The 57,671-nt window shown below is 48.9% G+C and carries 56 protein-coding genes, 2 rRNA genes and 1 riboswitch (2 of these 59 running past the window's edge); of the genes, 2 read left to right on the top strand and 56 right to left on the bottom strand.

Going from position 1 to position 57,671, the window contains the following annotated elements; all coding sequences use genetic code 11:
• From folP to E6W40_RS20980, 43 genes are all read right to left on the bottom strand, one after another.
• On the bottom strand, positions 1-836 hold the 5' portion of the coding sequence (gene folP / locus E6W40_RS21190; protein WP_136607587.1) for a dihydropteroate synthase. Its footprint begins 28 nt before the window's first position; only the first 836 of its 864 coding nucleotides appear in the window; the start codon lies at positions 834-836; the stop codon falls past the left edge of the window.
• Positions 817-1,725, bottom strand: a complete 909-nt coding sequence (locus E6W40_RS21185) for an aminotransferase class IV (RefSeq protein ID WP_136607586.1) — start codon at positions 1,723-1,725, stop codon at positions 817-819. Before E6W40_RS21185 ends, folP begins: the two co-directional genes overlap by 20 nt.
• Positions 1,722-2,303 (bottom strand): aminodeoxychorismate/anthranilate synthase component II, encoded by a 582-nt coding sequence (gene pabA, locus E6W40_RS21180; RefSeq protein WP_136607585.1) that lies wholly within the window; start codon positions 2,301-2,303, stop codon positions 1,722-1,724. The genes E6W40_RS21185 and pabA overlap by 4 nt, the downstream gene beginning before the upstream one ends.
• The gene (locus tag E6W40_RS21175; RefSeq protein WP_246073170.1) at positions 2,300-3,844 is read right to left on the bottom strand and encodes an anthranilate synthase component I family protein; all 1,545 of its coding nucleotides are present in this window, start codon (positions 3,842-3,844) and stop codon (positions 2,300-2,302) included. The genes pabA and E6W40_RS21175 overlap by 4 nt, the downstream gene beginning before the upstream one ends.
• A gap of 253 nt (positions 3,845-4,097) precedes the next feature.
• Positions 4,098-5,036, bottom strand: coding sequence for a cysteine synthase A (gene cysK / locus E6W40_RS21170; protein ID WP_136607583.1), 939 nt, complete (start codon positions 5,034-5,036; stop codon positions 4,098-4,100).
• A 253-nt stretch (positions 5,037-5,289) separates the two neighbouring features.
• A complete protein-coding gene (locus tag E6W40_RS21165) occupies positions 5,290-6,252 on the bottom strand; it encodes a peptidyl-prolyl cis-trans isomerase (protein ID WP_136607582.1) in 963 nt (320 codons plus the stop codon).
• Positions 6,253-6,265: 13 nt separating this feature from the next.
• Complete coding sequence (gene hslO / locus E6W40_RS21160) at positions 6,266-7,150, bottom strand: Hsp33 family molecular chaperone HslO (protein ID WP_136607581.1); 885 nt, start codon at positions 7,148-7,150, stop codon at positions 6,266-6,268.
• Between the two features lie 146 nt (positions 7,151-7,296).
• Entirely contained in the window at positions 7,297-8,064 is a 768-nt protein-coding gene (locus E6W40_RS21155; RefSeq protein ID WP_136607580.1) for a type III pantothenate kinase, read from the bottom strand.
• Between the two features lie 16 nt (positions 8,065-8,080).
• A complete protein-coding gene (gene nadC, locus E6W40_RS21150) occupies positions 8,081-8,941 on the bottom strand; it encodes a carboxylating nicotinate-nucleotide diphosphorylase (RefSeq protein WP_136607579.1) in 861 nt (286 codons plus the stop codon).
• Positions 8,931-10,547 (bottom strand): L-aspartate oxidase, encoded by a 1,617-nt coding sequence (gene nadB, locus E6W40_RS21145; protein ID WP_136607578.1) that lies wholly within the window; start codon positions 10,545-10,547, stop codon positions 8,931-8,933. The genes nadC and nadB overlap by 11 nt, the downstream gene beginning before the upstream one ends.
• A gap of 39 nt (positions 10,548-10,586) precedes the next feature.
• On the bottom strand, positions 10,587-11,525 hold the full coding sequence (gene nadA, locus E6W40_RS21140; RefSeq protein ID WP_136607577.1) for a quinolinate synthase NadA: 939 nt from the start codon (positions 11,523-11,525) through the stop codon (positions 10,587-10,589).
• 332 nt (positions 11,526-11,857) lie between these two features.
• On the bottom strand, positions 11,858-13,978 hold the full coding sequence (gene ftsH, locus E6W40_RS21135) for an ATP-dependent zinc metalloprotease FtsH (protein ID WP_136607576.1): 2,121 nt from the start codon (positions 13,976-13,978) through the stop codon (positions 11,858-11,860).
• A 113-nt stretch (positions 13,979-14,091) separates the two neighbouring features.
• Entirely contained in the window at positions 14,092-14,631 is a 540-nt protein-coding gene (hpt, locus tag E6W40_RS21130; RefSeq protein ID WP_136607575.1) for a hypoxanthine phosphoribosyltransferase, read from the bottom strand.
• 47 nt (positions 14,632-14,678) lie between these two features.
• Positions 14,679-16,130: a tRNA lysidine(34) synthetase TilS gene (tilS, locus tag E6W40_RS21125; protein ID WP_136607574.1), complete on the bottom strand. Its 1,452-nt coding sequence runs from the start codon at positions 16,128-16,130 to the stop codon at positions 14,679-14,681.
• 95 nt (positions 16,131-16,225) lie between these two features.
• Complete coding sequence (locus tag E6W40_RS21120; RefSeq protein ID WP_136608185.1) at positions 16,226-17,173, bottom strand: serine/threonine protein kinase; 948 nt, start codon at positions 17,171-17,173, stop codon at positions 16,226-16,228.
• Entirely contained in the window at positions 17,157-17,897 is a 741-nt protein-coding gene (locus tag E6W40_RS21115) for a vWA domain-containing protein (protein WP_136607573.1), read from the bottom strand. The genes E6W40_RS21120 and E6W40_RS21115 overlap by 17 nt, the downstream gene beginning before the upstream one ends.
• A 114-nt stretch (positions 17,898-18,011) precedes the next feature.
• The gene (gene spoIIE, locus E6W40_RS21110; RefSeq protein ID WP_425464956.1) at positions 18,012-20,441 is read right to left on the bottom strand and encodes a stage II sporulation protein E; all 2,430 of its coding nucleotides are present in this window, start codon (positions 20,439-20,441) and stop codon (positions 18,012-18,014) included.
• 444 nt (positions 20,442-20,885) lie between these two features.
• Positions 20,886-21,377 (bottom strand): S1 domain-containing RNA-binding protein, encoded by a 492-nt coding sequence (locus E6W40_RS21105; RefSeq protein ID WP_136607571.1) that lies wholly within the window; start codon positions 21,375-21,377, stop codon positions 20,886-20,888.
• Positions 21,378-21,504: 127 nt separating this feature from the next.
• On the bottom strand, positions 21,505-21,867 hold the full coding sequence (locus tag E6W40_RS21100; protein ID WP_136607570.1) for an FtsB family cell division protein: 363 nt from the start codon (positions 21,865-21,867) through the stop codon (positions 21,505-21,507).
• Positions 21,868-21,927: 60 nt separating this feature from the next.
• Positions 21,928-22,512 (bottom strand): spore cortex biosynthesis protein YabQ, encoded by a 585-nt coding sequence (gene yabQ / locus E6W40_RS21095; protein ID WP_136607569.1) that lies wholly within the window; start codon positions 22,510-22,512, stop codon positions 21,928-21,930.
• The gene (gene yabP, locus E6W40_RS21090) at positions 22,509-22,790 is read right to left on the bottom strand and encodes a sporulation protein YabP (protein ID WP_136607568.1); all 282 of its coding nucleotides are present in this window, start codon (positions 22,788-22,790) and stop codon (positions 22,509-22,511) included. The genes yabQ and yabP overlap by 4 nt, the downstream gene beginning before the upstream one ends.
• Before the next feature lie 170 nt (positions 22,791-22,960).
• A complete protein-coding gene (locus E6W40_RS21085) occupies positions 22,961-23,239 on the bottom strand; it encodes an RNA-binding S4 domain-containing protein (RefSeq protein ID WP_127606651.1) in 279 nt (92 codons plus the stop codon).
• A 1-nt stretch (position 23,240) separates the two neighbouring features.
• Positions 23,241-23,513 (bottom strand): HU family DNA-binding protein, encoded by a 273-nt coding sequence (locus E6W40_RS21080; RefSeq protein ID WP_136607567.1) that lies wholly within the window; start codon positions 23,511-23,513, stop codon positions 23,241-23,243.
• Between the two features lie 246 nt (positions 23,514-23,759).
• Positions 23,760-25,250: a bifunctional methyltransferase/pyrophosphohydrolase YabN gene (yabN, locus tag E6W40_RS21075; RefSeq protein ID WP_136607566.1), complete on the bottom strand. Its 1,491-nt coding sequence runs from the start codon at positions 25,248-25,250 to the stop codon at positions 23,760-23,762.
• A gap of 101 nt (positions 25,251-25,351) precedes the next feature.
• On the bottom strand, positions 25,352-26,995 hold the full coding sequence (locus E6W40_RS21070) for a putative polysaccharide biosynthesis protein (protein WP_136607565.1): 1,644 nt from the start codon (positions 26,993-26,995) through the stop codon (positions 25,352-25,354).
• A 176-nt stretch (positions 26,996-27,171) separates the two neighbouring features.
• Positions 27,172-27,714 carry a stage V sporulation protein T gene (spoVT, locus tag E6W40_RS21065; protein ID WP_136607564.1) on the bottom strand — a complete coding sequence of 181 codons (543 nt, stop codon included), beginning with the start codon at positions 27,712-27,714 and terminating at the stop codon, positions 27,172-27,174.
• A 338-nt stretch (positions 27,715-28,052) separates the two neighbouring features.
• Positions 28,053-29,132 (bottom strand): peptidylprolyl isomerase, encoded by a 1,080-nt coding sequence (locus tag E6W40_RS21060; RefSeq protein ID WP_136607563.1) that lies wholly within the window; start codon positions 29,130-29,132, stop codon positions 28,053-28,055.
• Positions 29,119-32,643: a transcription-repair coupling factor gene (gene mfd, locus E6W40_RS21055; protein ID WP_136607562.1), complete on the bottom strand. Its 3,525-nt coding sequence runs from the start codon at positions 32,641-32,643 to the stop codon at positions 29,119-29,121. Before mfd ends, E6W40_RS21060 begins: the two co-directional genes overlap by 14 nt.
• Before the next feature lie 240 nt (positions 32,644-32,883).
• Positions 32,884-33,114 carry an anti-sigma-F factor Fin gene (gene fin / locus E6W40_RS21050; protein WP_136607561.1) on the bottom strand — a complete coding sequence of 77 codons (231 nt, stop codon included), beginning with the start codon at positions 33,112-33,114 and terminating at the stop codon, positions 32,884-32,886.
• A 92-nt stretch (positions 33,115-33,206) separates the two neighbouring features.
• Positions 33,207-33,767: an aminoacyl-tRNA hydrolase gene (gene pth, locus E6W40_RS21045; RefSeq protein WP_136607560.1), complete on the bottom strand. Its 561-nt coding sequence runs from the start codon at positions 33,765-33,767 to the stop codon at positions 33,207-33,209.
• Positions 33,768-33,857: 90 nt separating this feature from the next.
• Complete coding sequence (locus E6W40_RS21040; RefSeq protein WP_136607559.1) at positions 33,858-34,811, bottom strand: ribose-phosphate diphosphokinase; 954 nt, start codon at positions 34,809-34,811, stop codon at positions 33,858-33,860.
• Positions 34,812-34,926: 115 nt separating this feature from the next.
• Positions 34,927-36,309: a bifunctional UDP-N-acetylglucosamine diphosphorylase/glucosamine-1-phosphate N-acetyltransferase GlmU gene (gene glmU / locus E6W40_RS21035; RefSeq protein WP_168929035.1), complete on the bottom strand. Its 1,383-nt coding sequence runs from the start codon at positions 36,307-36,309 to the stop codon at positions 34,927-34,929.
• A 120-nt stretch (positions 36,310-36,429) separates the two neighbouring features.
• Positions 36,430-36,714: a septation regulator SpoVG gene (spoVG, locus tag E6W40_RS21030; RefSeq protein ID WP_036712730.1), complete on the bottom strand. Its 285-nt coding sequence runs from the start codon at positions 36,712-36,714 to the stop codon at positions 36,430-36,432.
• A gap of 192 nt (positions 36,715-36,906) precedes the next feature.
• The gene (purR, locus tag E6W40_RS21025; RefSeq protein WP_136607557.1) at positions 36,907-37,737 is read right to left on the bottom strand and encodes a pur operon repressor; all 831 of its coding nucleotides are present in this window, start codon (positions 37,735-37,737) and stop codon (positions 36,907-36,909) included.
• A gap of 167 nt (positions 37,738-37,904) precedes the next feature.
• Positions 37,905-38,759 carry a 4-(cytidine 5'-diphospho)-2-C-methyl-D-erythritol kinase gene (ispE, locus tag E6W40_RS21020; RefSeq protein ID WP_136607556.1) on the bottom strand — a complete coding sequence of 285 codons (855 nt, stop codon included), beginning with the start codon at positions 38,757-38,759 and terminating at the stop codon, positions 37,905-37,907.
• 152 nt (positions 38,760-38,911) lie between these two features.
• Positions 38,912-39,091: a small, acid-soluble spore protein, alpha/beta type gene (locus E6W40_RS21015; RefSeq protein ID WP_136607555.1), complete on the bottom strand. Its 180-nt coding sequence runs from the start codon at positions 39,089-39,091 to the stop codon at positions 38,912-38,914.
• Positions 39,092-39,304: 213 nt separating this feature from the next.
• On the bottom strand, positions 39,305-39,580 hold the full coding sequence (gene veg / locus E6W40_RS21010; RefSeq protein ID WP_136607554.1) for a biofilm formation stimulator Veg: 276 nt from the start codon (positions 39,578-39,580) through the stop codon (positions 39,305-39,307).
• A 199-nt stretch (positions 39,581-39,779) separates the two neighbouring features.
• Positions 39,780-40,676 (bottom strand): sporulation peptidase YabG, encoded by an 897-nt coding sequence (gene yabG, locus E6W40_RS21005; protein ID WP_136607553.1) that lies wholly within the window; start codon positions 40,674-40,676, stop codon positions 39,780-39,782.
• 128 nt (positions 40,677-40,804) lie between these two features.
• Positions 40,805-41,692, bottom strand: coding sequence for a 16S rRNA (adenine(1518)-N(6)/adenine(1519)-N(6))-dimethyltransferase RsmA (gene rsmA, locus E6W40_RS21000; RefSeq protein ID WP_136608184.1), 888 nt, complete (start codon positions 41,690-41,692; stop codon positions 40,805-40,807).
• 2 nt (positions 41,693-41,694) lie between these two features.
• Positions 41,695-42,243: a ribonuclease M5 gene (gene rnmV / locus E6W40_RS20995; protein WP_136607552.1), complete on the bottom strand. Its 549-nt coding sequence runs from the start codon at positions 42,241-42,243 to the stop codon at positions 41,695-41,697.
• Positions 42,244-42,398: 155 nt separating this feature from the next.
• Positions 42,399-43,556, bottom strand: a complete 1,158-nt coding sequence (locus tag E6W40_RS20990) for a resuscitation-promoting factor (RefSeq protein WP_136607551.1) — start codon at positions 43,554-43,556, stop codon at positions 42,399-42,401.
• A 273-nt stretch (positions 43,557-43,829) separates the two neighbouring features.
• Positions 43,830-44,056: riboswitch (cyclic di-AMP (ydaO/yuaA leader) on the bottom strand.
• Positions 44,057-44,261: 205 nt separating this feature from the next.
• On the bottom strand, positions 44,262-45,032 hold the full coding sequence (locus E6W40_RS20985) for a TatD family hydrolase (RefSeq protein WP_136608183.1): 771 nt from the start codon (positions 45,030-45,032) through the stop codon (positions 44,262-44,264).
• Positions 45,033-45,089: 57 nt separating this feature from the next.
• Complete coding sequence (locus tag E6W40_RS20980; protein ID WP_136607550.1) at positions 45,090-46,370, bottom strand: HD domain-containing protein; 1,281 nt, start codon at positions 46,368-46,370, stop codon at positions 45,090-45,092.
• Between the two features lie 314 nt (positions 46,371-46,684).
• Here E6W40_RS20980 and E6W40_RS20975 point away from each other — a divergent pair, with 314 nt between their 5' ends.
• Complete coding sequence (locus E6W40_RS20975) at positions 46,685-46,939, top strand: AbrB/MazE/SpoVT family DNA-binding domain-containing protein (protein ID WP_006207408.1); 255 nt, start codon at positions 46,685-46,687, stop codon at positions 46,937-46,939.
• Between the two features lie 195 nt (positions 46,940-47,134).
• Here E6W40_RS20975 and rsmI read toward each other — a convergent pair whose 3' ends face one another.
• The 10 genes from rsmI to E6W40_RS20925 all read right to left on the bottom strand — a co-directional run bounded on the left by rsmI (position 47,135) and on the right by E6W40_RS20925 (position 54,909).
• Positions 47,135-48,019 carry a 16S rRNA (cytidine(1402)-2'-O)-methyltransferase gene (gene rsmI / locus E6W40_RS20970; RefSeq protein WP_136607549.1) on the bottom strand — a complete coding sequence of 295 codons (885 nt, stop codon included), beginning with the start codon at positions 48,017-48,019 and terminating at the stop codon, positions 47,135-47,137.
• On the bottom strand, positions 48,016-48,771 hold the full coding sequence (locus E6W40_RS20965; RefSeq protein ID WP_136607548.1) for a tRNA1(Val) (adenine(37)-N6)-methyltransferase: 756 nt from the start codon (positions 48,769-48,771) through the stop codon (positions 48,016-48,018). Before E6W40_RS20965 ends, rsmI begins: the two co-directional genes overlap by 4 nt.
• A gap of 161 nt (positions 48,772-48,932) precedes the next feature.
• Positions 48,933-49,295 carry a DNA replication initiation control protein YabA gene (yabA, locus tag E6W40_RS20960; RefSeq protein WP_136607547.1) on the bottom strand — a complete coding sequence of 121 codons (363 nt, stop codon included), beginning with the start codon at positions 49,293-49,295 and terminating at the stop codon, positions 48,933-48,935.
• 28 nt (positions 49,296-49,323) lie between these two features.
• Positions 49,324-50,124, bottom strand: coding sequence for a PSP1 domain-containing protein (locus E6W40_RS20955; RefSeq protein ID WP_136607546.1), 801 nt, complete (start codon positions 50,122-50,124; stop codon positions 49,324-49,326).
• Between the two features lie 41 nt (positions 50,125-50,165).
• Complete coding sequence (gene holB / locus E6W40_RS20950; RefSeq protein ID WP_136607545.1) at positions 50,166-51,140, bottom strand: DNA polymerase III subunit delta'; 975 nt, start codon at positions 51,138-51,140, stop codon at positions 50,166-50,168.
• Positions 51,141-51,291: 151 nt separating this feature from the next.
• Positions 51,292-51,735: a YaaR family protein gene (locus E6W40_RS20945; protein ID WP_136607544.1), complete on the bottom strand. Its 444-nt coding sequence runs from the start codon at positions 51,733-51,735 to the stop codon at positions 51,292-51,294.
• 89 nt (positions 51,736-51,824) lie between these two features.
• The gene (locus tag E6W40_RS20940; protein WP_136607543.1) at positions 51,825-52,154 is read right to left on the bottom strand and encodes a cyclic-di-AMP receptor; all 330 of its coding nucleotides are present in this window, start codon (positions 52,152-52,154) and stop codon (positions 51,825-51,827) included.
• A gap of 74 nt (positions 52,155-52,228) precedes the next feature.
• The gene (gene tmk, locus E6W40_RS20935; RefSeq protein ID WP_136608182.1) at positions 52,229-52,873 is read right to left on the bottom strand and encodes a dTMP kinase; all 645 of its coding nucleotides are present in this window, start codon (positions 52,871-52,873) and stop codon (positions 52,229-52,231) included.
• Positions 52,873-54,486, bottom strand: coding sequence for an aminotransferase class I/II-fold pyridoxal phosphate-dependent enzyme (locus E6W40_RS20930; protein ID WP_136607542.1), 1,614 nt, complete (start codon positions 54,484-54,486; stop codon positions 52,873-52,875). Before E6W40_RS20930 ends, tmk begins: the two co-directional genes overlap by 1 nt.
• Positions 54,487-54,723: 237 nt before the next feature.
• Positions 54,724-54,909 (bottom strand): sigma factor G inhibitor Gin, encoded by a 186-nt coding sequence (locus tag E6W40_RS20925; RefSeq protein ID WP_136607541.1) that lies wholly within the window; start codon positions 54,907-54,909, stop codon positions 54,724-54,726.
• Positions 54,910-55,122: 213 nt separating this feature from the next.
• Here E6W40_RS20925 and E6W40_RS20920 point away from each other — a divergent pair, with 213 nt between their 5' ends.
• On the top strand, positions 55,123-55,647 hold the full coding sequence (locus tag E6W40_RS20920; protein ID WP_136607540.1) for a hypothetical protein: 525 nt from the start codon (positions 55,123-55,125) through the stop codon (positions 55,645-55,647).
• Between the two features lie 64 nt (positions 55,648-55,711).
• On the opposite strand, the gene E6W40_RS20915 is transcribed toward E6W40_RS20920, so the two are convergent.
• The 3 genes from E6W40_RS20915 to E6W40_RS20905 all read right to left on the bottom strand — a co-directional run.
• On the bottom strand, positions 55,712-56,131 hold the full coding sequence (locus E6W40_RS20915; RefSeq protein ID WP_136607539.1) for a hypothetical protein: 420 nt from the start codon (positions 56,129-56,131) through the stop codon (positions 55,712-55,714).
• Positions 56,132-56,558: 427 nt separating this feature from the next.
• A 5S ribosomal RNA gene (gene rrf, locus E6W40_RS20910) occupies positions 56,559-56,675 on the bottom strand.
• 316 nt (positions 56,676-56,991) lie between these two features.
• A 23S ribosomal RNA gene (locus E6W40_RS20905) occupies positions 56,992-57,671 on the bottom strand; it runs 2,247 nt beyond the window's last position.

Below are 57,671 nucleotides of genomic sequence, written 5' to 3'. Positions count from 1 at the left end.
GATGCATACAGCATGGCGTCGCACATCGTCACGGTGCGTTTGATCTGCTTCACATCATGCACTCGTACTATTTGGCAGCCTTGGGCAATACCGAATGCAACGGTAGCAGCCGTTCCTTCGACAATGTCGTTTACTGGCAGATCCAAGACTGTCCGGATAAACTTTTTGCGTGAAGTCGCGAGCAGCACCGGATACCCGATATCCACCAGCCGATCAAGCTGCGTCATAATTTGCAGATTTTCCGGTCCGTTCTTGGCGAATCCGACGCCCGGGTCTAAAATAATCTGCCTCTCATCCACACCGGCCTTCAGCGCAAGTTCGACACTTTCCTTCAGATCCTGCACAACGTCAGTGGCAAAATCACTATAGTTCATATCTTTCCTGTTATGCATTAAAATAATCGGGCAGCCGAGCTCGGCAGCCGCATTCAGCATATCCGGATCTTTTTTGCCTCCCCAGATATCATTCATGATATGGGCTCCAGCTTCTATTGCCTTACGGGCGACCTCTGCCTTATAGGTATCTACTGAAATCGGAATATGCGGAGCCGCACGGTGAAGAGCCTCAATAACAGGAATGACGCGGCGCAGCTCCTCCTCCGCAGAGACAGGTTCAAATCCGGGCCGTGTCGATTCACCTCCGATATCGATCAGATCCGCTCCTTCCTGAACCATCTGCAGCGCGTGACATACTGCTTGTTCAGGATCAACATACCGGCCACCATCAGAAAAGGAATCAGGCGTTACATTTAAGATTCCCATGATTTTCGTAGATGTTCCAAGTTCAAGCACTGCTTTACCCATGGTATAGTTTCGTTCATAAATTGTCGTTTTCATGATAGCCTCCCGTTTGCTGCCGATACAGTCGAAGCAGCCTGCCTGTGACAGGCCCGATGCGACCGCCGCTAATTAGTGACAATGCACCCGAACCGTCGATGAGCGTGGTTACAGGCACCAGCTCCTGAATCGAGGTGGTCAGCCATATTTCATCGGCCGAGGCTACATCCTCCCATGTATAAAACCCTTCCTCACAGCTCAAGCCTTCAGCAGCTGCCATCTCCAGCACCAGTCCGCGCGTAATGCCTGGAAGCAGTCCACAGGCTGTATCCGGCGTATATAGCTGATTATTTTTAACGAAGAAAAGATTGCTCACAATTCCTTCCGAGAGATATCCATCCGCATTCAGCATCAGACCTTCGGCATGAAGGCCTACGGCTTCAGGGTAAGAGGAAAGCTCTCTTTTCGCCAAAATATTGTTCATATAATGCAGCGACTTCAGCCTTACAGAGCCTTCCGGGGTATTGCGCCTGGTATTGAGCAGCTGCAGTGCTTTCCCGTGGGTATACAGCTCACCAGAAGCTTCCGGCAGCGTTTTAGCCATGAGTACTTGACTCGGGCGGCTGTATTTCCCTGTCGGCAAACCCAGCACATCTTCACCCGCGCTAACGGTATAGCGGATATACGCCTCCTCCAGGCCGTTCGCCTTCATTAATTCGCTGATAGATTGCCGCAGCTGATAGGGATCAGGCAGGGTATCGGTCCCGATTCCCAGTGTTTCGCAGCCTTGAGCCAGTCGGTCCAAATGCCTCTCCAGCAAAAATGGCTTGCCTCCGTAGGTACGGAAGGTCTCAAACAATCCCATACCGTATAAAAAGCCGTGATCCATAACGGAAACCACGGCAGCAGAAGCATCGATACATGTACCGTTCAGCAGAATCCACTTCATGCGTTAGTCGTTGCTGTCCGCTTCAGAAAGTTGCGGAGCATCTGGTGTCCGTAATCGGTAATAATCGACTCCGGATGAAACTGTACACCCTCTACAGGATATTCCTTGTGACGCAATCCCATAATTTCGCCCTCTTCCGTCTCAGCCGTAATTTCCAGGCACTCAGGCAGTGTGCTGCGTTCCACCAGCAAGGAATGATACCGAGTCGCCGTGAACGGGGATGGCAGGCCCTCAAATATGGAAGTTCCGTGATGCAAAATCAGCGAGGTCTTGCCGTGCATCAATCGCTCAGCGCGGACAACCTGTCCGCCAAATGCCTGTCCGATGGCCTGATGTCCAAGACAGACGCCGAAAATCGGAATTTTCCCTTTAAAATGCGCAATGGTCTCCAGACTGATTCCCGCTTCATTGGGAGTGCATGGGCCTGGCGATATCAGAATATGATCCGGAGCGAGCGCTTCAATACCCTGGATATCAATTTCATCATTGCGGATTACCTTCACTTCTTCTCCCAGTTCACCAAGATATTGAACCAGGTTATACGTAAAAGAGTCATAATTATCGATCACCAGTATCATACTCTCATCCCCTTTTCCTGCCGGGTCATGTCAGCAGCCGCTTCCTGTTCACTTAAAAGGACTGCCTTGACGATGGCTTTGGCTTTATTATGGCATTCACGATACTCACGATACGGCTCGGAGTCAATGACCACTCCAGCGCCTGTTTGAATCATGCCGATTCCATCCGATACGACCAGTGTTCTTATGATAATATTTAATTCCAAATTTCCGTTATAGTCAATCCAGCCCATGGAGCCTGTATAGGGTCCGCGTCTTACCGGCTCCAGCTCCTCAATAATTTCCATCGTCCGAACTTTGGGTGCTCCCGTTATTGTCCCTCCGGGAAACAAAGCAGCGATGACATCAAATGCACCTTTACCGGAAGCCAGCTCTCCTTCCACCTGTGACACTAGATGCATGACATGGGAGTAGTGCTCGACGGTCATTAGCTCCGGTACCCTCACCGTGCCGTAAGCTGCCACCTTGCCGATGTCATTGCGCTCCAGATCAACGAGCATGACATGCTCCGCACGTTCCTTCTTGCTGCTGAGCAGTTCTTCCGCCATCGCGATATCCTCTTCCTGCGTATGCCCGCGGCGGCGGGTACCAGCAATCGGACGTGCGCTGATCCGCTCTCCCTGCCGCTTGACCAGAAGCTCAGGCGATGCGCTCACAAGACTGAAGCCTGGTGAGCGAAGCATTCCCATATACGGCGACGGATTCAAAATCCGCAGCCATTCATAAGTACGCTCCGGATCTGAATTCAGCTCCTGCTCCTGCCTGAGCGACAAATTAACCTGAAACACATCGCCCTGCCGGATATAGTTCTGTATCGTCTCTACCGCCTGCTCGAAAGCATCCTGTGGAAAAGCGCTTTTCATTCCAGGCCACTGTCCCTGGTCCTGCTGCGACTGTGCATCCATCATATGCCTTTGCCGCAAAAGCCGCTCTTCATCCAGCTCTGCCTGTACTTGTTCCGTAAAAGAGCGCCACTGCGTCAGCATAGACCGTGCCTGTTCCTGTGCTTGTTCATATATGCGCTCCAGATCTCCAATTGCCAATACTGGCTTATGAACTGCGCAAATCAGCTTATGTGCTGAATGATCGTAAATCCATACCTCTTCAAGCCGCATCCAGAGGTAATCGGGTATATCCGGATTGTCCGCTGCACTCACAGGCAGAGATTCCAGGAAGCGAACCACATCATATCCTAAAAATCCGACACATCCTCCGAGAAACGGAGGCAGTCCCGCTGATTGCTCCTCATCATCCTGCGGCTTGGGAGCCTGAAAGGGCTCCATCCAACGCCTGATGACATCCAAGGGCGCCCCTGCCGTATGTTCAGTGCTGCTACCAGCCTTTAATACGGTAATCTCGCCCTGTTCTCCCTTTCCCTTAAGAATGGATACAGGCTTAAGCCCCAGATAGGTATACCGTCCATCCTTGCCGCTCTCGAGGACAAAAGAATGCGGGGACGCTTGCTCCCAGGCATGGGACCAAGAAGCAGGGAGGCCTGAAACATCCTTCCCCAGCTCCATTTCAAGTATAAATGGCAGCATGGTGTAACCCTGCTCCACCCACCTCTTCCAATGTTCATGCGTAAACCTGCTGTTCCCGTTCACATTCCTCATCCCCTTTGCTGCAAGAGCTTTCTATTGGTTGTCAGTATACTTTGCCAGATGCCCTTTTGAAAAGACTTTTCCCTCAGGTTTTTACAAAAACACGATCTGCAACCTAAAAAAAACTGCTACTGTAAGGACAGCAGCAGGGGCGAGAATCATATTAAATGTCAGAACACATTGTTCTGCAAACTTATCCTTCAAAATTGTACAGCGGCGTACTCAGGTAACGTTCCCCGTTACTAGGAATAATCACAACGACACGTTTGCCTTTTCCAAGTTCTTTGGCTACCTTAAGTGCAGCAAATACTGCTGCGCCGGAGGAGATGCCTGCAAGAACTCCTTCTTCTTTCGCAACACGACGCGCTGTGTCGAAGGCTTCATCATTTTCAACATGGATGATCTCATCATAAATTTCACGATTCAGAATGTCAGGAATAAAGTTGGCGCCAAGACCTTGAATTTTATGAGGTCCTGGTTTACCGCCGGACAGAATTGGAGAAGCCGCAGGCTCTACCGCTACGATTTTCACATTCGGAAAGCTTTGCTTCAGCACTTCACCCGCGCCTGAGATCGTACCGCCAGTACCGATGCCGGCAATGAATGCGTCCAGCGTACCACCAATGGATTCAATGGCTTCTACGATTTCCGGGCCTGTAGTTTCACGGTGAATTTTTACGTTAGCCGGATTTTTGAACTGCTCTGCCATAAAGTAACCAGGGTTCTCGCTTACGATCTCCTCGGCTTTTTTAACTGCGCCGTTCATGCCTTCCGCTCCTGGTGTCAGCACCAGCTCGGCTCCGTAAGCACGAAGCAGATTGCGGCGCTCCAAGCTCATGGTTTCAGGCATAACGATAACGGATTTATATCCTTTTGCTGCAGCAACCATAGCAAGGCCGATGCCCGTATTGCCGCTCGTTGCTTCAACGATCGTACCGCCCGGTTTCAAAGTCCCGTCTTTCTCCGCTTCCTCAACGATGCTGATAGCGATCCGGTCTTTTACGCTGGAACCCGGGTTTTGGTATTCAAGTTTGAGATAGATTTCTGCGCTGTCTTCCGGAGCCAAACGGTTCAAACGAACAAGCGGGGTACTACCGATGAGTTCAGTAACATTATTAACGACTTTAGCCATGGAATAAATCCTCCCTTTTTAACTGTAGTATTCTAGTTTTAATATATGCTAATTCAGATCAAGCATCTGGCTGTTTAACGGTTTTATATCCGAGTAATTAAGTAGGTATTTGGTACCTTTATCTTATCAACCTTCCATACGAATGTCAATATGAACCATCCATATCTAAGGCCTATTCCATAAGGTTTTGACAAAAAAACAAACCTTGCTTTATGGAGCGATATCCATGCGGCAAAGGCTTGAAAACACAGTTTTATTTGGCACCCTGTTCAGGGGTTGGTTTCGTGATCAGTTTGGCTCCGTACTTATCTCTCAAGCTGGCCTCCAGCTGGGTCAGTGGAACGGCCTCATTAAGGGCTAGCTGCTTACGGACACTGGCGCGGATTTCCCCGCTGCTCCGTTCCCCTGTCTTCACAATATCAATAACCCGCATCACTGCATATCCATCGTCCTTCAGCTCGATGGGGCCGGCAATATCTCCCGCCTCCAAACCCTTCGCTGCGCTCAAAAGCTCCCCAGGAACAAACGGATCATCTTCTTCTATCATTCCCAGCCTTCCGCCCTGCATACGGGTGTACTCGTCAAGAGATAGTTCTCCAGCCAGGTTGCCGAAATCCTCCCCTTGCTCAATTCGGTCAAGCGTCATATTCGCTTCCTTACGGCTTTTGAGTTTGATCCAGGCCAGCTCATATTGCCTCTTGGGTTCAAACTCCTCCTCATGCTGGTCGACATAACGGTCAACCTCATCATCGCTAATATGGATATTGACGATTGCTATTTTTTCAAGTGTCAGTTGATAGGCCGCCTCTGCCCTGACATCTTCGGAGGTCATTCCCAGCTGTACCAACATAGCCTGATAGTAGGCGTCTTCCGATTCGTACCCACTGGCATCCTCATGAACCTTTTCTGCGATCTCCTCCGGTGTAACCTGTATCTGGAGTGCTTTCGCCTCAGTGGATACCGCTTTCTGATTCAGCATCTGCAAAAGCACTTCATGCCCACGCGCCCGCTTCAGCTCCTTGACCCACTCGTCTTCCGTAATGGTCTGGCCGTCAAAAGATGCCACTGCATCAAGCCCTCTCTGATCCTCTTCCGACTCATGCACAGATCCCGCCGGCTTCAACCCGCGGATGACGATCAGGCTCCCCATGAACAACACGCCCGCTGCCAAAATGATGACTGCGGCCCATAGCGCCTTTTCTTGTCGGGTGATCATCGTGTACCGCGCCTTAATGAATTGCTTTTTCTAAAATCTGCTGCAGCTCGTCTTTTTCAAACGTATAGGCTTCATTGCAAAAATGACATACCACTTCTGCCTTGCCATCCTCTTCAATTAACTGCTCCAATTCACTTTTGCCAAGGCTGACGAGGGTTTGTTCCACACGATCGCGTGAGCATTTGCACTTAAATTGGACATCCATTTGTTCCAGGATCTCCACATCCGGCAGAAGCCGGCGCAGCATTTCATCAAGCTCCAGCCCCTGATCAAGAAGTGATGTTACCGGAGGCATAGCGCCAACAGCCTGCTCGATCAAAGTGATTTCCTCATCAGTGAGTCCCGGCAAAAGCTGTACAATAAAACCGCCAGCCACAATAACCGAGTTATCAGGAGCAACGAGCACACCCAAGCCTACAGCTGAAGGTGTTTGCTCAGAAACGGCAAAATAGTACGTAAAATCTTCGCCAAGTTCGCCGGAAACAATGGGTATGCTGCCACGATATGGCTCTTTCATCCCCAAGTCCTTAGTAACATGCAAATAGCCTTCGCGGCCCACCGCTCCTGCTACATCTAATTTTCCCATACTGTTGCTTGGAAGGTGGACATGCGGTTCATTCACATAACCCCGCACATCGCCTTTGGCGTTCGCATCGACGACAATCTGGCCAATGGGACCATTGCCTTGTACCTGAATGGTCAGCTGCTCTTCACCTTTGAGCATGGTGCCCATCATGGCTGCGGCCGTCAATGTACGCCCCAAAGCCGCTGTAGCGGTTGGCCATGTATCATGTCTTTGGCGCAGCTCCTCAACGAGACCGGTCGTTCTTACTGCGAAGGCCCGGATGCGTCCGCCCATTGCGGTGCCTCGGATGAGGCGATCTTGTTTATTATCCATGTCGTATCCAGCCTCCTTGCTCTCTATTTAACCGAATGCGGCTGCTCTTAGCCGCTCTTCGTAGTATTGTTTCCAAAGTTTCATAAGAAATCATCTTTATGAGATGTATTCTCTTAGTAAACATTCTGCAATTTCATCCAACCGAATTACATATTACGTTCATAAATAAGCCGCAGTCCTTCGAGGGTCAACAGCGGATTCACTTCATCGATCGCTTCCGATTCGCTCGCGATGAGTTCCGCCAGTCCGCCGGTGGCAACCACCTTCAAATGAGGCGCATCCATTTCCTCCTTCATCCGCTTCACAATGCCGTCCACCTGTCCGGCATATCCGAATATAATGCCGGCCTGCATTGCATGAACCGTATTACGGCCAATGACTTTTTTGGGCTTTTCTAGCTCAATGCGCGGAAGCTTCGATGCCCGTTGGACTAAGGCCTCCGTAGCTATTCCGATCCCCGGAACAATGGCTCCGCCGAGATAATTCCCCTTTTCATCGATACAGTCAAAAGTAGTTGCTGTTCCGAAATCAACCACTACAAGCGGCCCTTTGTAGAGATCCACTGCGGCAACTGCATTCACAATGCGGTCCGCTCCAACCTCCCGCGGATTTTCGGAACGCAGATTTAACCCTGTTCGAATGCCCGGTCCCACCATAAGCGGTTGCTTATGGATATATTTGCGGCACATTTCCTCAATAATATGCACCATCGGCGGGACAACGGAGGACATAATAACCCCCTGGATATCCGAAACCGGTATTCCGGACATGTGGAATAGATTATGAAACCATACTCCATATTCATCCGATGTCGAATGGCGAATGGTGCTGAGACGAAAATGGTGAAGCAGTTCACGTCTCTTGTATATGCCCAACACAATGTTGGTGTTCCCGATGTCGATGACAAGGATCACAAGGATGATCCCTCCTTTACTTTACAGCGTTGAGATCCAGACTGATGTCGAGGCTCTCAAAAGAATAGGTTAACCGCCCTACAGATATTACGTCAACCCCGCACTCGGCAATTCCTTTGACCGTCTGCAGCGAGACATTTCCTGATGCCTCCACACGCACATGCGGAGCCTTCGCCTTAATCCGTCTGACAGCCTCCTTCATCATAGTCTTATCCATATTGTCCAGCATAATAATATCAGCGCCCGCTTCCAGCGCCTCTTCTACCTGCTGCAGGGATTCCGTTTCCACTTCGATGGTCATCGTATGGGGGATATGGGCACGTGCACGCTCAACTGCTCTGCGGATTCCACCCGCCCCTTTGATATGGTTATCTTTAATCATGACGGCATCATACAGACCAAACCTGTGATTCGCACCGCCGCCGATCCGGACAGCATATTTCTCCAGCATACGATGCCCTGGCGTTGTTTTGCGTGTATCGACCAGTCTGGCCGGCAGTCCTTCCAGTGCATCAATGAATGTACGCGTCCGGGTAGCAATGCCCGAAAGACGCTGCAGCAGATTCAAAGCAATCCGCTCTCCCGTTAAAATATGATGCGTGCTGCCTTCAACGACTGCAAGAACGGTACCCTTTTCCACATGATCTCCGTCCTTGACATGGGCCGTGAAGGACAGAGAAGGGTCTACCACTTGAAACACGAGCTCCGCGACCGGAATACCCGCCACAATACCGGCTTCCTTAGCGTGAATAATCCCTTTGGATTCATGGCCTGCCGGAATCGTTGTCATGGTCGTAATATCACCGGAACCCACATCCTCCTGCAGCCACAAGCGAATGGATTCCACAAGACCTTCATTATACCCGTTAAACATCATCGCTGAATTCCTCCATGATTTCATCTTGACGATGCTGAAGCAAGTGCTTGCGCCACATCGCGTCGTCCTTCTGAGGATAATCCTCCCTGTAATGTGCGCCCCGGCTCTCCGTACGCTCCAGAGCAGCACGAGTAACCAACAAACAGCTGGTCAGCATGTTCGCAAATTCAAACTCTTCCTTCCTGGTAAGCTCCGAATGAAAGATCGGAAGCTGGCGATTCAGCTCGTCCAGCCCTTTATATAGGAGTGTCTCATTGCGTCTGAGCCCCGCATATCTAACCATGACTTTCTGCAGCTTAAGTCTGCGTTCGATCATCGCCTGCTTGGGCGCGCCTGTCCGCTCTTCATCCTCATGTATAATACTTGCCGCTCCGTATAAAGGCGTCAGGTCTTTGATACGATTCACAATCCGTTTGCCAAAAACAATGGCCTCCGACAGGGAATTGCTCGCCAGACGGTTAGCGCCATGAACTCCCGTTGAGGAAACTTCGCCACAGGCAAAAAGGCGTGACACGCTGCTCTCCCCATTGAGGTCCGTTTTGACTCCACCCATCATATAATGCGCAGCCGGAGCCACAGGAATCCAGTCGGCAGCCATATCCAGCCCATAATTCATGCAGGTCTCGTAAATGGTGGGAAAACGGTGCTTAAGCATATCCTCCGGTTCATGCGTAATATCCAAATAGACAAAGGTAGATTTCGTCTCCTCCATCTCACTTACGATGGCACGGGCCACGATATCACGCGGTGCCAGCTCGAGCAGCTCATGGTATTTTTCCATAAAGCGTTCACCCTTGATATTGCGTAGCACAGCACCTTCGCCCCGTACGGCCTCCGAGATCAGGAAACGTGGAGCCCCCGGGTAGCACAGGGCAGTCGGGTGAAACTGAATGAATTCCATATCGCGGATTTGCGCTCCGGCCCGGTGGGCGATGGCAATACCGTCTGCAGTGGCAACATCGGGATTTGTTGTATAACGGTAGAGCTGCCCGGCTCCTCCGGTGCACAAAATCGTAGCCCCCGCCTTTATGTACACTCTCTGACCATCCGGACGCTGTACGAGGGCACCGATGCATTCGTTTTCAATGGTTAGCACATCAATGACAAAATGATGCTCCCACACCTGTACACGCTCATGTATCTGAACCTGCGCGGCGAGTGCTCTCACAATCTCAAATCCGGTCGCATCCCCATTCGCATGCAAAATTCGCCGGCGGCTGTGGGCACCTTCCTGGGTCAGAGCAAGCTCACCATTCTCGAGGTCAAAGGACGTGCCTAACCGGATCAGTTCCCTTACACCCTCCGGGCCTTCGTTCACGAGTACATCAACAGCAGCAGAGGAGCATAGTCCTGCCCCGGCCATCAGCGTATCCTCGCGGTGGTAGGCTGGAGAATCATCCTCCGAGGTAACAGCAGCAATGCCACCCTGGGCATATCGGGTATTACTTTCCAAAAGTGCATTTTTGGTAATCATGATAACGTTATGGTCTTTGCCTGCCTCAATTGCCGTATATAATCCCGCGATGCCTGAGCCGATTACAAGAACATCGGTTTCAATACAGGGCAGGGATTGCAAGTCAAAATCAACCAAATACTGAGGAATCATGGATCCATTCACCTGTCTTAAGAGAAAGAGTAGCGCATGCTACTTTACCTGTAACATGCGCTCTAAGGAAATTCGGGCTTGGTCTGCGACAACCGGCGGCACATAAATCTGCGGCTTCATTGTCTCCAGACACTTCACCAATTTTTTGAGATTGTTGACCTTCATGTTCGGGCAAACCAGATACTTGGTGGCAAAATGGAAGGCTTTATTCGGGCTGTCCAGGCGGAGCTGGTATCCGGTGCCATCTTCCGTACCCACGATAAACTCCTGGCAATCTGATTTTTTGCAGTAATCAATGATGGCAGTGGTGCTTCCGACGAAATCACCAATCTCCACAACCTCCGGCCGGCATTCCGGATGTACGACAAACTGGGCGTTCGGATGCTTGGCTCTCATCTCAACAACGTCTTTGACTGTCAGCATATCATGAGTGTTGCAGTAGCCTTCCCAAATGATCATCTTCTTGTCGGTATGCTGCTGCACATAATGGCCGAGATTTTTATCCGGTACCCAGATAATTTCATCACAGTCCAGGGATTGTATCACTCTAACGGCGTTGGCAGAAGTACAACAAATATCCGTTTCTGCTTTAACATCGGCAGAGGAATTGATATATGTTACAACTTTGGCATTCGGATGCTGTGCTTTCAGTTTGCGAAGGCCATCCACGTTGACCATATCTGCCATCGGGCATCCTGCGCGTTCATCCGGAATCAGAACCGTCTTGTTTGGAGCCAGTATTTTCGCACTTTCCCCCATGAAGTGCACGCCGCAGAATACAATGGTCTCCGCATCCGTTTGTGCTGCTTTTTGTGCTAGCAAAAAGGAATCGCCGCGGAAATCAGCAACCTCCTGAATTTCGTCTCTTTGATAATAATGAGCAAGAATAATAGCGTTTCTTTCCTTCTTAAGCTGATTCAGCTTCTCCGTTAATTCCCGTTTCTGTTCCTCTTTATGCTGCAGCGCAAGAGCTTCCACCAGTGACCCACTCCTTTTATGATGTCATTCAAGATCAACATTTGTGAAATTTCTCTCAAAGTTGGATGTCCAAGCCTCGAGGTCTTTTCAGTTACCAACTAATGTACACAAGGTTTCCCAGGCTGTCAATTGGCTGTTCCCTGGCTGCAAAACGGGGCTGATACGTGAAAAATCCCTTTGCATTGCCCCTTTCATGCATTCCATTCTCGTGTAAAGCGCATGTCACTTTAAAAATAAAATTTTAAATTTTTTATATACATAATAAAAAGCCCGGAAGACGATTGCCGTCGTCTTCCGGGCTGGTTCATCATGCTATTGGATATCAGGAGCCATTAGGATCTGGATTCGGGAGGTGTGCCTCCGTTACCTGGATTGCGATCGTCTGCTGGACCTGGATTCGGAACATCGTTTGGAATATCTCCAGGAATGTCGGCCGGGCTTTCAGGCGTATCATTCGTGATATTCTCAGGAACATCATTCGGAATTTCATTCGTTGGCAGATCGGATGCATCATCCTTGCCTTGAATGCGGACACGTACATCGCCAATATTGTCGATGATTGCTGCGCCATTTTCGGAGGAACCTTCGTCGTCTCCACCATCATGCGGTCCATCTTCCGACAGGTATCCTTGCTCGATCAGTTCTCTGATTTGGTCAAGTTCCAACGTTTCCTTCTCAAGCAGCGTATTCGCGATGAGATGAACCTCTTTGGAGTGCTTGATGAGCAAATCTTTACAACGCTGGTAACATTCGTTTGTCATGCGCTGCATTTCCTGATCAATTTCATATGCGATGGAATCACTGTAGTTCTGCTCATGTCCGAGATCCCGGCCCAGGAATACCTGGCCTTGGGTCGAACCGAACTGCAGCGGTCCAAGCTTCTCACTCATACCGTATTCCATAATCATGCTGCGAACAATCCCGGTTGCCTGCTGGAAGTCACTGTAAGCGCCTGTTCCGATTTCACCAATAAAGACTTCCTCGGACACGCGGCCCCCCAAGAGACCTGTTACTTTATCCAGCAATTCCTGTTTCGTTACGAGCATGCGGTCTTCCTTCGGCATCATGATAACATATCCGCCGGCACGGCCGCGAGGAATAATCGTTACCTTATGCACCATATCAGCATTTTCAAGGAAGTAGCCGACAATGGTATGACCAGCTTCGTGATAAGCAACGATCCGTTTCTCACGGTCACTGATCACGCGGCTGCGCTTCTCGGTACCGACAATGACACGGTCAATCGCTTCGTCAACCTCACGCATGGAAATATCCTTCCGGTTACGGCGTGCCGCAAGCAGGGCAGCCTCATTCATCAGGTTCTCCAGTTCTGCACCCGTAAAGCCTGTGGTGCGTTTAGCCACAATATCCAGCTTAACGTCTTTTGTCAGCGGTTTATTGCGGGCATGGACTTTCAACACAGCTTCGCGGCCTCTTACGTCTGGACGATCCACCGTAATTTGACGGTCAAAACGTCCCGGACGCAGAAGTGCAGGGTCGAGAATATCGGCACGGTTGGTTGCCGCAACGATGATAATACCTTCGTTGCCGCCGAAACCGTCCATCTCTACGAGCAATTGGTTCAGCGTTTGTTCGCGCTCGTCATGGCCTCCGCCAAGACCGGCACCACGCTGACGGCCAACCGCATCAATTTCATCGATAAAGATAATACATGGTGCGTTCTTTTTCGCGTTTTCAAACAAGTCACGCACACGGGACGCACCCACACCTACGAACATTTCCACGAAGTCAGAACCGGAAATGGTAAAGAAAGGAACGCCGGCTTCACCAGCAACTGCACGGGCGAGGAGTGTTTTACCTGTTCCCGGAGGTCCTACGAGCAGAACCCCTTTAGGGATACGTGCTCCTACTGCGGCAAACTTCCGCGGATCCTTCAGGAATTCCACGACCTCGACGAGCTCCTGCTTCTCTTCATCGGCTCCAGCCACATCCTCAAATGTGACTCTCTTCTTCTCTTCATTATATAGACGGGCACGGCTCTTGCCGAAGTTCATGACTTTACCGCCGCCGCCCTGCGCCTGATTGAACAGGAAGAAGAAGAGAATGAACATAATGACCAAAGGAATCATGGAAGAAAGCAGCGTCAGCCAAATACTTTCGCCTTCCATTTTCTTCTGGGTGTATGTCATGCCGTTTTTGTCACTGGCATCTACCAGTTCCTGAATCGCGGCATCTGTAGCCGGAATGTAGGTCGAGAAGCTGTCTGATTTGACCCCGTCCGGTTTTTGATTATATTTACCGGTTACGAGATAGGCGTAACCGTCAAATTGAACCGTGATATCCTTCACATTGCCAGCCTTGATCTCTTGCCGAAATTCATCGTATCTAGGATTGTGAGCAGATTCACCGCTATTACTTACAAACTGGACAATGCCCACCACAACTAAAAAAAGAATCAAATAAAAACCAGAATTCCGGATGAACCGATTCATCCCCTACCTCCTCTCGAAACACTTTAATTATTTTACCATAGCCTGTCTGACCATCTCAACAGAGGTGGTATTAGCATGAACCAAGTAAAAGTCCATGGGCTGGAGTATCACCATTAGTGGGAATAGATTTCCGGTTTCAAGATCCCAATGTAGGGCAGGTTCCGGTAGTGTTCGGCGTAATCCAAACCGTATCCGACGACAAAAGCATCAGGCAGGGTAAAGCCTGTATAATCCGCTTCCAGATCTACGGTACGACGTACGGGTTTATCAAACAAGGTGACTACGCACGTGGATTTGGCGTTGCGGCTCTTCAGAAGCTCAATCAAATGGCTGAGTGTGAGCCCGCTGTCGATGATGTCTTCAACAATCAGGACATCGCGACCGTCAACAGGTACATCCAAATCCTTGATGATTTTGACGACACCCGATGATTTGGTGGATGCGCCGTAGCTCGACACCGCCATGAAATCGAGTTCCATGGGTACTGTCATATTTTTAACCAAATCGGCCATGAAAATAAACGCACCTTTCAAAACACAAATGACCAAAGGATTGCGTCCTTCATAAACCTTGCTGAGCTGAGCTCCAAGTTCCTTGATTTTCTTCTGGATTTCTTCTTCGCTGATGAGAACTTCTTGAATATCGTTTTGCAACTGAGCGAACCTCCTACGTTTATACTATGAAAGTCTTACAATGACCATTACAGTTGCTCCACTGCCTCTGTATCCTCCAGACACATGTGGAGAACGGATGTCGTCTGTGTCCCGACTGCAGCATGCATGGAGCGCCGGACCCCCGGAATCCAGATCATGTTGCCTGAACCATCAACTAACACAGGAATGCGGGAGCGAACGGATGGAGGTATCTTCGCGTCAATGAAAATATCTTTTACCTTTTTGCTTCCGTTTAATCCCATGACTTTCATGGTATCTCCAGGCAGCCTTGAACGGAGTGTTAACGGATATTTCAGTTGGCCGGCATCAAACACTGCTTCAGCGCAGGCTCCGGCCATGTTCGAAAAATAACGGTCATGCGGCGACTGCACCTTCATTTTCAACTTTTTGCCAATCTCAGGAATACACAATTCCGGAACAGCAGTTTGAAGCTCATATGTATAGCTCTTGAACTGCTCTGGCGGCCTTTGCATAACCAATATCATATCGTATTCGCGTATGCAGGCCAAGCCTCCTCCAATATCAAGGCTCCAGGTCGTGCTTTTGTTCTGATTAATACTTTGGCGGATAAGCTCAATCTTGTGAAAATCGGTGATTTCAATGCCTGCCGACAGATAATTTAATATTAGTTTAATCAACCTTCGTTGTAAAGCGACATGTAAGGCCAAAAAGGAAGGCGCCTGAAAGTAGAGCCTTCCATCCTTATGCTGCACTATATCATGATATGCCTGATTCGCAGCCTGCTCCATGTAATCATCTTCCATACCCGCAATATCGGCTAGTTGAACCAGCGATTGCCTGATCTGACCATTATATTGCCCCAAAAATGGCAGCACATCCAGCCGAATCGCATTTCGCCTGTATTGATTGGAGAGATTGGAGCTGTCGATGGCGTACGCATAACCATTCTGCTTACAAATACTCATAAGGTCCGTTTTGTATATACGTAAGAAGGGACGAATGAGTTCCACATTTTTTTCGCATCTTTTAATCTTCATACCTTTAAGGCCTCCAAGGCCGCTGCCCCGGAGCAAATGCAGCAGTACGGTTTCAGCCTGATCATCGGCATGATGAGCAAGTGCAATCGAGGAGGCACTGTACCGCTGCGCGATCTCATGCAAAAATGCATAGCGTTTGTCCCGCGCCGCCTCCTCAAAACCCTTTCCGCTTTCCTTCATATAAGAAAGAACATCAATTCTCACCGTCTCGAACGGGAGGTTCAGCTCTTGCGCCAGATGACGCACAAGCTCCTCCTCACTATCTGATTCCGCACGAAGACCATGATGAACATGCGCGCAAATAAGCTGCAGAGGGATGTACCGCTTTGAAATCTGGTGGAGGACATGCAAAAGAGCCACAGAATCCGGTCCGCCGGACACTGCGACTACAATGGTGTCATGGGGCAACCATAAGCCATGCTCCCCGGCCGTATGGAGAACATGTTCCATCAGCATATTCAAGTCAGCCCTGCTTTCCATCCAAAATCCCCTCTTCTACAGCACCCTATGTACTTGACGATCTGTTGCTCTCATTGCTCTCATCCATTGCTTCTTAACCTGCAGCCTGCTTATATTCACAAGAAAAATGCCCATAGGCAAGCCAGACACACAATCATGATCGAAAGGGCGAATGCATTGATCAGCCAACGCGGCGTTTTGCCCGGCAGCTTGCCGACTAAAGCCGGTGTATAAATCGTTTCCTTCCACAGCTTAAGCGCTTCATGCGAATTTGAAAATTCCCCGCGGATTGCCCGCCGCAGCCACTCGGAATACGGCTTAAGCTTCGGACTCCGCTGCACCAGGGATAATAGCTGTCCCGGACTCCGGGTCTGAGGCAAATGCTGCACAGCGGCCGTTTTCAAATCATCTTCATTCAGAAGCTGTATGATTAGAACCGCAAAGGCAAACAAGTCATACCCCTCATCGCTAGTGCGCGAGCCGGCGTTCCAATATCCTCTGTCGTACCACTCCGTGAACTGCTTGACGCTCCGCCCGATCGAGCTTACCCCACCGTAATCAATCAGCTCCACATGGCCAACATCGGATACCATCACATTCTCCGGCTTTAAGTCTCCGAAAATAAAACCTGACCGGTGCAATCCGTTCAGCTTTTCCAGAAGGCGCAGTCCTGTAAGACCAATCCATTCCCGGCCGCGCTTACGAATAAAATGATGTAATGAACTGCCCGGAAAATAGCGCATAACATAAAACGGTATATCCCCTTGCTGTCCTTTAAAGTCATCCACATCGAGCAGATAGGACATACGAGTGCCACCTCTGGGCGATGCTGAAGACTTGCGTTTCGACTGCAATGACATCAGCACATTGATCTCCGACTGGAGATCCAGCGTATCATATCCCATTTTCAGAGCATACGGATTACGGGAGCCTTCCTTTTGAACAAGGTATACAATTCCGTTGGCTCCCTGGCCCAGCACGCGCCGGATGACAAAGCGGCCTTTGCGCCATTTTCCTGTAATGACTGTTCCGGCCGGATACGCCGGTTTAGACGACGTAGTCACCGAGCATCCCTTCTCCTTCATCGGTATTTCCCCGCCATGGTTGATGTTCATCTAGTGTACCATAACGGAAGAAATCAATCACCCTCATGATGGCAGGTCCGGTCGGTGTGGCACCTTTCATCTGAAGTCGTTGAAACAGCGCTCTTAATGTACCGGCATCCCGCGTCCAATCGCTGTCGAGCACCGTATCCTCCCCGCTCCGGCGTCCCGGAAAGTGGAATACGGCAATCTCACTGATGCCTTCGCGCGCCTGAAGGCTGAGCATCAAATCACGGATGGCATCCTCTACGGCACTAAGCTTCGGTTTCATACTGGCACTAGCATCAATTAAAAGCGCAACCTGCAGCGACGTTGTTTCCGTCATTTCGTCGACAACCTGGACGACTTGTGAACGTTGTGACGGCGGCAGCTCCTCTAGTGCGGTATGTCCCAATATTTGCTTTAACTCCCTATTAACCGCTTGATGAATGGTCTGAACCACCGTTTTTCTCGTCATCATCTGCATGGTTTGGGCAAGCTGCCTCGTACCCACAACCTGGCTGACTCCTCCTCCCGCCTTGGCAATTTCAGCGATCTCAAGGCTGCCTAACTCACCGATTGTTCCGTAATCCACCACCCCCGCCACATTGACCGTAATTCCCTCCTGAAAAGCGTGGGCTGCCGCCAGCACCGGGCTTGTCCCCACGTTCGAACATCCGTCCGTTATCAAAAGAATCTGTTTCACGATCTATCATCCTCCCAAAAGTGGTTTTCTCTTGCTTCTATCATTTCCACTTTTGAGAGATTCCAAACGCCCATTTTCCTCCTTCCGCCGCATTTCCCGGGTAATCATCATAGATTAGCTTACGGTACGCGGGCGCTCCATTCTTTCAAGGCCAGGTACGTGCAGCGTGGTCCATTCCGGACGGTAATGCTCTACTTTGCCTACCACAACAGTCATGTCGTCATGAATCATATTTTGCTGATAACGGATCACTTTTTCCAAAAGAATATCGGCGATTTGCTGCGGGTCCTCGTTGTCGATCTCCTGAATCATCCGTTTCATCCACAGTTCTTTGTTCACGGCATGCCCCGGAGCATCGTAAATACCGTCGGTCATCATGATCACAATATCACCCGCCTGCAGCTTTAAGGTAACAAGATCCACCTCGATATCCTGAATAATACCGATTGGCAGGTTGCTCGCGGATACCGGAATGACCTCAAGTCCCCGTTTAATAAAGCTTGGCGTGGAGGCAATCTTCATAAATGTGGTCTCCGCTGTATATTGATCAATCAGGGCCATATCAACGGTGGCATACACTTCATCCGGAGACCGGAGCATGAGGATCGAGTTGACGGATTTGATGGCCAGCTTCTCATCCATGCCACTTTGGAGCAGCTGTTCCAAAATAGACAATGCGGTGCTGCTCTCCTGTTTCGCGCGCTCCCCGTTGCCCATGCCATCACTAAGTGCGACTGCAAAAGTGCCATTACCTAGCTCCACCATACTGAAGCTGTCTCCGGACAGCATATCTCCACCTTTGGCAGCTCCGGCGATACCGGTTGTGATTTCGAAAGTCTTGGCTGATCCGAACATTACAGTCGCAAGTCCATCTTTGGACGAAATGGAAGACTCATGATGGACGGCGATATGCTCATCCAGGATATCCGATAAGAGCGGCGCGATAATTTTGCGGCACTCATCATAACCGCGGGTAAACGCATGAACGATTTCAATCTCCACATGCCCGGAATCCAGGCTGATAATCTCGATGCCCTGAATGGAGAGTCCAAGCTGTTCCAACGCTTCGCGGATCTGCTCCTCCTGCCGGTACATGGCCTGCCCCTCCCGCTGGATTTCGCGTGCAAGGTCTTCCATCACCTGCGATACGCCGGACAATTGTTCCGCAACCAGATGACGACTGTCGTATATTTGCCGTTTCCACTGCATATCATGCTGATAGAGGTTGTACTGCTGCTTCATTTCCTGAAGCACTTCATCCGTTTTACCGCAGATCCGCGCCCATTCCTTTGGAATTTGCTGATCGTTGATCTCCGGATTTTCTTCCACGGCGGTCATGACGTCCGTCATATATTTATAAGTTTGATAAAACTTCGCATCCCAGCAGTGGCTGCGTTTGAAGCAATTGGAGCAGGGGCTTTCTGCCACAGCATTCATAAAATGATCCATCTCACCATTTCGTTTGCTGACCTCCTCCGTACCGGCCACCTGTCCGAAGCTCTGGGATAACTGCCGGAATACCCGGGAGAACTGCGTAACCCGGTCCGCCGTCAGATCACGCACCCTTTTGGCATATTCATGCTGGGATTTGCTGTGATCATTCGTGCCGGGGACATATTTGGAGATCATCTTAATGATCGATTTTGGTGTTATTAAAAATAATACAATCGCCGCGCAGGACTCCCAAGTCGAGGTCATCACATCCGCCGGACCGCTGAAATAAATCGATAAGATCGAGGAGCCAAGAAGCATGCCAAGCATAACCGCACCCTTTTTGCCTTCACGCAGCATACCGGCCAGCATGCCGGAGAATGCGAGCAGGCTCATTTGATAGATAGCGGATATGTCCGCCAGGCTTAGAATCAGTCCGGTCACAACCCCAACCGAAGCCCCTAGCGGAGCACCGCCTACCAAAGCGAAGATCAGGATTAGATACCGGGAAAGCACATGTTCCACAGACAGTGAATATACAGTCCAGCCCACTGCTCCGGTCATGACAGAAGCCAGAAGAATAATTAGGCAAAGTATTTCCTCACTCCGCAGCTGATAGTTCTTTTTGCGGTAGGTGAATACTGGAATGGCCTGGATAAACACCAGGGTAAGCACGAAGCTGAGGATGGCATCCAGCGAACTCATCAGCAGAGAATACCAGGTAAACGGCGGGCCGGTCATAATCGTAAATAGCTTGACGACGAAAGAAGATACAAAAACCATGAGCGGCGCATAAGAAAGTTCAGCATGATCGAAGGCATTCAAGCCCCGATGAATAAAATAAAAAATAAGGAGTTCAGCCGCAATAATCAAGGGAGCTGGAAAGGGAGCAAAAAGGCTGCCCGCTATAAGTGCGACGGTGACAGGAAGCAAATAATCGCGGCGCATAAAGGCGATGACGGCAAAGTAGGCGATCGCAAACGGCGATAGCTCGTCCAGTATCATGGCTTTCCCCAGTAAAAACGCCATCAGTGTCAGCAAAAGCATCCACTTCTTGGCTGCAAGCAACTGCAGGGGACGCTGGAGCATCTGCATATTGCGCAGTCGCGCCATCCAGCCGTTTTCCTCCATCATCGCTTCTCTTTGCAGCGTTTTGAGTCCGGGTATGTTTACGTTCAACTTCTCCATGAATTCCGCACCACCATTTCGTAGATTTGATGGTACCCATTATAGAGTCCTTGAAACATGAAAGTTTGTCATAACAGCGGACAGGCTTCAAAAAAGTTTCCGACAAAAAAGCCTGCCTCGCGAAACATCGGGAATGGGCCGCGACTTCCTCCGCCCCAGCGATTTGAGCCTCGTTCAAACTGGTATCTGATGTAAGGGCTTTCCGCCACCACCCCAAGAATCCGCTAGCGATTGCTATAGACAGAGCCGGAAATCAGTTGGATGCTGTCGGTAATTTTTTTCGGAGGCGACAAAAAAAACCGCAGCAGGTACAAACCTGCTGCGGTTTATCTTATTCAAGTCATCGGCGCATCTGCCCTAAAGCATCAATTACATGCGTTTAGCACCGCGTCCTCCGCGCTTGGATTCCGTTTGTTTCTTGATCGAAGAGATACGTTCTTCGCTATCCTTCAGGAAGCGTGACATTTTATCCTCAAACGAAGGTTTGTTGGGTGCAGGCTTAAATGGGCGCCCGCCACGTTCACGATTAAAGCCGCCACCACCACCGCCTCCAAACCGCTCTCCACTTCCGCCACCGGTACGTTCCGGTCTTGGTCCTCTTGGAGGCCGAGCTTCGGAAGCTGGCTTATCAACAGCTTGTTTGATGGAAAGTCCGATCTTACCGTCCTTATCGACATTGATCACCTTCACGGTAACAACATCATTGATCTTCAGGTGATCGTTGACATCCTTGACGTAATTATCGGCGATTTCCGAGATGTGAACGAGACCCGTGACACCTCCTGACAGATCCACAAATGCTCCAAAATGCGTTATGCCTGTCACCTTGCCTTCTAACTTGGTGCCCACTTCGATTGCCATAGAATAAAATGATCCTCCCTTAAAAATATACAACAAGATTTGAGTCAAACCTTGGCTGTGGTGATTTGATTATACATAAAGCGTAAACTGAGGTCAACTGAGTAATCACCCAGTTTAAGCGCCTATATTACGGGCTTGTTTCCTCTGTATGGATGGGGGTTTCCCCAGGTAAATACATTCCATAATTCTTGCGTGCCAACTGCCCGATGTATTCAGGGTCATTAAGCCTCTTTACCTCGGTACTCAGCTGTTCTTTACTCTTCAGCGTGGTTTGCTGCTCCACCTTCTTCTTCGCAAGCTCTGCACTCTTGTCCGCAATTTGCGATTGCTGAGAGATGAAGGAATATCCCGCCCATCCCATAAAGACGACCATAAAGGAAACCCAGATCCATATCCGCCTGCGCCCGCCAGCACTTTTGACGTTTTTACTTTCCTGATTTGTTCTTGCCGTTTGTGTGCGTGCTTGTTCCTTGGCAGCATATTTCCCCATGTGATTCCTCCTTTACAGGGCATTGATACCTTCATTTCTAGGTGCAGCTGCTGTACTCCTCTATTCGTTATTCTTTGGGAACCATTTTTCCCATAGAACAACCGCTGAGTGTACGAGCTTGTCAAGCCACTTCGGCATCCTAAGACGCGAGGTTATAGGCTTAAGCATCCACTTTGTCAGCTTCCAGAAAGGCAGCAGGATTTTCAGCACAACGTGAAAAACAAACATCAGCAGGCTGCCCAGCATGATAGCTAGTCCCTTCAGCAGCTTTAGCAGCAGCCGAATCGGCGTCCATACCATCAACCTGAAAAGTCGTATCAACACATCGATAAAATAACGTACTACCTTTATTAACATTACCACAAAACGCTGAGTTGTAACACTTAAGAATAAAAAATATAGCCATACTCCCAGAAAGAGTCCGACAAACACATAGAATCGAAGCTGCCCGTAATTGCTGACATACAGCATTCTGAATACAAAAAGAGCGGCTCCGCACCAATAGAAGAGGTCCAGAACATGAAGGGTCCATCTCGGAAAATGCAACTGGACCGACAGCACCCGGTAGCTGTCATAGGCCAGTCCCATTGCTGCTCCCGAGAACAGCATCCAAAACAGGGTAATCCACTGAATATTTGGACTCATTTAAAAAGCTTGCCGAGCATTCCCTTATTTTTGCCGTGTGAACCGGGATCCAGGTAAACCAGGGAATGGACCAATCCTTCGATGGATAGCAGGCCTTCCTCGAGACTTAAATTTTTAATATGTAAATTTTGTCCTTTAACAGTCAGGTGCCCAAGCTCGGTATGAAGCAGAAACTCTTCACTGTCAAAGCTCTCCACATTATGGACCCCCGTCAGGTTCAGCTGCTTGCGATTCAGCATATGCAGCTCATGCTGTTTGCTTTTGGCTGGCTCGATCATGGCATGTACCCCTCCTTCTTACCAATAGCTTATGGAGGGTAAATGTGGTTTAGAACCAGATATGACGAACTTGCGGAGCTACGCGTGTTTAGATGAACCCCTAAAAAAAGAGCATGGCACCCCCCGAAAGATCGGAAGGTGCCTTTATATGCTGACTATGAAAGTGCTTATTACCAGTTCAAACCGTTATCTTTTGCAATCGGCTCTTCCTTGACCAAGGAGTACAGGCTTGTAGCCTCATCTTTGCGGGTGCTCTCAGCAAGACGTTCCACCTTCACGGTGACCAGCTTCTGTCCGAACTGTACAGTAATTTCGTCGCCGATCTTCACTGTGCTGCTGGGCTTCGCTTCTCTGCCGTTAATCAGAACCCGGCCTTGATCTGAGACATCCTTGGCTACGGTACGCCGTTTAATCAGCCTGGATACCTTCAGGAATTTGTCGACACGCATCTTATTTTACAGCTTCTTTGAGCTTGTTGCCTGCTTTGAAAGCAGGTACGTTTGCTTCTGGGATGTCGATGGTTTTGCCGGTTTGAGGGTTACGGCCAGTACGTCCGGAACGCTTGCGTGTTTCGAATGTGCCGAAGCCGATCAGTTGCACTTTGTCGCCGCCTGCCAAAGCATCAGTGATTTCACCAAGGAAACCGTTAAGAACGGACTCCACGTCTTTTTTGGTCAAGCCGCTTTTAGTCGAAATGTTGTTGATCAAGTCTGTCTTGTTCATAAATTATTATCCTCCCAATATACAAAGAAATAAGTATAGGTGCGTCATTGAATGCATGGATATGCAAGCACTGCCGCAATTTTCATGTGTATGGTTATTCTTGATGTCCTGTCCGAATTCCTGCCTGGTTCCGCCAAAATTTTATAATTTGTGAGGAAATTCTTGTTAAATATACAGGAATATTTTACATTTGCCTGATGCTTCCGCTCCGAAGCATCACGAGGCCTCCAAGCAGGTGAGTTCTTATCATACCTGATTTTTCGCCTGTTGCCAAATTTCGTCCATTTCCTCCAGCGTGCTTTCTTCCACGGTTTTGCCTTCGGATCTCAGCTTGTCCTCAATAAAATGGAACCTGCGGATGAATTTGCGGTTAGTCCTGGACAGCGCCTCTTCAGGGTCTGTATGCAGGAAGCGTGCGGCGTTTGAAGCGGCGAAAAGCAGATCCCCAAGCTCAGCGACCTGTTCCTCCGGATCAAATCCTTTTTCGACAGCCTCACGAAGCTCGGCCAGCTCCTCCTCAATCTTGAGGAGAACATCGTTGATTTGATCCCAGTCGAAGCCTACCTTTGAGGCTTTTTTCTGCAGCTTGTATGCCTTCATCAGCGCGGGCAGATCCCTCGGTATTCCATCCAGAACGGATGCCTGCTCGGGCTGAATGCCTTTGCGGCGCTTCTCCTCTGCTTTCATCTGTTCCCAGTTCTGAAGCGCGTCCTCCGCATCCTCGGCCTTGTTCTGCCCAAATACATGCGGATGCCGGAATATAAGCTTGTCATTCAGACCTTGAATCACATCAAAGACGTTAAAGGTACCGACCTCCTCCTCCATCTGTGAATGGAGCATGACCTGAAGCAGCAGGTCTCCAAGCTCCTCCTGCATATGCTCCGGATCATCCTCATCAATCGTCTCGATGACCTCATAGGTTTCTTCGATCAGATTTTTGCGGAGTGATTCATGCGTTTGTTCCCGGTCCCAAGGGCAGCCTTCAGGGCTCCGGAGAACTCCGACAATTTCATGCAGCCTAGCAAATGTGCGCTGGCGCAGCATCTCTGCGTCGCTCCGTGGTACGTAGATCAGCGATAAGTTCCCATAACCCTCTACCCGATCCAGTTCATATACGGGAACCTTGATGATCTGTTCCTGCCCGTCCACGCCCAGAGCATGGCCGACAACAACGGTATAATCATCCGGGTAAAGCTCCATCAATGCGAGCTTAACATCCGACGCTGTAAATGAGTCATACACCTGCCCAATGACAGTATGCAGCTGCGGCTGAAGAAAGCTTGGATTCAGGCCACTGGCGTCCAGCAGCTGGAATCCTTCAATCGGGTCAAATCCAAGACGAATGAACGCTTCATCCAGAAAAGACTCCCCGCCGAGTATACTCAGCTCTATGCCATCATGCAGGCAGCGCTCACGGAGAATCTGCACTGTAGACTCGGCTACCATCGGATGACCTGGAACGGCATATACGATAACGGAGCCGTGATCACCCGACGCTGCCTTCTCCAGCAAAGTGTCCGCAATGGACGCGTAAACCTCAGGAAATGAATCCCGGGCCTCGTAGATATGATCAAAGGACTGCATAGCAACCTTCAGTTCATCCAGCACGGACATGACCGGATGTTCTTTGGTCCGTATGAACACCTCGGAAGCCTGCTGTAATGTTTTGACGATACCCATCGTCAGGCGGTCCGGGTTTCCGGATCCGAGGCCGACGATTGTTATGGATGCACTCATTCTTCATTCCCCCGCTCTATAAATCATTCTTTCCGGTAATTGGCAGCAGCTATACTATATCACGGTTGATCACCGCACAAAAATCATTCACGCCAGCCTCGCTATGCAAGAAGATGCAGTCTGCTGAGCAGTCTGGATAGTGGAGCGCCGATCTTCGGGAGCATGCGGAGCTCCTGCTCGCTGAGCAGACCGGTCTTGGCGGCGCCGGCCAGGAAAATGGCGCCCCCTGCTGCGGCACCGGCCAGGCTTGCTGCCGCTGCCGAGATGCGTGCGTGCAGCCCGAGCACAGACAGCAGCGCGTCTGCAGCGAGCATAGCGGCGCACGCCGCCGGAGCCATGCCGGCGAATATGACCGCCGGCTTCGCGAGCATAGCACCTGCGCTGATACGCAGGCCGGTGCGGCGGGACAGCAGCGCGATATTAAGCGCTGCGGCCAGGAAATGCGCGGCTACGCTGGCGATGGCCGCGCCGGTAATACCCAGCTGCGGAACCAGCAGCAGGTTCAGAAGCGTCTTCACCGCCGCTGCGGCTAAGAGATGCAGCGCCGGTGCCTTTACAATGCCGATGCCCTGCAGCAGGGCGGCAGAAATAATGCTGAGCGCGCTGCCGGCTGACGTAAAGGCAATCCAGCGGATCACGCTGGTTCCCGTTCCATCCTGGTAGAGCGCGATATTGAGCGGCATCGCCAATACAGCGATCCCTATGGATGCGGCCATCCCCACAAGCCAGAACCAGCGTAGCGACAGGCGGCAGCGATCAGCAACCAGCTGCTTGTCCCCCGTAACTTTCGCTTCAGCCAGCGCAGGAATGAACAGCACAGACAGCGATGTGGCAAGCATTGTAATGAGCTGCACCACCGGCATACCCCGGTTGTAAATACCAAACTGGATCATTGCTCCGTCCTCCCCGGCTCCACTGGCTTTAAGTAGGCGGGGCACGGTAAAGGTATCTGCCAGGTTAACCAGTGAAATAGCCAGCGCTCCCAGACATATGGGGATCGCATACTTCAGCATGCTCCAGAGCAAACTCCTGCTCTCTTGACCGATCTCACGGGCTTCTCCCACTGAAGCATTTCCCCGGATGGCCGGATGTCGGCCTCTGCGGTATCTCCGCCAGTAACCACCCATCACTACGAGCCCCGCTGCACCCCCGGCTGCTGAGCCGAAAAGGGCACCGGCAGCAATATGTTCTGCTGATGCGCCAACGGTAGTCAGATAGACAAGCAGTATAATCATCACGGCGACTCTTACACATTGCTCTGTAATTTGGGAGACGGCAGTTGGCATCATATTCTGATAACCCTGAAAAAACCCCCTTAATCCGGACATCAACGGCACGAACAGCAGGGCAACGGCCGAAGCCTTAAGAGCCGGCACAACACTTGCATTATCGATGATCATGCCGATCAGCGGAGCCCCAAAATAGATCACAGCTCCGAACAGAATACCCGACAATGCCATCACCAACGAAGCAATGCGGATGACCCGCCCGCTTTGAGATTGGCCGCCCAGTGCCGCATCCTCGGCAACAAATTTGGAGATCGCTGCCGGAAACCCGGCCAGCGCCACCGTAATCATTACGGTATAAAACGGATACACCGTATTATAAATGCCAAAAACGACATCGCCGCCCATATTTTGCAGCGGTATTTTTTGCAGCGTTCCGATGAGCTTTGAGAGCACCATGGCGATACTCAGTACGAATGCTCCTTGCAATATTTTCGAGGATGTCCCCGTTTCTTTCATCCTGTTTCCCTACTTCTTCCCGATTTATAAAGAAAACGACAGTCGACATATTCCCATAAGCAGGCAGACAACCGCCAGCTTTCATTATACCTGGGATTGCAGACACAAAAAACTCCCGCTTCTTCTGCATGGCTGCTGCTCGCAGCCTTCGAAGCGGGAGTTGGATGTATTTAAGTTTACTGTTCCATTTGTTTGCCGAGAAATGCGGCAGCTGTTTCAGCCATTTTGATCTCCAGCTGAGCCATCTTAACGGAATCATCTTTACTAAGGAGAATCACGGTTCCAATCGGGTCACCGCCCGAAATGATCGGCGCAGACACAAAAGACGACAATGTTTCCTGATGATCCTTACTGATTTCATAATTACCACCGTTCGTTTCAAGTAGCGTCTTGCGGTTATCCATGCAGCTTTCGATCGGTGCGCCTATTTGCTTCTCCAGATACTCCTTTTTAGAGCCTCCGGCTACAGCAATAAATGTGTCCCGATCAGAAATGATGGTGATATGTCCCGTGCCTTCGTAAAGTGATTCAGCGTATTCCTTGGCGAAATCGCCAAGCTCTCCGATTGGTGAATATTTTTTCAGAATAACTTCACCGTCACGGTCAACAAAAATTTCAAGCGGATCTCCTTCACGGATTCGCAGTGTTCTTCTAATTTCTTTAGGGATGACCACTCTACCCAGGTCATCAATACGGCGGACTATTCCAGTAGCTTTCATTGACATGTTGCCCCGCTTTCTCGAGAAGATTTTTCAACTACTGTTCGGATGGGAAGAGGAGTGTCCCAGGAAATATAAGTGTGATATCTGACCATAGTATTCATCCTTTCCCAAATCCTTATACATGATCTTGGAATGAATAGTTGCGGTCGAAAAGAGTATTTTGTCTGAACAGACTCCAAGTTTGCGCCCATGATAAAAACGCGGATTTCTCCGCGTTTTCAGTTTTTGCCTATTCAAATAAACATGTAGCAAAACCAAAATCCCTCAAATTTCCATTCGCAATATATAGATAAAAAAATAATTAACAATCTATATATTGTGTTTTAAGCTATATTTTATTTACCGCTTGTGCCTTCGGTTTTGGATACTTCCTCTTTGTACGGCACACCTGTTGTGTCGTCGGTTTTGGATTGATCTGAGCCTGTGCTTCCAGCTGGTGTTTCCGTTGTTTTCGGCAGATCAATTTTTTGGATTATATCCTTCAGCTCGTTCTGCATGAAATTGTCGATCTTGGCCGCACCCAGGTTCTGCTTGATAATATCCTTCTGCTCTTTGGTCAGCTTATCATATGGTGTTTCCTTCCGGGAATCCACCTTTACGATATGATAGCCCAGCGTGGTTTCAAACGGATCGCTGATTTTATTCAGCGGCAGGGTCAGCACCTGCTCCTTGAGCTCATTGATATTGTACTGTCCTATAGTAAAGTTCTCGTACAATCCGCCGTTTTCCTTTGTTGAACTGTCATCAGAGTATCTCTTGGCCATTTCCGCGAAATCCGCGCCTTTATCCAGCTGGGATTTTACATCCTTGGCTATCTTGAGTGCTTCTTCCTTGGTACGTTCCTTTTTGTCCCCATACTGCAAGCCAATCAGCACATGATGCAGGGTGGCCACCGTGTAGTCCTGTTTCGTGGACTCGTATTTGTTTTTAATATCGTCTTCGGTTACCTTGCTGGTCATATCCGTCATGGCGGTCATGGCTTGTACCAAGTACTGCTTGAGATCGTCTTCCGTCAGTTTCTGGGTTTCAAGCTGCTTCTTGAACTGGTCTTCCCCCATGCTCTTCTTGTTCTGATCGATCAGCTGGCTTGCCTGCTTCTCGCCTTCTTTTTTCGAGGCGTCATCCGCTTTATTACTCAAATATTCAAAAGCGATTTTTTGCTTCACAATATAATCCTGAAAATCACTTAGGTTTATGAACTGGGCATACTCCGGAGACATGAAAGAAATGATTTTTTTCTGGCTTTCAAGCTCTTTCTCGGTAATTTCCCCGCCTTTATAGGTTGCCACGACTTTACTTGAGTCACTCTTGTCTACAGACTCTTTCTTTTCACAGGCAGCGAGCATGGACACGGCCATAGCCGCGGCTATCGTAAGCGTGATACCCTTCCATGCCTTCTTTTTATTGAACAACATCCTGAAGTTCCTCCTTCGATTTAAACAGCTCTCGAATTGCCTTCAGAAATTGCTCCAGCAAACTAAGCAGCTGTCCTTCGTCGAGCCCCTTACCCTTGATGCGTATCGACATATGAGACTCCTGCTCAAATTGTACACGTCTTTCAAACTTATTGCCAACTTGGGCGAGTTTCGAAGTGCTGACCTTTTTCTCCTGACCTTCATAGAACTTCAGTACAAGATCATCTCCGCGCTTGGTAATGGTGTCGATGCCGTACATTTTACCGTATACTTTCAAGCGGGCCACCGCGAGCAGATTAACCACCGCCTCAGGCAGTTCCCCGAATCGGTCGAGCAGTTCATCCTCCAGTTCCCTCTCCTCAGCAAAATTGCCGACTACGGCAACCTTTTTGTATATTTCAATTTTTTGAATGCTGTCATATATATAATCAGCCGGCAGATACGCATCGATGCCGATATCGATGACGGTATTCCATGCCTTCGACGGCTCTTCCTTCTCCCCAAGCATGGTAACCTTCCGCTTCTTGATCTCTTCAGCAAGCATTTGCGAGTACAGATCAAAGCCGACGGAAGCGATAAAACCGTGCTGCTCCGCGCCAAGTAAATTACCCGCACCTCGGATGGACAAGTCACGCATGGCAATTTTAAAACCGGATCCAAGCTCTGTGAACTCCTTGATCGATTGCAGCCGCTTTTCGGCTACCTCGGTCAGCACCTTGTCCCGTTGGTAGGTGAAATAGGCGTAAGCGATCCGGTTGGACCGGCCTACTCGGCCGCGCAGCTGATAAAGCTGGGACAAGCCCATTTTATCGGCATCATGCACAATGAGCGTATTAACATTAGGAATATCCACACCGGTCTCGATAATACTCGTACTGACGAGCACATCATATTCACCATCAAGGAAGTCAAGAATGGTCTTTTCCAGCTCTGATTCAGACATTTGTCCATGACCTACGCCTACTCGGGCATCCGGCACAAGCGCCGTGATTTGGCTTGCCATTTCTTGTATGCCCTGCACCCGATTGTACAGATAGTAAACCTGGCCTCCACGCGCAAGCTCACGCTCAATCGCCTCGCGTACGAGGGTTTGACTGTATTCCACCACATAAGTCTGCACAGGAAAACGGTTCTCCGGCGGTGTCTCGATTACCGACAAATCACGCACACCCAGCATCGACATATGCAGCGTGCGCGGAATTGGCGTCGCCGTCAACGTGAGCACATCCACATTTGTTTTCAGCTTCTTCAGCTTCTCCTTGTGAGTCACGCCAAACCGCTGCTCCTCATCCACGATCAGCAGTCCCAAATCTTTAAAAATAAGATCCTGGGATAAGAGACGATGCGTTCCGATGACAATATCCACCGTTCCCTGACGAATGCCCTTGGTGGTCTCATTCTGCTCCTTACGGGAGCGGAAGCGGCTTAGTACCTGAGTGTTGATCGGATACCCCGAGAAACGTTCCCGGAATGTTTCATAATGCTGCTGGGCCAAAATAGTTGTTGGAACCAGCACAGCAACCTGCTTGCCCTCCATTGCCGATTTAAAAGCTGCACGTATGGCCACTTCGGTCTTGCCGTAGCCCACGTCGCCGCACAGAAGCCGGTCCATCGGACGGTTCTGCTCCATATCATTCTTAATTTCTTCAATGGCCCGCAGCTGGTCCCGCGTCTCATCATATGGGAACATTTCCTCAAACTCACGCTGCTCGGCCGTATCCTTCTCGAAACCATAGCCCGTTGTCGACTGGCGCTCTGCGTAAAGCTTGATCAGATCATCTGCGATATCTTGTACGGATGAACGCACCTTGCTTTTTACCTTGTTCCACTCATTGCCGCCCAGTTTATATACTTTAGGCTCTTTGTCCTCAGAGCCCACGTATTTCTGAATCAGGTCTATCTGTTCAATAGGTACCGACAGCTTGTCGCCGCCTGCATATAAAATATGCATGTAATCCTTATGAATACCGTTGATTTCAAGGGTGCCGATCCCCATGTATTTACCGATCCCGTGATTCTGGTGAACGACGTAGTCTCCGACCTTCAGTTCGGTATAACTCTTGATGCGCTCGGCATTGTCCATGTTTTTGCCCAGCTTGCGGATTTTACGCTGCTTCTGCGAGAACATTTCACCTTCGGTAATCACAGCCAGATGAATGGAAGGCATCTCAAATCCGGTCTGCAAATTGCCCTGCAGCATCACAGGCTCATCAATGTTGTAGTCCTGCAGCACACGCCGCATCCGGTCAAGCCGTTCTTCACCGCTGGCCAGCATAATTACCCGAACCCCGGTTTTATGCCAACGGTCCATTTCCGATTTGAGCACATTCATCTGACCATGGAAATCCTGCATCCCCCGGCTGATGAAGTTTAGGATATTTTGCGGTTGGGTATGCGGCACCTGACGCAGAAAAATAGACATAAAAATCGTCTGGAAGGGACGGTGATACAGCACCGTTTCATTTTCCACCGATAGATGCAGCTGCGGTAACGTTTTACCGTTTTGAAGTAAATGTAGATTCCACTCCGACTCATCGCGCTCGAGCTGCCTTGCCGTTTCCAGCAGACGGGCCGGCTCATCCAAAATCAGCACCGTATCCTTCGGCATGTAATCATATAGCGTTTTGCGCTCCGGATAAAGCAGAGAAATATATTTATAGATTTCAGGAAAATAGACACGCTCGCGCAGAAGCTCCATTTCCCGGTTCATTTCTTCGGTTAAGCGCAGTTTTGCCTGGCGATCGGCCATTTTACCAAGCTGTTCTTCCAGCAAGTGTCCGGCAGCCTCTGCGGCTTGCACCAGCCGATGCTGATCGGCAATGATCTCTTTGCATGGGGTAATGATCACTTCTTTGACCTTATCAATGGAGCGCTGATCGGCAGGATCAAAGGTGCGGATGGAATCCACCTCTTCATCAAACAGCTCTACCCGGTATGCCAATGAAGAGGTCATTGGATAGAAGTCAATAATACCGCCGCGAAGACTCATCTCGCCTTTGCCTTCAACACGCTCCACCCTTTCATAGCCCATTTCAATCATTTGGGACATGAATCCGTCTACCGAAAGTGTTCCACCGTCCTCAATCCGGATCCGAGCACCTCCCATTACTTCAGGAGTAGGTAAAAACCGCCGTACTCCGGAAAACGGTGCTACGACAATACCCGAAAAACCCTGTGCACATCTCATCAGCACGTCTATGCGCTGGGCAAGGGTTTCAGGACTGGACACGGCTGATTCAGCAGCTACCAGCTCATTAGCCGGGTATAATAGAACCCGATCAGGTGTAAGCGCTTCCTGTAAATCCTCCGCGATTTTTTGAGCGGAAAACATATTATGGGTGACGATGATCATCGGCCGCTGTACTTCTTCAAACAATGCCGCCAGCATCATCTGCCGCGCGGAACCCGACAAGCCGGATACCAGCTGCTCTTTCATTCCGGCCTTTACTCCGGACATCACGGATTGCAAATCCGGATCTTTGGAAAACGCTTCTATAAGTGCTTGTAACAAAAGGGGCACCTCTCTCATGCTTACTTTTAAGATATTCCGATATGTTGTTTTATTATTTGTTCACGAAAAGTCCTGGTCTTTCATACTATTCGTGGGCATCCCGAAAGGATTTTACCATAAAATGGTTCACCTTGCGATTACTTCTGTCCTGCACTTGCAGGTCACCTCAGGGAATACCGAAAAGAAGCCTCAGCACACTGCCAAGGCCCCAAAATGAACAGGGTATCCTACTCATAACGTCTATTGAAGCGGACTTGCCACAAGATTCAGCTCCGGATGTTGCTCCAATGCTTCTCTGCAGTAATCGCAAATCACTTTGACCGTGATATCTCCGCTTAAATCATACGCTATTATATCTCTACGTTCCGCAGCGGTCAAGGAATGGAACCCGAGCTGCGCGTCGGTCACCTGGGCGGAATCAATACTTCCTAGCGGCGTGCGGCAATGCCGGCAGATATAATTTATAGCCATTTATATGCCTCCTGAAGGTGATTTATACCCTCATTATGCCCGCCCTGCACTTGATTTAGCCCTGTTTTCCGAAGCAGCAGATCATATTATTTCTATCCGTTAAACTTCGCCATCGTTTGTTCATAGGTATGATCCAAGCTAAATTCAGCCGCATCACATGCATGTTCAATCATATTCTCCAGCAGTTCTTTCTCTTTTTTGGGAAATGCGGACAATACATAGTCTACTACAGCAAAGCCAGGCTCCGGACGGGAAATCCCCATGCGAATGCGGTCGAAAGCTTGCGTTCCTGTATGCTGAATGATCGACTTGATGCCGTTATGGCCACCGGCGCTGCCTTGATAACGCAGACGTATTTTTCCGATCTCTGTATCCAAGTCGTCATATACGACGATCATATCTTCAAGCTTAACCTTATAATAATCCATATAGGCCCGAACAGCTTCACCTGATAAATTCATATATGTCATCGGCTTGATCAGTACGACCTTATTCATCCCGATGAAGCCCTCTCCAATGAGCGCCTTACACTTGCTTGGACCAAATGTAATCCCATGGCGCTTAGCCAATGCGTCAAGCATCATAAAACCGACATTATGCCGCGTTTTTTCATAATTTGAACCGGGGTTTCCCAGTCCGACAATCCATTTCATTTTGGTTCTATTCCTCCATAGCTTTATATGGCGAGAAGGGTTACATTTCCTGTGGTAGGAAACATAACCCCTTCTGCGCTTATTACATCTCTATTCAATTTCAAACAGCTTACTGATCGACAATTCTTCATGAACCCGGATAATGGCTTCGCCCATAAGCGGAGCTACCGAAAGCACTTTGATTTTATTGCTGGGATCAGAATGCATGATCGGGATGGTATCCGTCACAATGACCTCGCTCAGCGGAGAGTTTTCCAGACGTTCCATTGCCGGACCGGAGAATACCGGATGCGTACAGCATGCGTATACTTCCTTGACTCCACCCTCCATTAAGGCGTTGGCGCCAAGAACGATTGTACCTGCTGTATCAATGATATCATCAATCAAAATCGCAGTTTTACCTTCGATATGACCGATAATATTCATCACTTCGCTTACGTTTGGCTCCGGACGGCGCTTGTCGATAATCGCAAGCGGCGCGTTCAGAAAATCAGCCAGCTTTCTGGCACGTACAACGCCGCCGTGGTCTGGAGATACAACGACCGGGTTCTCGATCTGCTTGGAACGGAAATACTGCGCCAGAATGGGCACACCGAGCAGATGATCCACCGGAATATCGAAGAACCCCTGGATCTGCATGGCATGCAAATCCATTGTAATGACACGGTGCGCTCCGGCCTTCTCAATGAGATTCGCCACCAGCTTCGCGGTGATCGGATCACGGGAGCGAGCCTTACGGTCCTGACGTGCATATCCGTAGTAAGGAATAACTACGTTGATGCTTTTGGCTGAAGCGCGTTTCAGGGCATCGACCATGATAAGCAGCTCCATCAGATTGTCATTGACCGGTCCGCAGGTAGACTGCACCACATACACATGACAGCCGCGGACGCTCTCATTCAGTTTAACCTGAATTTCGCCATCGCTAAAGCTGGTGGTGTGGGAATCACCCATAGGAATTCCGATGTAATCGGCAATTTGCTGCGCGAGCTTCGGATTGGAGTTACAAGTAAAAATCTTTAATTTCGAATCACAATAAGTCATAGAATAAAAACCCTCCGTGCTGGTTCATTGAAATTCATGCCTGTCTCCATTGCCGTTTGAACAATGTTTCTAATACATTTAATACTTCTATTTAATCATCCTTTGGACGTTAAAGCTACTTCTTGTCTTTTTTTGCCTTTGCGCGGGCTCGGATTTTCTCAGCATAGCCCGGTTTATTCTCCTGGCGATTTCTGGCGATAGCCAGATCATTCTCAGGCACGGCATGTGTAATGGTCGAGCCTGCGACCACATAAGCGCCTTTTCCAACCTTCACGGGAGCTATCAAATTTACATTGCTGCCGATAAAAGCATCGTCTTCAATTTCTGTAATAAATTTATTATACCCATCATAGTTAACTGTTATTGCTCCGCAGCCTACATTGACGTTTTTACCTACGCTAGCGTCTCCCACATAGCTGAGATGGGATACTTTGGAGCCATTGTCGATCTTGGCATTTTTGATTTCCACAAAATCACCGATCTTCACGTCTTCCCCTAACTGGGATTTTGGACGCAGATATGCAAAAGGACCGACAGTGGTACGGCTACCGACTTCGGCCTGGTCAAGCACGGAATGCTTAATAGCGACGCCGTCACCGATCACGGAATCCTTAATGTCGCTTTGCGGGCCGATTTGGCAGTCTTCGCCGATCGAAGTGCTGCCTTTGAGCACAGTCCCCGGATGAAGAACTGTATCCGAGCCAATAATCACATCAGCGCCGATATAAGTAGATGCCGGATCAATAATCGTTACCCCATTCAGCATATGACGTTTATTGATACGTTCACGCATCAGACGTTCCGCTTCCGAGAGGGCCAAACGATCATTAACACCGATCGATTCCGCATAGTCGTCTGTCATGTAACCAAGAACGGTTTCTCCCTGGCTGACCATAATTCCAATGACATCAGTCAAATAATACTCCTGCTGAACATTCTGGTTTGTCACTTTCTCCAATGCTGCGAACAGCTTAGCATTATCAAAGCAGTATGTGCCTGTATTAAATTCACAAACGGCATCCTCTTCAGGTGAGCAATCCTTCTGCTCCACAATGCGCAGGACACTTCCGTCCTCGCTGCGGATAACGCGTCCGTAGCCCTTAGGATTCTCCGTGTAAGCCGTCAGCACCGTTGCAGCCGCGTTATTGCTTTCATGAAGCTCTGTCAGAGCCTCCAGCGTTTCAGCGGTAACCAGTGGTGTATCTCCGCAAATGACAATGGTGGAGCCTTTTTCTGATCCCAGCAGATCCTTGGCCATTTTCACGGCATGACCTGTACCGAGCTGCTGCTCCTGCAGTACATATTCAGCGGTCTCACCCAGATAAGATTGGACTGCTTCTGCACCGTGTCCTACGATAACAATGCTGCGTTCACAGTTGACTTGTTTCACAGTATCCAGCACATGCCCTACCATAGGCTTTCCACAGACCGGGTGCAGCACTTTGTATAGTTTCGATTTCATTCGTTTACCCTGCCCTGCGGCAAGAACAATCGCCATTCTTCTCAAGGGTCTTGACCTCCTACTCTTGAACTCACTACTGAATATATCGTATTCTACGCAAAAAGAAAAGAGAGCCATAGTCCTGGCTCTCTTTTCCTTGAACCCCAATTGAAAAGCTTAAGCGCCTTCCTCAATCACTTCTTCTTCATTGGCAGCGCGTTCATATTCCGCCAGAACAGCCGTTTGGATCTTCTCCCGAGTACCGGAAGAGATCGGATGGGCGATGTCGCGGAATTCTCCATCAGGAGTGCGCTTGCTCGGCATAGCAACGAACATTCCGTTGTTACCATCGATGACCCGAATATCATGAACCACAAATTCGTTATCAATGGTAATGGATGCGATTGCTTTCATTCTCCCCTCAGAGTTGACTCGGCGGAGCCTGACATCCGTAATTTGCATGTGTGTTCACCACCTTTTTCCATCAGAGACTTGGTGTATAATTCCACACAGCGAAGCGAAATCCTCTTTTTTGGGGCAACAAAATGTCCTAAATTCAGGAATTTTTTTCTAAGATTGATATTGTCGACAGACTTCGGAACTATTCGCCGATAAAGGATTTTAATCGACAAATTCTGCAGTGTTTATCAGCGTTTATCGTTTGTTAAAGTAATTACCCGGATTGACGTCAATTTCCTTTGATTTCGAATCTACACCCGTCAATATTGCCAGAGATACATAATCATGGAGGAGACGTTCCTCTGATTCCACAGCTCCGGATTCCACCAGAACTCCTACACCTGCTACTTCAGCATCAAATTCAGCCAGTAAATCAACCATGCCTTGAATCGTTCCGCCCGCCTTCATGAAATCATCCACGATCAGTACCTTGGATTTCTCTTTAAGCGCCCGGCGCGACAACGACATGGTGTGGATGCTTTTATGTGAGCCGGAAACGTAATTGATGCTCACGGCTGAGCCCTCCGTAACCTGATGGTCACGGCGTACCAGAACAACCGGCAGGTTTAGCTGAGCTCCGGTCGCGTATGCCAGCGGAATTCCTTTGGTCTCTACCGTCATCACCACATCGATATCCTGATTGGCAAAGGCTGTAGCGAATATTTTACCTGCTTCGTTCATCAAGGAAGGCTGACCCAGCAGATCAGACATGTACAGATATCCCCCGGGGAGAATACGATCCTTCTGCTGCAGCTGTTTGCACAGTTCCTGGGCGAATATGAGTGCCTGCTCCCTGGGAATTCTCGGAATGAACTTAACTCCTCCGGCCGCTCCGGCCATCGTCATCAGCTCTCCCATGCCCTCGTCCTCGAACACTTCCTTGATAATCACCAAATCCTCACTGATCGACGATTTAGCAGCCCCGTACCGGTCGGCGAACGTGGTAAGCGGGATTAATGTATGGGGTCTGGATAAAAGATATTGGGTCATCTCAACCAGACGCGCGCTTCGCTTTAATTTTTTCACGAAAGACTCCTCGCTAACACATTATTCATAAAAAACCTGGCAGAAATCAAAAATTCAATGAATAACTTCTAGCCAATTTCCAATTCAAACCCTTATCTATACGTAAAACCCGAATATTATAGTATAAATATAGCATTTTTGTACGTGTTTGTACAATAAGGAGGTAATTAGGTCAGTAGTCGCACCGCATATACTTCCTTGCAGAACCCCCGAAGGCCATTATAGATCCGGGCAACCTTGGATTCCTTGTACACCAGCCCAAATACGGTTGGCCCGCTTCCCGACATGAGTACTCCATCGGCCCCGAGCTTCATCATCGCATCCTTAAGCTGGCCTACCTGCGGATGCAGTTTCAAGGTCACATCTTCAAGCACGTTGCCGAGACCGTCACATACCGCTTCAAAGTTCCCTGTTTCAATCGCCTGGATCATCCCGCTTGCGGATGGATGCTGCTTGATCTCGGCTGCTCTGAACTTGCCGTATACTTCCGCAGTCGATACATTGATCGGAGGCTTGGCCAGAATCACCCAGCACTGCAGCGGATTACGGACATGCGTCAGCTTCTCTCCCCGGCCCGTCGCAAGCGCCGTTCCCCCCGTCACGCAAAAAGGAACATCTGAGCCCAGCTCGGCGCCCAGCTCTTGCAGCTCCTTCACAGGTATGTTTAATTTCCAGAGCCGGTTTAGCCCTCTAAGCGCTGCAGCTGCATCACTGCTTCCTCCTGCAAGGCCGGCAGCTACCGGTATCTTTTTATCCAAATGGATATGCACGCCGCTTTTGACGTCGTAGCGGTCTTTAATCAGCCTCGCGGCCTGGAATGCCAGGTTCTTCTCATCCAAGGGGATATACCCCGCCTGGCTCGTAATAATAATAGTATCCCGCGGTAGATCTGACATCTCTAGCCGATCCGCCAAATCGACCATGGTCATCACCATTTCGACCTCATGAAACCCGTCTGGGCGTTTATGTAATACGTCCAGCATCAAGTTAATTTTGGCTGGCGCTTTTTCGTAAATTTTCAAGGCGTTCACCCACCCTCAAGTTTCCCTCATATCAGCTTCAAATCATTATATCAAACTGTATCATGCAAGTCATTTCGAACCTGAAGTTTCGTTATGAAAAACGGAGATCCCCATGTGAAAATAGGGGTCTCCGCCGGTTTTACCTTTTTGGTTTACGATTTGCGCGATGCTGCCTGCTCGGCTAGTTGAATGGCGCGCTTCACCATATTGCCGGCATCCTTGGCCTTGATTCCGCCCCAACCCTCTTGCTGGACGGTCTCATAAAAGCCCAAATCCTTGGCAAGCTCATTTTTCAGCTCTTCTGACATCACACTACGGCGTCTGCGGCTCATGGAATATCCTCCTTATCATCCTTTTATACAAATGGAACGAATGCTTTGTCTTGCTGCTTAATCCCGTTCTAGGGACTGCCTTCTTGCCTGTAATCCAATCTATATAGGGAAATACTTTATGTATTATCTCTCACAGGAAGGGTCCTCATTCGAAAAGTCCGCTGCCAACAAAAAACAGCCTTCCGGAAAGGAAGGCTGTTTCCAATGAAAAAGTTACGCTTTTTCATACTCAATTCGTGTCTCTGCGTTATCATCGCAAATGGTAACTTCCACGGATTCAGTAAGAATATCTGCATAGCTGTATGATACACGTTTAAAAGTTTGCTGTTCTTGGTCCAGCTTTACAATAAAAACAGAAGGGTACGTTTCTTCCAAGACACCAGTTCTCTCGACGGTCTTTCGGCGACCACCGTTTGCCCGAAGCGATATTTTTTGACCCACATGGGCTTCGAGATTGCGTTTGATTTCCAACAGCGCATTTTTAGCCATTGTCGACGACCACCTCTTTCCTTGTCCATTATAACGCTAGGAGAAGTTTTTGTCAAATAAAATTTTAATTATATCAGCATTAAAATTAAATTGTCAACGGATTTTTTTGCGGTATTTTGTAATATTTCTGTATACACGCCATAAACGACAAAAAACCTTAATCCATGGAGCAGGATTAAGGTTCAATAAATGCTTTTTTTTACAGAACCGAAGGCGTCACCTTCAGCTGTGAAAGATCATTCAGGCGTGGCAGACCAATCCGGTAGCTCCCACGCGTTTCAACGCCTCCGACGCCTTGGGTCCCGCTGATTGTATTATGAAGCACATCCGTCATATTAATCGTGTCTCTGACCGAGGTAAAAGAAGCCTTGGCGGCTACATAAACGGGATCCAGCGCATGGATGAGGATGCGCCCCGGCGAGCTGGCGAAGTTCGCTCCCGCTTGCAGCAGCGCCTCAAAATGCGACTGACAGGCACCAGCGACGACAGTCAGCGTGTCATAATGCCGCTCATATTGCCTTGCCACCTGGATTGCCGACACAAAATTCTGCGAATTTTTGTAGCTGTTCAGGCTGTAGAGGTCATTATTAGGCCGCTGTTTCAGCACCCCGTCATGACCGGTGATCACGACAATATCGGGCCTTACTCTCGGAAGAAGCCGGTAAAGGGCATCAGCCATACCGGATTCGCTCACATAGTGGCCCTCTGCGGGCACACGCAGCTGCTGGTAGAGACTGAGACTCTTTTTTAAGTAATTTAAATCTCCATCAAGATGGAGCACTTTACCCGGAACCTCAAAATAAGAAGGCTGCTCCAGCTGCGGCCAGTCTCCGCTAAGATCTGCCTGATTGCGCTGAGTCTGCTCCTCACGGTGGCGTTTCAGCCTGCTGAGCGACTCATTCGCTCTAATATTGGCCTTCTGGGATTTTTCATTAAGCGGTGCATATGGCACCCTTACAAGGTCATCCAGGGGCGAATCAGCCAACAGCCGAAACTCGGTCCCCTTGATTACAGCCAGATTACTCCGCATATCCTCCACACGAAAAGCGATATCACCGCCATATGATTTGCGGACGACCAGGTCTCCTACATTCATCACAACATCACCCCTACCCCATGGTATGGGCAAATCCCCCTAATGGTTCATCCCTTTTGCCAAATAAGCTTGGGAGACTGCTGCACTATTTTATAGAGCCCGGGCTGATAGCCGCCAGTTCAAATCACTCAGTCATGAATTCCCGCACGCAGCAGCACATTGCTCAGCGTTGCATACTCCTGCAGGCTGAGTGTCTCACCGCGCCTGGAGGGCTGGATTCCCGCTTCCATAAGCAAAGCATCCACACGCTCCCTGCCGTCTTTCGGGAAGAAGCGCGACTTGAGATTATTTGAGATCGTCTTGCGCCGCTGAGCGAACGATGCATGTACCACCTGGAAAAAGAACGTTTCATCATCGACATCAACTGGTGGCTGCTCACGCACCGTCAATCGAATGACAGCGGATTCCACGTTTGGCTGAGGTATAAATACGGTCTTCGGCACGATACATACCAACTCAGGAATGCTGTAGTACTGCACGGCGATGCTCAGGCTGCCATAGTCCTTCGTTCCTGGGGAAGCAGCCATGCGTTCCGCAACCTCTTTCTGAATCATCACGACGATATTCTCAAGCGGCAGCTTCTCTTCCAGCAGCTTCATCAGAATAGGTGTTGTCACATAGTATGGCAGATTGGCCACAACACTGACCTTGGATACATTGGCGAAATCCTGCTCGAACAATGCCGCCAAATCGGCCTTCAGCACATCACCATGATGAATCCGAACATGCGGATACGGCTCCAGCACCTCCTGAAGTATCGGTATAAGCCGCTGGTCAATCTCTACGGCCGTCACAGTGGCGGCTTGCTGAGCCAGTTTTTCTGTCAATGCGCCGATACCAGGGCCGATTTCCAAAGCTCCCTTGGTGGAATCAAGGCCTGCAGCCTCCACGATGTTATTTAGTATATTCTGGTCAATCAGAAAGTTTTGTCCCAGGCTTTTCTTGAATGAAAAACCATGTCGCTGAATAATCTCCTTCGTTCGCCTCGGTGAGGCGATTCCATCCATACCGTTCATCACTAAACTTTCCCTCCCTGTTCCAAGTGGGCTAACGCCTGTGCAAACTCCTCACGGGTGATTTGAAAAATTGCCAGCCTCTTGTGAAACTGCTTCCCGTTGCAATATCCAATACCAAGGAGGTTCCCCATGATCATCCGTCTGCGGGACGCGTCTTCATGCACCAGCAGACCCGCAGCCATCAGGTCCTCCATATCTACTTGACTCTCAGCGCCTTCATAAGATGTGTGTACGCGGGAGAGTGCCTTTCGAATCGCCTCAGGCGAGGCATTCTCCACCCCGATGTCGCCTTTGCGCGTTGCATCCACTTCCGGAATGAAAGCATGCTTGCAGCCGGGCACCTTGTTTGAAATGATTTTGCGGATCCGCTCACCTGCATGGTCAGGGTCTGTCAGTACAATGACTCCCCGGCGTTCCTGGGCCAGAGCAATCCGCTGCAATATCCGGGCATTAATCGCCGAGCCTCCGGTTTCTATGGTATCGGCTTCCACCGCCCGCTTTATGGCTACGGTATCGTCCCGTCCTTCCACTACTATGACTTCTTTTATCATGACCCGATTCTTCCTTTCCCAAAAGCTCATCCGTCCGTGTGTCAAGCGTTTTTCGGACATCCAAACAACAAAAAGAAGAGGAGTGCTCCTCTTCTTTAGCATGACATTTTCATGATCATAATACTATAACATTAGAATGGCATTGTAAAACCAAATTAATTCAAATCCGGCTTCACCGGACCAATCACATATACCTTCAGACCAGACTTGCGGCCAAAGCTGTTGGCACGCTTCACGGAGTCATAATAAATATCGATTTTGTTGCCTTTGATAGCTCCGCCCGTGTCTTCAGCACGACGGAAGCCTACGCCTTCGATGTACACCCACCAGCCAAGCGGAACCACATTAGGGTCCACGGCAATGGTGCGGCCTTCTGTTACACGCGTTCCCGTAGCTGTACGGGTACCAATTCCTGGCTCGCCGGCAGAATAGGCCGTCATGGAGACATGAATCAATTTTTTATATGAGAAATCAACACCGGCTTTGCTTACACGGTTATTGCTGCTGACAGCCTTCTTGGTTTGGGCTGTGCTCGTCGATTTAACGGCTGCAGTTTTTACGACAGCTTCAACCGGCCTTTTCTTGGTGCCTACAGCAATGACTTTATCCAGTGTTTTCGTTTGTACTTCTTTGCCCACCATACGCATGGAAACCATTTTGCCATCATGATATACCTTCTCGATATGCTGCACCATTACACCTGGCGTACCTTGTTGGACGACACGTACCTCACCTGCTGTCAGGCTGGGGTCGGCGGTTTTGATGACACGGAAAGGCAGACTTTCATGACGGTCTACGACCTGTTTGTTAATGCGCACGATCCGAATATCCGTTTGACCAGTAACAGGCTCCGTCAGAGCCGGAGTCACTTTGTCGGTTTCCTTCAGCGACACACCCATCTCCTTCAGGACTTCGCCAACGGTATTACCGGTTGTATTCAAATGCTTTGTTGCCCCATCAGCCGTCAGTTGAACCGAAACGGCACGATCGATTATCACTTTATCTCCATCCTGAAGCGACCCGCTCAGCGGCATGGAAATCTGATCCTCCGGTCTAAGACTGACAGATTGTTCTTCCAGCATTTCTTGTAATAATGATTTATGGGTCTGTATCGATTTGATCTGACCGTCTACCACCAAGTACACCTGCTTGCGTGTTTGTGTGTTCACGAGCAGCATAATCATGATGGCGATCGCGATTGAAACGATAGCGGCAGTAGAGATCTGGCGCAAATTCTCATGCTTCCATCGCAATGCGTAAGACATGCTGGAGATTTTGGAATCATGGGTCTCCTCTTGTTGGAAAATGCCCACTTTCTCGATCCTCCTTCATAGCCTCGCCATTTTAGAGTTACGCATGAATGACTTTGACGCGGGCTATACTCAATTTTTTACAAGAACACACAAGGATCATGCGCTCTTGCACCATGAACCTGTCTTTTTTTCATGATTTGTCACCTCCTGTTATACAACAGTATGATGACGCCCTCTCCTTTATTCAAAACAAAAGAAGCCGGGTAAAGAGCTTATGAGGACTCTTTCGTGGCTTCCCTAGATGTCAGAATGACGGAAAAGTAAATGCACGAATACCTCTCTTTATTTACGCTTACGGGGTTAGCTGTCGGGTTTGGACGAAAGAGAACCGCCCTATCTACGCGAGTCCGCTCATGGCGGCCTGCATTGAATTCACCCCAAAGACCCTGAAAAGAAATCAAATACATATCGAGCTTTATTCCGGATTACGAAATCATCATCACTCTATGTATCGGTTCCCCCGTTCTTTCGAAAGACGAAAGACTCAGCGAGACTGGTTCATGGAAACTGCCGAAAAGGAAACCTCTTACAACAGCTCAAGCTTACTGACAAGATGATATCCTGTTTTGATGCATGTTGTAAAGCGGGAATCAACCACGTTTATTTGAATATATGGTTAAAAAATTGTAATATTCATCGTTTTATTGGTTAAAAATCTTTAATCCTTCGCTCATGCTCGTTTTTTCCACTGTTTTTCTCCCGTTTTCATACAATTCCAAATCGTTCCAGTGCATTTTTGGTTGTGATTTGGGATATTTCTTCCAGATCCACCCCTTTAATCTGAGCTGCTGCCTCGGCAACCAACCGGACATGTGCGGACTCATTTCGCTTTCCTCGGAAAGGATGAGGTGTGAGAAAAGGGGAGTCCGTTTCAATCAGCAAACGGTCCATCGGAACCTGGGCAAGCACCTCTTTGGGCTGTCTTGCATTTTTAAACGTGATGGGTCCCCCGAAGGAGAGATGAAACCCCATATTGAGGCATAATTTGGCCGTTTCCCAGCTGCCGGAGTACGAATGCATCACGCCCCCGACTTCACTGGCCTTCTCTTCACGCAAAATTCTCACGATATCCTCATGCGCATCCCGGTTATGGATGACAATCGGCATCTTCAGCTCACGGGCAAGACCAATCTGCTGACGAAGAACATGATGCTGAATTTCCTTCGGTGAAGTGTCCCAGTAGTAATCAAGTCCGATCTCGCCAATGGCGACGACCTTCTCATGACTGCATAAGGATGCAATCCACTCCAGATCGCCTTCCTTCATGGTAATCGCATCCTGGGGATGCCAGCCGACGGCTGCATATATAAAATCATACGTCTCTGCAAGTTTCATGGTAGACGGGATCGTCTCCCGATTAAAGCCCACGTTAATCATTCGGCTGACGCCGGCGTCCAGCGCCCGCTGGATCGTCTCTTCGCGATCTTCGTCGAACTGCAGTGCATCGAGATGAGTATGTGTGTCGAATAAATTCATCGTTGTAACTCCCTTCATGTCGCAAAGCATGGCTTTGCATCCTCATGGTATTTGTCGTTATCGCTTAAAAATATGGGATATCGAGTCGGGTAGGGAAGAAATGACGTCCCTCAGCTTCGATCCCGGATAATATAAATGGTATTTGCCGCGATGAATGCCACTGATGGAACGGACAATATCCGACACCTCCGAAATTTCTCGCAGTCGTTCCTCTCGGTCGAGCAGGAGGATCTGCTTCTGGCTGGATTCATCACCGGGACGAAATACATCGTACGGAAGATCTGTCGGAAAATCAATTTCGAGATCATATTCAGGATTCAGACCCACCCGCTTAAACTCTCTTCGGATCTCATCAATCATCTCTAGGTCTACAGATTCAACTTCTACATATTTATACAACCTGCGATGCATAAAACGGCAGCAAAGCTCACTCAACACAGAATCCTTCTCTGTTGCCCATTGTGAAAATGCGGTTTGGATTAGCGCTTCATCAAGCTTTAGATAATCCTGTACGGAAAGCCTGTCCCCAAAAAGTCCCGGAAGGGGTTCTATCATGAAGTTAAATGAATAATGATCCTGGTACAGCTCCTTCGCACGCCGGAAGATCTGCCGCAGAATAATTTCCGAGCTGCGTGTGACCGGGTGAAAATATACCTGCCAGTACATCTGATACCGGGACATCAAGTAATCTTCCACTGCATGCATGCCTGACTCCTTTACCACAATTCTTCCCTGATAAGGCCGCAGCATCCGGAGAATCCGGTCGATATCGATAGTCCCGTAGTTTACCCCTGTATAGTAAGCATCTCTCAGCAAATAATCCATCCGGTCAGCGTCAAGCGGACTGGATACTAAATTCACCACGATGGGATTGGCATAATCCTTGGCAATAACCGATGCGACTTGAGCTGGAAAATCTGTTGATACCTCGGTAAGAATCGCATTCACTTCGGTATCCCCTAAAATAATCCGCCGGGTCCATTCTTCATGGTCCATGTGAAATGCTTCTTCTATTGAATGGGAAAATGGACCATGTCCTAGGTCATGTAGAAGTGCTGCGCACAACGCGAGCAGCTTTTCGCTGTTCGGCCAGTCCGTATATCCGCTCCGTTCAAATTGTGAAATAATCCGGCGGGTAATTTCGTATACACCAAGAGAGTGGGAGAAGCGGCTATGCTCCGCGCCGTGAAACGTTAAATAAGAGGTGCCTAGCTGTCTGATCCGCCGTAAGCGCTGAAATTCCATCGTATTAATTAGTCTCCAGATGGTGGAATGCTGCACATGAATATAATTATGTACCGGGTCTTTAAAAACTTTCTCCTCATTTAAGGTATGCATATCTCATGCTCCTCTCCTATTATTGATTAAAAATTAAAATAGTTTTGAACTTTTTTCGACAATGTGTGTCGAAAAGTGTCGATTATGGTAGAAATATAGATTTCCAAATCGACATTATACTACCATCGTTATATAATGGGAAAAGAATCCTGATATGTGTGATATCCCAGCTTTTACACGATCTGTACTAATTCTGATGACAAATTTGCAGGTTGACTGTTTTGGGAATCGTTGGTATTATTAATATCATAAAAGAGAGAACGTTGTCGAATTATGACACTTTAAAACTATGGCGAGAGGAGCAATGATCAGTTATGATGAAATCAACTGGTATTGTAAGAAAAGTAGACGAACTGGGCCGGGTCGTTATTCCAATTGAATTGCGCCGCACATTGGGCATCGGGGAAAAAGACGCTTTGGAAATTTATGTGGACGGAGAGCGCATCATGCTCAAGAAATATGAGCCAGCCTGCATCTTCTGTGGAAACGCTGAGAACGTGACTTACTTCAAAGGAAAAATTGTTTGCCACGAATGTATCTCAGAAATCCCAACACCTGTGACAAATTAAGTTTTTTAGTATATAATAGTATTATTCTATTTGTTAATTCTAACCTTTTTCATATCTCCTTGGTGTCTCCTAGGCTATGAACCCGGCCTTGGGAGACATTTTTTTGCCCTTTTTTCAGATACTCACCCCTACGGGGGAGCGTTAAAGCAGCAATCCCCCACGGATAAGCCTATTATCATGATAATATTTTTTCTTCTATATTAATGTGTTATATATATCCCGCTTCGAAACACCACGGTCACCCGCTGTTTTCTTCATGGCCTCCTTGCGCGGATGCCCTTCTGCCTCATAATGAGCCACATGCTCCTCCACCGTAAGGTTCTGCCACCAAGCTGCTAGCTGCTCTTGCTCCTCTTGCAAGCTTGTCCCTTCCACTACCAAACAATATTCACCGAGCGGCGGATGCTCCTGAAGAAATTCCAAGCATTCCTCTACGCTGCCGCGAACAAATTCCTCATATCGCTTCGTTAGCTCCCTGGCCAGTACTACATGACGATTGCCATAGACGTTCAAAATCGCATTTAGGGTCTTGATTACCCGATGTGGGGATTCATAAAACAGCAGTGTTCCTTGCGAAGCACGAAATGACTGTAGAACTCCCTCTACATCCTTTCGCTCCCTGGGAAGAAAGCCAATAAAGGTAAATCGGTCGGTTGGCAGTCCTGATGCGATTAAAGATGACAACGCAGCATTGGCTCCCGGGATTGGAATAACGCTTATCCCTTCCTCAATCGCCAGCTTTACCAGATCTGCTCCAGGGTCTGAAATCGCCGGCAAACCGGCATCACTTACAATTGCCAAATTTTTTCCTTCTATTATATAACGTATCAGCTCCGGTCCACTTGCCGCCTTGTTATGTTCATGATAGCTAAACAGCATCTGCGGACTGATCTCGAAATGCGTCAGCAGTTTCCGCGTCTGACGCGTATCCTCTGCTGCGATAATATCGCATTCCTTCAACGTCCGGATCGCCCGAAAAGTCATATCCTCCAAATTGCCGATCGGTGTAGCCACAAGGTATAGTGAACCTTTACCATTATTCGATTGCTCTTGAAAGCTGCTTTGACGTGTCAGACTCATACTTCTCCCTCTTTGGAACCGTAGTAAATATCCATAATTTCCGGACAATATTGATTTTGCTCATCATAGACGATCAGCGGCGGAAGGAGTCTTACCTCCGGTTTACCATCGCGCATCGCCTCAATCAGTACCATATTTGCCTCAAGATGGGCGCGTGGGTGGACAAAACGCAGGCGTTTAGGTTCAAGCCGGTACTGCCGCATTAATGCCATGATATCACTAAGCCGCTGCGGCTTGTGTACCATACTTACTTTTCCACCTGGTTTGACCAGCCTGAAACAAGCCTGAATAACTTCCTCCAGTGTACAGCTGATCTCATGCCGGGCAATCGCCTGATGCGGATTCAGCTTAATATCACTTCCGTTCAGCCGCATATATGGCGGATTTACCGTAATTGCGTCATATACTCCATGTCCCGTTTCCTTATAAAGATCCCTTAAGTCACCTTCACGGATCGTAATCCGATCCTCCAATCCGTTCAAACCCACACTGCGTTTTGCCATCCCAGCCAATCTTGGCTGTATTTCAATGCCTTCAATATCTGCGTTGGTGCGCGTTGTCAGAAGCAAAGGAATCACGCCGTTGCCTGTACATAAATCCAGAATTTTACCTCTTGGCGGTATCCCTGCAAAACGTGCCAGCAGAACGGCATCCATGGAAAAACTGAATACTTCATCGCTCTGTATGATATGCAATTGATGGGTCAGCAGATCGTCTATGCGCTCTGATGGCTCCAAAATACTGTTGTCCATGTTCATTGGTTCCTTTTTCCTTTATTCGTCTAGTGTTGACCATTATACATTGCAAAATAACCCCCACAAGGTGGAGTGCTTACTCGATGTCTTTTCCAAATACTTTGTGGGAGTCCCATATTTAAATCCTAAAAAAAACCGTAGGAGTTGCTCCTACGGCCTCATTTATTCAAAAAAGACAGGCAGAAAAGGCAATCGCCTTCCGTGCGCAAATGTCCATAATAGACGTTGCAGATGTGAAAGCCCTCATGATAAAGCCTCGCCAAGTTGTCGTAGCCTTCACTTACCACGTCATTCGGATGCTCAGGTTTCATTGAAACAAGAGGCTGAGGTAAAGGAATGCCTTCTTCAGCAGGTAAAGCTTCCTTGAGTATTTTGCGGAGGTGTTCATTTTCTAAAGTAAGTCGATGATTCTCCTCCAACAACTCTTTCATCATCAGCTTCATTTCACCCAGATCACTGTGGATCTGTCCCATTTGTGTTTCCATTTCTTGAATGTGTGCAAAAATATTTTTCTTTTCCAAGTTTCCACCTCGAAAGTAACCCTATGGTCTACTTAATGACAACGTCATCCATTTGCAGTTCCTTGACCTTGCCGACTTCAAACAGCTGGACATGGACAGAACGTGTGTCGGCATTGATGCCAACTACTTTGCCTTCGCCCAAGGACGTGATGACGATTTTGCCTACCGATGGCAGCTCTTCCTTCACACTTTCATAATTATCATGCTCAAATTTCAGGCAGCACATGAGTCTTCCGCATAAACCGGAAATTTTGGTAGGATTCAGCGACAAGCTTTGATCCTTTGCCATTTTGATTGATACCGGTTCGAAATCGCCGAGCCACGATGAGCAGCAAAGGATGCGACCGCATGGGCCAATTCCACCCAACATCTTCGCTTCGTCCCGTACCCCGATTTGTCTGAGTTCTATCCGTGTCCGGAATATACCAGCCAAATCCTTGACCAGCTCCCGGAAGTCCACTCTTCCCTCAGCCGTAAAATAGAAAATAATTTTATTACGGTCAAACGTAAATTCCACATCCACCAGCTTCATTTTGAGCCCATGGTCACGGATTTTATTTAAACAGGTGGTAAAAGCCTCTTTCGCAGCCTGCTTGTTCTCTTCCACAACGCGCGCGTCAGAGTCTCCGGCGATACGTATCACCTTTTTCAGCGGCAGTACTACATCAGCTTCCTGCACCTCTTTTTTTCCAACAACAACTTTACCATACTCGATGCCGCGCGCCGTTTCGACGATAACGCTATTATCCTTGTCGATCGGAAAATCCAGCGGATCGAAGTAATAAATTTTGCCCGCCTTTTTAAAGCGGACACCCACTACACTGTACAAAAACTAACCCCCTTGTATGCCAGAGAAAGATGGCCTTGAAGCTATCCTTCCAAACCGATCAAAAATTGTTCAAGACAAAGTTGGCCATTCACATTGTAGCGCAATTTCTTTTGGCACTCTGCGGCCAAATCCATATAGGAGACCCATTGTGCTGTGCTGCGGGATGATGCATGTGTGGATAAGAACTCCAACTGATCTATGAAAACGATACTTTCGTGCCTTCCGTATTGGACGTGAAGCATATCTTTGAACCACAAATGAAACAAGCTTAGCAGTAAATCCAAATGGTCGGAAAGTCCGGCTTTGAACACCTTCTGCCCCGCGGTCACTAGAGCAGAGCTGCCTCGTCCTAGAGTTTCCTTCCCTAATTGTAACACTACGTTTCTAATTTCTGCAAACCAATTCTGCGTAAGTATTTCGCGGCAGCCGTCCAGTCCTGAAGACAAATGCACCACACAGCGTGCAAGCTGTTGAGGATAACCTTCATCCACAAGCTGCTGCAGCATAAGTGCCGGTTTCAACGGGAAAAAGGAGATGGTCTGAGCCCGCGACTGAATCGTCGGCAGCAAAGCCTGTCCATTTTCTGTGAGCAGGACAGCCACAGCCGGAACTGGAGGCTCCTCCAAAAATTTAAGCAGGCTGTTCGCAGCCTGTACGGTCATGGTGTCCGCATGGTCAATGATATATACCTTCGGATTTTTCGACTCCGAACGATATGAAAAGACCCGCTGTAGTTCGCGGATCTGGTCTATTTTAATGGAAGATCCGTCAGGAGCAAGAAGATGAAGATCGGGATGGTTGCCGTGCTCCACTTTGCGACATTCAAGGCAATGGCCGCAAGCATCATCCTCAAGCTCAGTACAGAATAATGCCTGAGCAAAAGTCATCGCCGTCTTCATCTGCCCGCAGCCGGCGGGTCCGCTGAAAATATAAGCATGGCTGACGGAATCGCTGTGAAGCGCGCTTTGCAGCAGCCTCTTTGCCATATCCTGCCCCATAATATTCTGAAAAGACATAATTCCTCTCTTCCTTTAGGATTTTGCAAAGTATGATTTCGGTTTCAAAGCTTCAATTTGCAAAACCTTCCTTAGATCAACATCCATTGATGTAATTTACTGCTATACCTTAGTGTATCATGAGATGGCCCTGATGTTTATTCCTATTTCTTCAAAATGCAAGATTAATCAGCATACCGCGTATCTCACCAATCCGCTGCAGCAGATCGATCTTGCCCTGTTCGCTATCCAGCATCCCATCGGCCATTCCCAGCAGCGCCGAATCAATCTCATCGAGCAATTTGTAGCGTTTTCCCCGTCCACGCCGGTCCCAGCCCCGGGCTTCCTTCATGGTAACGCCACGTCTCACCGTATCCTCCAAAAAACGCTTTACAAGCAAACGGTAAGCTTTCAGCTCCCGAATGGTCATCGCTCTGGCCAAGCGGTCTCCTTGCATCTGGATTTCCTTAAACCGGCGTCCAAGCTCTTCCTGGGAGGCATTTGCCGACTGCTGCTGCATGACATCCATGAAGGACTTTTGCTGTACAGGCTTTGCTGAACCGTCCGTTACCTGAAGTTCACTCTTAATGGGTCTATATCCCGGGTTGATTTTCACTAGAATCTCCTACCTTTATACACCGGGGATCACTCCACTTACAGTTTCAATCGATCCAAGGCGCGTTTTCAGATGGTTATGTTGGTTATTTAGAAATGTTCAAATCGGTCTACCGGAAGCACGAATACCGTGGCTCCACCCACCTGAACCTCAACGGGAAGAGGCAAATAAGAATCTGTCGTACCGCTCATTGGCGTAACCGGAGTTACAAGCTGTTCCCTGACTTTACAACTGCTGCGGATTACGTTCATGACAGCCTCAACCTGACTGTCGTCCACCCCGATCATAAATGTGGTGTTACCCGCCCGAAGAAACCCGCCGGTACTTGCCAGCTTCGTCGCCCGAAAATTCGCTTTAACAAGCCCTCCCGACAAACGGTTGCTGTCTTTATCCTGTACAATCGCAACGATCAGTTTCATCCTGCATTCCCTCCTCTTTGATTTAAAGCCTGCATACGAGTACAAGCCATACATTACTTATTTGACAAAGATCCTCAAAAATCCTTTAAAATGCGCTCTTCCAGACTCCGGATGATATCTCCCTCGACATCTTCCAGCCGCTGGGAGGCGTCAATCACCACAATCCGATCTGAAAATCGCTCAGCAAGGTTCAAATAGCCTTCCCTAACTTTATGATGGAAGGGCAGTCCCTCCAGATCCAGACGGTTAACCTCCCGTTCCCGGCTTGCCGCAATCCGGGCCAGCCCGGCTTCGGGCTCAATATCCAGGTAATAAGTAAGCATAGGCATCCGATCGTGAATGGCAAATTGATTGATGTTCCATACCTGATCCATTCCAATGCCACGGGCATACCCCTGATAAACCAAACTGCTGTCCACAAATCGATCGCATAGCACCAGTTTGCCCTCTGCAAGTGCCGGTTCCACCTTTTCCGCTAAATGCTGACTTCGCGAAGCGGCGTACAATAAAGCCTCTGTGCGTGCATCCATCGCGGTGTGGCTGGGATCCAATATAATCTCGCGTATTTTCTCTGCGATCTCGATGCCTCCCGGCTCACGAGTAATAATATGGGGGATCGAGCGGCTTTCCAGATAGCCCTTCAGTTTGGCGATCACAGTCGTTTTTCCGGATCCCTCCCCTCCCTCAAGCGTTACGAATATTCCCTGGCCATTGTTCATCAAACATGTCCCTGCTTTCTGCTATTCTTGAATACGAGTATTGTTCTGAGCTTCGAGTCCTGTGCTCCTTGGCATTTGGCGCCAGCTTGCGCAAGCCCCTGCAGTCTGAGTGCAGCTGCTTCTGTTATTCGTTCCCCGGGATACAGGAGTGGAATACCAGGCGGGTACGGAATAATCATCTCCGCCGCTGTTCTTCCTGAACAATCCTGCAATCGAACGGCTTCCGTTTCATCCGGTTCCAAAGCTGCCAAGCTAAATGGTATCGGCTCTGAAAAATGGCCTTGGGATGAATTGTTCCACGTGGAAAATTCGACAAATGGACTCTTCTCAGTACTCTCAGTACTGCCCTCGGTGGAGGTTGGACCAGGGAAGATGCCTGCATTCCCATGGAGAGAATGTAATGTCTGGGCATCCGCCTTCTCTACAGATATATGCGATAGGGCATCCAAAAGGTGACGGGTGTCCTCCTTTGTCGATCCCAGACTATAGAGTAGGACCACATATCGGTCATCACTCATTTCAGGTATGCAGCCACGGGCTTCCAGCCTGTGCTGTAGCTCGTAGCCACTAAGGATTCCCATTCGGTCATAAATGACCACCTTGAAGGGGTCCTGTGTGGTATACGCCGACATGGCTGCATCGGCAGCCTCTCCCTGCTGCTCCTGCGGATGCAGCAGCCCATAGCGGGGCAGCTCAGCCAGGCCGCGCTTCAGACCTTCCACGGCGGCGAGCCCCGCCGTGAAGGCTCTGGCGCCCTGCACATGCAGGAGGCGCCGCGCCAGGTCCAGCGAGCCCATCACCGGATAGGATGGGCTCGAGCTCTGCACCATGGCGAGCCGCTGGCGGAGCAGTCCGCGATTAACCCGCGGACCCTGCACATGCAGCATGGCTCCCATGGTGAGAGCGGCCAGCATCTTATGCGTCGATTGCACGACGACGTCCGCGCCGCTGGCCAGTGCGCTCTGCGGCAGCTGTGGATGCTGTCCGAAGTGGGCGCCATGCGCCTCATCTACCAAGAGCGGCACATGGTGCCGGTGGCAGGCCTCCGCGATCGGCGTCAAATCCGTCCCCATGCCATAATAGTTCGGCATCGTGACCAGGACGCCTTTAGCCTCCGGATACGCGTCTAAAGCAGCGGTTATAGTCTCAGGTGCAGGCGCTGTTACAAGCCCGCTGGACTTATCCTGCTGCGGCTGAAGGAACACTGCCCTTGCACCTGCAAGCATAAGACCATTCAACACGGATTTATGGACATTCCGTTGTACCAGCAGGATATCCCCCGGCTTCTCACATACCGTTAGGATCATCGCCAGATTACCGGATGTACTTCCGCCTACGAGAAAGAAACTCTCCTCTGCACCAAAGCATTCAGCAGCCAGCAGCTGCGCGTCGCGGATTACCCCTTCCGGATGATGAAGATCATCCGTGCCGGATATTTCCGTGACATCAGCCTCCATGATCTGCTCCAGGAAGCCTGCTCCTCCTGAGAAAGCGGCGTAAGCTCTTCCCTGCTTATGCCCTGGAACATGAAAGGAGGCTTGTCTGCTATTCTTATATCGATAGAGAGCCTCATATAGAGGCGCTTGTTCTTTTTGCAGTTCCCCATGCTTCATGTAATTCTGTTTCCTTCCGGTTTCAATCTCTACCCTATTTTATCGTATATTGAACCATCAAGCTATCGAAGTGCCAAGCTCACGAACGAATTTTAAGATATAAGTCGGAAGAATACTGCAAGTTACCATCTTCTATTCTCATAAAAAAAGGGCAGCAGCCTGCTGGCCCTCCCTTATCCGCAATTTGCGCGGAGTAATGTATGTCTTGATTATCGAGTTCTTTGAATATGTCCTGTCTTACACATGTGTTTGCATGCTGATTTGTCTCATCTGATGAATAAAATAATGATATTTCGCGTCTTCGGCATCTGTATGGACCATTTCACTTTCACAATCCTGACAAATAAACTGGGATACAATCGTGATCCCTTCCTCTTTCGCATGCCCGCAAATAATACAGACGTGTTCGGTATGATCTTCCATCAACCATCCCACCTTTGTTTCTTTGATTACTATGAAGTATGGCTCATTTTCTATTATTTTAAACCTTTTCATAGTTGTTTCATATCCCTAATGACCTACATCAATCATATTCAACTGCGACTTTACACGTGTTTGTACCGGAAAACTTAAAAAAAACAGCTCGAACAACCGATATATGAAGTAAAGACGGCAAGGGAGGAAAGCTATTTTTCTATGGCTGAGGAGAATAATATCAACGCTACCTTTTATCACTATCAATTGATTAAAAAGATCCCGGTAACGCGAATCCTGGTTCGCTGCTACCTCCTTCTTCCCTATATTGCTATTATAGCGGAAATGCTTCTCATATCCTGGACAAGCCTGTTTTACTTCGCTTTGGCGGCACCATTAGTCTTATGGATACATTACGTCATCTCGCGTTCGGTTTTGCTTCTCTCTGGTTCTTCATACCGCAGGCGTTGGAAATTTTCCATGCAGCTCCCCTGGATTGGATACATAACAGATCAACATATCAGTTTTCGAATGTTTCGCAAAGTGTATACCTATATTACTGCAATAGGCCTCGTACTCTTTCTCGCTTTAATTTTCATGTCACCTCTATCGTTTGTAATCTCTTTGCTTTTCTGGCACTTGTGGCTATTGCTCCCGCGCTTTTATGCATACGCACGGCTTACGGGTGTTCGCAAAGATGGCATGATTAAATTTAATAACCAGGATATCAGCTACTACCAGCAATAAGTTGCAGTACAACATTACAATGCCTATAAATTAGAAAAAGACCTGCATCCTCGGATGCGGGTCTTTATGGTTTAGTGGAATCCGTGCTTTTCACGGTTGCCTTACCTTTGGCTAGAACAGTGACCGTAAAGTAGTTATCGTGAATTGATAAATGAACGATCCGGTTCTGCTTCTCAAAAACTCTTGAGGCATCCTCCGATTCATCCGTGTTCTCTCGCCATCCCCATTCTTTGATCTTCTCCAAATATACATCAGGGATGCTTTCCTTTTCCTTAAGTCCATTCATGGAATATCGGACATAATCTATTTTTGTATTGCCTACATTACGGTCAGTTCGATTTGCTTCTTTCGGCACCGGGAATGTTTTCTCATTGGCTGCACCCTCAAACGTTGTCCATGAGGAATCAGACTTTCCGCAACCTGTAATTAACATCACGACGATGCCAAACAAAAGAAGAGCATGCAGCCATGATTGTCTGCGCATGTATGTCCTCCTTCTTCTAAGATCGTTAAACATCAAAAATCCTAAAAGCACCTCCTGACAAGTACACTCACTATTATACTTACAACTTTTGCCGCGTCGGTAACAAAAATGTTACATTAGTTTATCGATTATACATTCTCACCCTTAAAATAATCTTAACCTTTTCAACTAGTACAGACTGTAATCTGCATATGTCCTTACCATCATTGCTTTGACTTTATCACCATCATTCCTTGTCTTCAACCATATAGATATCTTTTCTCTTCTTTTATATTTATTCCTTTAAATGCATTAAAAAGTTCTCGAGCTTTGTGTAACAAATGCAATCAGCGAGAAATTCGGTTCATCTCGGATGAGTGAATGAATTTCACAGCAGTTAATTAAAACAAAAAAACCACCATCGATTATTCATCAACAGTGGTTCTTCGCTTGGCGGCATCCTACTCTCCCAGGACCCTTCGGTCCAAGTACCATCGGCGCTGGAGGGCTTAACGGTCGTGTTCGGGATGGGTACGCGTGGAACCCCTCCGCCATCGCCACCAAACAGGATTTTTGCGCTGTCTTCGCTTCGGTGATGACTCACCAGCAAAAGATCCATCCTTAGAAAGGACATGCAGCTTAAAAATCAGTTCAGATGTTTGATCACCTGAAAACTAGATACGAAACGAATTTGTGTGTTTAGAAACGGTCTCCGTAGCCCTTACTCGGATGCAAAGCGTAACGCTTCCGAAGCAAGTTTCCCTACGGAAAACTTTTTAGGATAAGCCCTCGACCGATTAGTATTGGTCAGCTCCATGCATTGCTGCACTTCCACCTCCAACCTATCTACCTCGTCGTCTTCAAGGGGTCTNTAAAGTTTTTAGGATAAGCCCTCGACCGATTAGTATTGGTCAGCTCCATGCATTGCTGCACTTCCACCTCCAACCTATCTACCTCGTCGTCTTCAAGGGGTCTTACATACTGGGAAATCTCATCTTGAGGGGGGCTTCACGCTTAGATGCTTTCAGCGCTTATCCCGTCCGTACGTAGCTACCCAGCCATGCTCCTGGCGGAACAACTGGTGCACCAGCGGTACGTCCATCCCGGTCCTCTCGTACTAAGGACAGCTCCTCTCAAATTTCCTACGCCCACGACAGATAGGGACCGAACTGTCTCACGACGTTCTGAACCCAGCTCGCGTACCGCTTTAATGGGCGAACAGCCCAACCCTTGGGACCTACTTCAGCCCCAGGATGCGATGAGCCGACATCGAGGTGCCAAACCTCCCCGTCGATGTGGACTCTTGGGGGAGATAAGCCTGTTATCCCCAGGGTAGCTTTTATCCGTTGAGCGATGGCCCTTCCATGCGGTACCACCGGATCACTAAGCCCGACTTTCGTCCCTGCTCGACTTGTAGGTCTCGCAGTCAAGCTCCCTTCTGCCTTTGCACTCTTCGAATGATTTCCAACCATTCTGAGGGAACCTTGGGGCGCCTCCGTTACTCTTTAGGAGGCGACCGCCCCAGTCAAACTGCCCACCTGACACTGTCCCCGCACCGGAT

Source organism: Paenibacillus dokdonensis, from assembly GCF_004916975.1.
Taxonomy (GTDB): Bacteria; Bacillota; Bacilli; order Paenibacillales; family Paenibacillaceae; genus Paenibacillus_AQ; species Paenibacillus_AQ dokdonensis.
The sequence above is the reverse complement of the archived record's forward strand: the minus strand, read 5'-3'. Positions and strand labels throughout refer to the sequence as shown.

Coding starts and splice junctions, on each gene's coding strand:
- E6W40_RS21185 (WP_136607586.1), bottom strand. CDS start 1,725: ATGAAGTGGATTCTGCTGAACGGTACATGTATCGATGCTTCTGCTGCC.
- pabA (WP_136607585.1), bottom strand. CDS start 2,303: ATGATACTGGTGATCGATAATTATGACTCTTTTACGTATAACCTGGTT.
- E6W40_RS21175 (WP_246073170.1), bottom strand. CDS start 3,844: ATGCTGCCATTTATACTTGAAATGGAGCTGGGGAAGGATGTTTCAGGC.
- cysK (WP_136607583.1), bottom strand. CDS start 5,036: ATGGCTAAAGTCGTTAATAATGTTACTGAACTCATCGGTAGTACCCCG.
- E6W40_RS21165 (WP_136607582.1), bottom strand. CDS start 6,252: ATGATCACCCGACAAGAAAAGGCGCTATGGGCCGCAGTCATCATTTTG.
- hslO (WP_136607581.1), bottom strand. CDS start 7,150: ATGGATAATAAACAAGATCGCCTCATCCGAGGCACCGCAATGGGCGGA.
- nadC (WP_136607579.1), bottom strand. CDS start 8,941: ATGATGTTTAACGGGTATAATGAAGGTCTTGTGGAATCCATTCGCTTG.
- nadB (WP_136607578.1), bottom strand. CDS start 10,547: ATGATTCCTCAGTATTTGGTTGATTTTGACTTGCAATCCCTGCCCTGT.
- ftsH (WP_136607576.1), bottom strand. CDS start 13,978: ATGAATCGGTTCATCCGGAATTCTGGTTTTTATTTGATTCTTTTTTTA.
- tilS (WP_136607574.1), bottom strand. CDS start 16,130: ATGGAAAGCAGGGCTGACTTGAATATGCTGATGGAACATGTTCTCCAT.
- spoIIE (WP_425464956.1), bottom strand. CDS start 20,441: ATGGCGCGACTGCGCAATATGCAGATGCTCCAGCGTCCCCTGCAGTTG.
- E6W40_RS21105 (WP_136607571.1), bottom strand. CDS start 21,377: ATGGCAATCGAAGTGGGCACCAAGTTAGAAGGCAAGGTGACAGGCATA.
- E6W40_RS21100 (WP_136607570.1), bottom strand. CDS start 21,867: ATGGGGAAATATGCTGCCAAGGAACAAGCACGCACACAAACGGCAAGA.
- yabQ (WP_136607569.1), bottom strand. CDS start 22,512: ATGAGTCCAAATATTCAGTGGATTACCCTGTTTTGGATGCTGTTCTCG.
- yabP (WP_136607568.1), bottom strand. CDS start 22,790: ATGATCGAGCCAGCCAAAAGCAAACAGCATGAGCTGCATATGCTGAAT.
- E6W40_RS21085 (WP_127606651.1), bottom strand. CDS start 23,239: ATGCGTGTCGACAAATTCCTGAAGGTATCCAGGCTGATTAAACGGCGT.
- E6W40_RS21080 (WP_136607567.1), bottom strand. CDS start 23,513: ATGAACAAGACAGACTTGATCAACAACATTTCGACTAAAAGCGGCTTG.
- yabN (WP_136607566.1), bottom strand. CDS start 25,250: ATGAGTGCATCCATAACAATCGTCGGCCTCGGATCCGGAAACCCGGAC.
- E6W40_RS21070 (WP_136607565.1), bottom strand. CDS start 26,995: ATGAAAGAAACGGGGACATCCTCGAAAATATTGCAAGGAGCATTCGTA.
- spoVT (WP_136607564.1), bottom strand. CDS start 27,714: ATGAAAGCTACTGGAATAGTCCGCCGTATTGATGACCTGGGTAGAGTG.
- E6W40_RS21060 (WP_136607563.1), bottom strand. CDS start 29,132: ATGTTGTTCAATAAAAAGAAGGCATGGAAGGGTATCACGCTTACGATA.
- fin (WP_136607561.1), bottom strand. CDS start 33,114: ATGGCTATAAATTATATCTGCCGGCATTGCCGCACGCCGCTAGGAAGT.
- pth (WP_136607560.1), bottom strand. CDS start 33,767: ATGAAATGGATTGTCGGACTGGGAAACCCCGGTTCAAATTATGAAAAA.
- E6W40_RS21040 (WP_136607559.1), bottom strand. CDS start 34,811: ATGACTTATTGTGATTCGAAATTAAAGATTTTTACTTGTAACTCCAAT.
- glmU (WP_168929035.1), bottom strand. CDS start 36,309: ATGGCGATTGTTCTTGCCGCAGGGCAGGGTAAACGAATGAAATCGAAA.
- spoVG (WP_036712730.1), bottom strand. CDS start 36,714: ATGCAAATTACGGATGTCAGGCTCCGCCGAGTCAACTCTGAGGGGAGA.
- E6W40_RS21015 (WP_136607555.1), bottom strand. CDS start 39,091: ATGAGCCGCAGACGCCGTAGTGTGATGTCAGAAGAGCTGAAAAATGAG.
- veg (WP_136607554.1), bottom strand. CDS start 39,580: ATGGCTAAAAATGCGCTGTTGGAAATCAAACGCAATCTCGAAGCCCAT.
- yabG (WP_136607553.1), bottom strand. CDS start 40,676: ATGAATGTAGGAGACCTGGTCGTCCGCAAATCATATGGCGGTGATATC.
- rsmA (WP_136608184.1), bottom strand. CDS start 41,692: ATGAACGGTATGGATGGAATCGCCTCACCGAGGCGAACGAAGGAGATT.
- rnmV (WP_136607552.1), bottom strand. CDS start 42,243: ATGATAAAAGAAGTCATAGTAGTGGAAGGACGGGACGATACCGTAGCC.
- E6W40_RS20985 (WP_136608183.1), bottom strand. CDS start 45,032: ATGAATTTATTCGACACACATACTCATCTCGATGCACTGCAGTTCGAC.
- E6W40_RS20980 (WP_136607550.1), bottom strand. CDS start 46,370: ATGCATACCTTAAATGAGGAGAAAGTTTTTAAAGACCCGGTACATAAT.
- E6W40_RS20975 (WP_006207408.1), top strand. CDS start 46,685: ATGATGAAATCAACTGGTATTGTAAGAAAAGTAGACGAACTGGGCCGG.
- rsmI (WP_136607549.1), bottom strand. CDS start 48,019: ATGAGTCTGACACGTCAAAGCAGCTTTCAAGAGCAATCGAATAATGGT.
- E6W40_RS20965 (WP_136607548.1), bottom strand. CDS start 48,771: ATGGACAACAGTATTTTGGAGCCATCAGAGCGCATAGACGATCTGCTG.
- holB (WP_136607545.1), bottom strand. CDS start 51,140: ATGTCTTTTCAGAATATTATGGGGCAGGATATGGCAAAGAGGCTGCTG.
- E6W40_RS20940 (WP_136607543.1), bottom strand. CDS start 52,154: ATGAAACTGATCGTTGCGATTGTACAGGATAAAGACAGCAACCGTTTG.
- tmk (WP_136608182.1), bottom strand. CDS start 52,873: ATGAACAATGGCCAGGGAATATTCGTAACGCTTGAGGGAGGGGAGGGA.
- E6W40_RS20930 (WP_136607542.1), bottom strand. CDS start 54,486: ATGAAGCATGGGGAACTGCAAAAAGAACAAGCGCCTCTATATGAGGCT.
- E6W40_RS20925 (WP_136607541.1), bottom strand. CDS start 54,909: ATGGAAGATCATACCGAACACGTCTGTATTATTTGCGGGCATGCGAAA.
- E6W40_RS20920 (WP_136607540.1), top strand. CDS start 55,123: ATGGCTGAGGAGAATAATATCAACGCTACCTTTTATCACTATCAATTG.
- E6W40_RS20915 (WP_136607539.1), bottom strand. CDS start 56,131: ATGCGCAGACAATCATGGCTGCATGCTCTTCTTTTGTTTGGCATCGTC.